Source organism: Mesonia sp. HuA40 (genome assembly GCF_008017835.1).
Lineage (GTDB): Bacteria > Bacteroidota > Bacteroidia > Flavobacteriales > Flavobacteriaceae > Mesonia.
In genome coordinates this window covers 1-57,254 of sequence record NZ_VRLT01000025.1, presented here as the reverse complement: position 1 = coordinate 57,254, position 57,254 = coordinate 1, and the positions used below count along the sequence as shown (strand labels likewise).

The 57,254-nt window shown below is 37.9% G+C and carries 60 protein-coding genes (1 of these 60 running past the window's edge); 38 read left to right on the top strand and 22 right to left on the bottom strand.

The features are described from left to right. Both FT993_RS04150 and murB read left to right on the top strand, forming a co-directional pair. Positions 1-416: the end of a pyridoxal phosphate-dependent aminotransferase gene (locus FT993_RS04150; RefSeq protein ID WP_147861282.1), read on the top strand. The gene continues 778 nt to the left of window position 1, outside the view; only the last 416 of its 1,194 coding nucleotides appear in the window; its start codon lies beyond the left edge, outside the window; its stop codon occupies positions 414-416. Positions 417-420: 4 nt separating this feature from the next. Continuing rightward, positions 421-1,434, top strand: coding sequence for a UDP-N-acetylmuramate dehydrogenase (murB, locus tag FT993_RS04145; RefSeq protein WP_147861281.1), 1,014 nt, complete (start codon positions 421-423; stop codon positions 1,432-1,434). A 54-nt stretch (positions 1,435-1,488) separates the two neighbouring features. Here murB and FT993_RS04140 read toward each other — a convergent pair whose 3' ends face one another. Continuing rightward, entirely contained in the window at positions 1,489-2,085 is a 597-nt protein-coding gene (locus FT993_RS04140; protein WP_147861280.1) for a fasciclin domain-containing protein, read from the bottom strand. A gap of 150 nt (positions 2,086-2,235) precedes the next feature. Here FT993_RS04140 and FT993_RS04135 point away from each other — a divergent pair, with 150 nt between their 5' ends. The 6 genes from FT993_RS04135 (at position 2,236) to FT993_RS04110 (ending at position 7,962) form a co-directional block, all read left to right on the top strand. After that, entirely contained in the window at positions 2,236-2,433 is a 198-nt protein-coding gene (locus FT993_RS04135) for a membrane or secreted protein (RefSeq protein ID WP_147861279.1), read from the top strand. Positions 2,434-2,436: 3 nt separating this feature from the next. After that, on the top strand, positions 2,437-3,567 hold the full coding sequence (locus FT993_RS04130) for a glycosyltransferase (protein WP_147861278.1): 1,131 nt from the start codon (positions 2,437-2,439) through the stop codon (positions 3,565-3,567). Positions 3,568-3,573: 6 nt separating this feature from the next. Beyond that, positions 3,574-4,128 carry an RNA polymerase sigma factor gene (locus FT993_RS04125; RefSeq protein WP_147861277.1) on the top strand — a complete coding sequence of 185 codons (555 nt, stop codon included), beginning with the start codon at positions 3,574-3,576 and terminating at the stop codon, positions 4,126-4,128. Positions 4,129-4,249: 121 nt separating this feature from the next. Continuing rightward, positions 4,250-5,122 carry a lipoyl synthase gene (lipA, locus tag FT993_RS04120; protein WP_147861276.1) on the top strand — a complete coding sequence of 291 codons (873 nt, stop codon included), beginning with the start codon at positions 4,250-4,252 and terminating at the stop codon, positions 5,120-5,122. Positions 5,123-5,126: 4 nt separating this feature from the next. Continuing rightward, positions 5,127-6,134: a type I glyceraldehyde-3-phosphate dehydrogenase gene (gene gap, locus FT993_RS04115; protein ID WP_147861275.1), complete on the top strand. Its 1,008-nt coding sequence runs from the start codon at positions 5,127-5,129 to the stop codon at positions 6,132-6,134. Between the two features lie 28 nt (positions 6,135-6,162). Then, the gene (locus tag FT993_RS04110) at positions 6,163-7,962 is read left to right on the top strand and encodes an ATP-binding protein (protein ID WP_147861274.1); all 1,800 of its coding nucleotides are present in this window, start codon (positions 6,163-6,165) and stop codon (positions 7,960-7,962) included. Here the strand turns inward: FT993_RS04110 and lpxK are convergent. After that, positions 7,953-8,963, bottom strand: coding sequence for a tetraacyldisaccharide 4'-kinase (lpxK, locus tag FT993_RS04105; protein ID WP_147861273.1), 1,011 nt, complete (start codon positions 8,961-8,963; stop codon positions 7,953-7,955). The genes FT993_RS04110 and lpxK overlap by 10 nt on opposite strands. A 46-nt stretch (positions 8,964-9,009) precedes the next feature. Between lpxK and FT993_RS04100 the strand changes: the two genes are divergently transcribed. The 3 genes from FT993_RS04100 (at position 9,010) to msrA (ending at position 11,680) form a co-directional block, all read left to right on the top strand. After that, positions 9,010-10,104: a Nif3-like dinuclear metal center hexameric protein gene (locus FT993_RS04100; RefSeq protein WP_147861272.1), complete on the top strand. Its 1,095-nt coding sequence runs from the start codon at positions 9,010-9,012 to the stop codon at positions 10,102-10,104. A 2-nt stretch (positions 10,105-10,106) separates the two neighbouring features. Further along, a complete protein-coding gene (locus FT993_RS04095; protein ID WP_147861271.1) occupies positions 10,107-10,886 on the top strand; it encodes a zinc ribbon domain-containing protein in 780 nt (259 codons plus the stop codon). Between the two features lie 110 nt (positions 10,887-10,996). Then, positions 10,997-11,680 carry a peptide-methionine (S)-S-oxide reductase MsrA gene (gene msrA, locus FT993_RS04090; RefSeq protein ID WP_147861270.1) on the top strand — a complete coding sequence of 228 codons (684 nt, stop codon included), beginning with the start codon at positions 10,997-10,999 and terminating at the stop codon, positions 11,678-11,680. Here the strand turns inward: msrA and FT993_RS04085 are convergent. After that, entirely contained in the window at positions 11,670-12,023 is a 354-nt protein-coding gene (locus tag FT993_RS04085) for a DUF4870 domain-containing protein (RefSeq protein WP_255504418.1), read from the bottom strand. The two genes, msrA and FT993_RS04085, sit on opposite strands and share 11 nt — an antisense overlap. A gap of 89 nt (positions 12,024-12,112) precedes the next feature. Between FT993_RS04085 and mnmE the strand changes: the two genes are divergently transcribed. Continuing rightward, on the top strand, positions 12,113-13,510 hold the full coding sequence (gene mnmE, locus FT993_RS04080; protein WP_147861269.1) for a tRNA uridine-5-carboxymethylaminomethyl(34) synthesis GTPase MnmE: 1,398 nt from the start codon (positions 12,113-12,115) through the stop codon (positions 13,508-13,510). Between the two features lie 6 nt (positions 13,511-13,516). Here the strand turns inward: mnmE and FT993_RS04075 are convergent, their stop codons facing one another. From FT993_RS04075 to FT993_RS04055, 5 genes are all read right to left on the bottom strand, one after another. Continuing rightward, entirely contained in the window at positions 13,517-13,741 is a 225-nt protein-coding gene (locus FT993_RS04075) for a hypothetical protein (protein WP_147861268.1), read from the bottom strand. A 156-nt stretch (positions 13,742-13,897) separates the two neighbouring features. Further along, entirely contained in the window at positions 13,898-14,686 is a 789-nt protein-coding gene (locus FT993_RS04070) for a DUF1206 domain-containing protein (protein ID WP_147861267.1), read from the bottom strand. Between the two features lie 135 nt (positions 14,687-14,821). Further along, a complete protein-coding gene (locus FT993_RS04065; protein ID WP_147861266.1) occupies positions 14,822-16,723 on the bottom strand; it encodes a PLP-dependent transferase in 1,902 nt (633 codons plus the stop codon). Positions 16,724-16,875: 152 nt separating this feature from the next. Beyond that, positions 16,876-19,020 (bottom strand): TonB-dependent receptor, encoded by a 2,145-nt coding sequence (locus FT993_RS04060; protein WP_147861265.1) that lies wholly within the window; start codon positions 19,018-19,020, stop codon positions 16,876-16,878. A 3-nt stretch (positions 19,021-19,023) separates the two neighbouring features. Then, on the bottom strand, positions 19,024-20,262 hold the full coding sequence (locus tag FT993_RS04055; protein WP_147861264.1) for a PQQ-dependent sugar dehydrogenase: 1,239 nt from the start codon (positions 20,260-20,262) through the stop codon (positions 19,024-19,026). A 389-nt stretch (positions 20,263-20,651) separates the two neighbouring features. Here FT993_RS04055 and FT993_RS04050 point away from each other — a divergent pair, with 389 nt between their 5' ends. Next, positions 20,652-20,846, top strand: coding sequence for a cold-shock protein (locus FT993_RS04050; RefSeq protein ID WP_147861263.1), 195 nt, complete (start codon positions 20,652-20,654; stop codon positions 20,844-20,846). Between the two features lie 57 nt (positions 20,847-20,903). On the opposite strand, the gene FT993_RS12275 is transcribed toward FT993_RS04050, so the two are convergent. Both FT993_RS12275 and FT993_RS04045 read right to left on the bottom strand, forming a co-directional pair. Then, a complete protein-coding gene (locus FT993_RS12275) occupies positions 20,904-21,080 on the bottom strand; it encodes a hypothetical protein (protein ID WP_187240750.1) in 177 nt (58 codons plus the stop codon). 5 nt (positions 21,081-21,085) lie between these two features. After that, entirely contained in the window at positions 21,086-21,904 is an 819-nt protein-coding gene (locus FT993_RS04045; RefSeq protein ID WP_147861262.1) for a metallophosphoesterase, read from the bottom strand. Between the two features lie 146 nt (positions 21,905-22,050). On the opposite strand from FT993_RS04045, the gene FT993_RS04040 reads away from it, so the two are divergent. Then, positions 22,051-23,265, top strand: coding sequence for a serine hydrolase (locus FT993_RS04040; protein ID WP_147861261.1), 1,215 nt, complete (start codon positions 22,051-22,053; stop codon positions 23,263-23,265). Here the strand turns inward: FT993_RS04040 and FT993_RS04035 are convergent. Then, a complete protein-coding gene (locus FT993_RS04035) occupies positions 23,262-23,792 on the bottom strand; it encodes a sigma factor-like helix-turn-helix DNA-binding protein (protein ID WP_147861260.1) in 531 nt (176 codons plus the stop codon). The genes FT993_RS04040 and FT993_RS04035 overlap by 4 nt on opposite strands. Before the next feature lie 495 nt (positions 23,793-24,287). Between FT993_RS04035 and FT993_RS04030 the strand changes: the two genes are divergently transcribed. The 3 genes from FT993_RS04030 to FT993_RS04020 all read left to right on the top strand — a co-directional run bounded on the left by FT993_RS04030 (position 24,288) and on the right by FT993_RS04020 (position 26,360). Beyond that, positions 24,288-24,833 carry a hypothetical protein gene (locus FT993_RS04030; RefSeq protein ID WP_147861259.1) on the top strand — a complete coding sequence of 182 codons (546 nt, stop codon included), beginning with the start codon at positions 24,288-24,290 and terminating at the stop codon, positions 24,831-24,833. Positions 24,834-24,843: 10 nt separating this feature from the next. Beyond that, positions 24,844-25,431: a hypothetical protein gene (locus FT993_RS04025; RefSeq protein WP_147861258.1), complete on the top strand. Its 588-nt coding sequence runs from the start codon at positions 24,844-24,846 to the stop codon at positions 25,429-25,431. Between the two features lie 518 nt (positions 25,432-25,949). After that, positions 25,950-26,360: an HU family DNA-binding protein gene (locus FT993_RS04020; protein WP_147861257.1), complete on the top strand. Its 411-nt coding sequence runs from the start codon at positions 25,950-25,952 to the stop codon at positions 26,358-26,360. A 47-nt stretch (positions 26,361-26,407) separates the two neighbouring features. On the opposite strand, the gene FT993_RS04015 is transcribed toward FT993_RS04020, so the two are convergent. Next, the gene (locus FT993_RS04015) at positions 26,408-27,403 is read right to left on the bottom strand and encodes an endonuclease/exonuclease/phosphatase family protein (RefSeq protein ID WP_147861256.1); all 996 of its coding nucleotides are present in this window, start codon (positions 27,401-27,403) and stop codon (positions 26,408-26,410) included. A gap of 347 nt (positions 27,404-27,750) precedes the next feature. Between FT993_RS04015 and FT993_RS04010 the strand changes: the two genes are divergently transcribed. The 14 genes from FT993_RS04010 to FT993_RS03945 all read left to right on the top strand — a co-directional run bounded on the left by FT993_RS04010 (position 27,751) and on the right by FT993_RS03945 (position 45,345). Then, positions 27,751-28,164 (top strand): hypothetical protein, encoded by a 414-nt coding sequence (locus FT993_RS04010; RefSeq protein ID WP_255504417.1) that lies wholly within the window; start codon positions 27,751-27,753, stop codon positions 28,162-28,164. Between the two features lie 108 nt (positions 28,165-28,272). Next, a complete protein-coding gene (locus FT993_RS04005; RefSeq protein WP_147861255.1) occupies positions 28,273-31,974 on the top strand; it encodes an efflux RND transporter permease subunit in 3,702 nt (1,233 codons plus the stop codon). After that, positions 31,971-33,206 (top strand): TolC family protein, encoded by a 1,236-nt coding sequence (locus tag FT993_RS04000; RefSeq protein WP_036122977.1) that lies wholly within the window; start codon positions 31,971-31,973, stop codon positions 33,204-33,206. Before FT993_RS04005 ends, FT993_RS04000 begins: the two co-directional genes overlap by 4 nt. A gap of 3 nt (positions 33,207-33,209) precedes the next feature. After that, on the top strand, positions 33,210-35,483 hold the full coding sequence (locus tag FT993_RS03995) for a multicopper oxidase domain-containing protein (protein ID WP_147861254.1): 2,274 nt from the start codon (positions 33,210-33,212) through the stop codon (positions 35,481-35,483). A 14-nt stretch (positions 35,484-35,497) separates the two neighbouring features. Continuing rightward, positions 35,498-38,002 (top strand): heavy metal translocating P-type ATPase, encoded by a 2,505-nt coding sequence (locus FT993_RS03990; RefSeq protein ID WP_147861253.1) that lies wholly within the window; start codon positions 35,498-35,500, stop codon positions 38,000-38,002. A gap of 17 nt (positions 38,003-38,019) precedes the next feature. Continuing rightward, positions 38,020-38,502 (top strand): DUF305 domain-containing protein, encoded by a 483-nt coding sequence (locus FT993_RS03985; RefSeq protein ID WP_147861252.1) that lies wholly within the window; start codon positions 38,020-38,022, stop codon positions 38,500-38,502. Further along, complete coding sequence (locus FT993_RS03980; protein ID WP_147861251.1) at positions 38,492-40,267, top strand: efflux RND transporter periplasmic adaptor subunit; 1,776 nt, start codon at positions 38,492-38,494, stop codon at positions 40,265-40,267. Before FT993_RS03985 ends, FT993_RS03980 begins: the two co-directional genes overlap by 11 nt. Positions 40,268-40,299: 32 nt before the next feature. Beyond that, positions 40,300-40,791, top strand: coding sequence for a heavy-metal-associated domain-containing protein (locus FT993_RS03975; protein ID WP_147861250.1), 492 nt, complete (start codon positions 40,300-40,302; stop codon positions 40,789-40,791). A gap of 380 nt (positions 40,792-41,171) precedes the next feature. Continuing rightward, entirely contained in the window at positions 41,172-41,534 is a 363-nt protein-coding gene (locus FT993_RS03970; protein ID WP_147861249.1) for a hypothetical protein, read from the top strand. Positions 41,535-41,701: 167 nt separating this feature from the next. Beyond that, on the top strand, positions 41,702-42,376 hold the full coding sequence (locus FT993_RS03965; protein ID WP_147861248.1) for a class I SAM-dependent methyltransferase: 675 nt from the start codon (positions 41,702-41,704) through the stop codon (positions 42,374-42,376). A gap of 185 nt (positions 42,377-42,561) precedes the next feature. Next, the gene (locus FT993_RS03960; RefSeq protein ID WP_147861247.1) at positions 42,562-43,311 is read left to right on the top strand and encodes an endonuclease/exonuclease/phosphatase family protein; all 750 of its coding nucleotides are present in this window, start codon (positions 42,562-42,564) and stop codon (positions 43,309-43,311) included. A 48-nt stretch (positions 43,312-43,359) separates the two neighbouring features. Continuing rightward, positions 43,360-43,779 carry a PH domain-containing protein gene (locus FT993_RS03955; protein WP_147861246.1) on the top strand — a complete coding sequence of 140 codons (420 nt, stop codon included), beginning with the start codon at positions 43,360-43,362 and terminating at the stop codon, positions 43,777-43,779. A 29-nt stretch (positions 43,780-43,808) separates the two neighbouring features. Further along, positions 43,809-44,474, top strand: a complete 666-nt coding sequence (locus FT993_RS03950; protein ID WP_255504416.1) for a hypothetical protein — start codon at positions 43,809-43,811, stop codon at positions 44,472-44,474. Positions 44,475-44,598: 124 nt separating this feature from the next. Further along, positions 44,599-45,345: a flavodoxin family protein gene (locus tag FT993_RS03945; RefSeq protein ID WP_147861244.1), complete on the top strand. Its 747-nt coding sequence runs from the start codon at positions 44,599-44,601 to the stop codon at positions 45,343-45,345. Between the two features lie 37 nt (positions 45,346-45,382). Here FT993_RS03945 and FT993_RS03940 read toward each other — a convergent pair whose 3' ends face one another. From FT993_RS03940 to FT993_RS03930, 3 genes are all read right to left on the bottom strand, one after another. Further along, on the bottom strand, positions 45,383-45,967 hold the full coding sequence (locus tag FT993_RS03940) for a DUF1989 domain-containing protein (protein ID WP_147861243.1): 585 nt from the start codon (positions 45,965-45,967) through the stop codon (positions 45,383-45,385). Positions 45,968-45,984: 17 nt separating this feature from the next. After that, a complete protein-coding gene (gntA, locus tag FT993_RS03935) occupies positions 45,985-46,659 on the bottom strand; it encodes a guanitoxin biosynthesis heme-dependent pre-guanitoxin N-hydroxylase GntA (RefSeq protein WP_147861242.1) in 675 nt (224 codons plus the stop codon). 95 nt (positions 46,660-46,754) lie between these two features. Beyond that, the gene (locus FT993_RS03930; protein ID WP_147861241.1) at positions 46,755-47,018 is read right to left on the bottom strand and encodes a SemiSWEET family sugar transporter; all 264 of its coding nucleotides are present in this window, start codon (positions 47,016-47,018) and stop codon (positions 46,755-46,757) included. 169 nt (positions 47,019-47,187) lie between these two features. Here FT993_RS03930 and FT993_RS12270 point away from each other — a divergent pair, with 169 nt between their 5' ends. Further along, positions 47,188-47,331 (top strand): hypothetical protein, encoded by a 144-nt coding sequence (locus tag FT993_RS12270; RefSeq protein WP_187240749.1) that lies wholly within the window; start codon positions 47,188-47,190, stop codon positions 47,329-47,331. Positions 47,332-47,424: 93 nt separating this feature from the next. Further along, complete coding sequence (locus FT993_RS03925) at positions 47,425-47,808, top strand: MgtC/SapB family protein (RefSeq protein WP_147861240.1); 384 nt, start codon at positions 47,425-47,427, stop codon at positions 47,806-47,808. Positions 47,809-47,820: 12 nt separating this feature from the next. On the opposite strand, the gene FT993_RS03920 is transcribed toward FT993_RS03925, so the two are convergent. The 5 genes from FT993_RS03920 to FT993_RS03900 all read right to left on the bottom strand — a co-directional run bounded on the left by FT993_RS03920 (position 47,821) and on the right by FT993_RS03900 (position 51,382). After that, on the bottom strand, positions 47,821-48,375 hold the full coding sequence (locus FT993_RS03920) for a hypothetical protein (RefSeq protein WP_147861239.1): 555 nt from the start codon (positions 48,373-48,375) through the stop codon (positions 47,821-47,823). A 6-nt stretch (positions 48,376-48,381) separates the two neighbouring features. Further along, entirely contained in the window at positions 48,382-48,993 is a 612-nt protein-coding gene (locus tag FT993_RS03915) for an FMN-binding negative transcriptional regulator (RefSeq protein WP_147861238.1), read from the bottom strand. Between the two features lie 2 nt (positions 48,994-48,995). Then, complete coding sequence (locus FT993_RS03910) at positions 48,996-49,520, bottom strand: DUF421 domain-containing protein (RefSeq protein ID WP_147861237.1); 525 nt, start codon at positions 49,518-49,520, stop codon at positions 48,996-48,998. A gap of 108 nt (positions 49,521-49,628) precedes the next feature. Then, positions 49,629-50,471: a YqiA/YcfP family alpha/beta fold hydrolase gene (locus FT993_RS03905; RefSeq protein WP_147861236.1), complete on the bottom strand. Its 843-nt coding sequence runs from the start codon at positions 50,469-50,471 to the stop codon at positions 49,629-49,631. Next, a complete protein-coding gene (locus FT993_RS03900) occupies positions 50,471-51,382 on the bottom strand; it encodes a YafY family protein (RefSeq protein ID WP_187240748.1) in 912 nt (303 codons plus the stop codon). The genes FT993_RS03905 and FT993_RS03900 overlap by 1 nt, the downstream gene beginning before the upstream one ends. A 179-nt stretch (positions 51,383-51,561) precedes the next feature. Here FT993_RS03900 and FT993_RS03895 point away from each other — a divergent pair, with 179 nt between their 5' ends. The 3 genes from FT993_RS03895 (at position 51,562) to FT993_RS03885 (ending at position 52,872) form a co-directional block, all read left to right on the top strand. Further along, complete coding sequence (locus FT993_RS03895) at positions 51,562-51,714, top strand: YqaE/Pmp3 family membrane protein (protein ID WP_147861234.1); 153 nt, start codon at positions 51,562-51,564, stop codon at positions 51,712-51,714. 752 nt (positions 51,715-52,466) lie between these two features. Continuing rightward, positions 52,467-52,748, top strand: coding sequence for a hypothetical protein (locus tag FT993_RS03890; protein ID WP_147861233.1), 282 nt, complete (start codon positions 52,467-52,469; stop codon positions 52,746-52,748). Positions 52,749-52,773: 25 nt separating this feature from the next. Then, positions 52,774-52,872 (top strand): DUF1697 domain-containing protein, encoded by a 99-nt coding sequence (locus FT993_RS03885; RefSeq protein WP_147861232.1) that lies wholly within the window; start codon positions 52,774-52,776, stop codon positions 52,870-52,872. Positions 52,873-53,367: 495 nt separating this feature from the next. Here the strand turns inward: FT993_RS03885 and FT993_RS03880 are convergent, their stop codons facing one another. Then, positions 53,368-53,766 carry a helix-turn-helix domain-containing protein gene (locus tag FT993_RS03880; RefSeq protein WP_147861231.1) on the bottom strand — a complete coding sequence of 133 codons (399 nt, stop codon included), beginning with the start codon at positions 53,764-53,766 and terminating at the stop codon, positions 53,368-53,370. An 87-nt stretch (positions 53,767-53,853) separates the two neighbouring features. Between FT993_RS03880 and nfsB the strand changes: the two genes are divergently transcribed. Further along, complete coding sequence (gene nfsB, locus FT993_RS03875; RefSeq protein WP_255504415.1) at positions 53,854-54,519, top strand: oxygen-insensitive NAD(P)H nitroreductase; 666 nt, start codon at positions 53,854-53,856, stop codon at positions 54,517-54,519. 69 nt (positions 54,520-54,588) lie between these two features. Here the strand turns inward: nfsB and FT993_RS03870 are convergent, their stop codons facing one another. Further along, positions 54,589-55,506 carry a DsbA family protein gene (locus FT993_RS03870; RefSeq protein WP_147861230.1) on the bottom strand — a complete coding sequence of 306 codons (918 nt, stop codon included), beginning with the start codon at positions 55,504-55,506 and terminating at the stop codon, positions 54,589-54,591. A gap of 664 nt (positions 55,507-56,170) precedes the next feature. On the opposite strand from FT993_RS03870, the gene FT993_RS03865 reads away from it, so the two are divergent. Then, positions 56,171-57,052 carry an FRG domain-containing protein gene (locus FT993_RS03865; RefSeq protein WP_147861229.1) on the top strand — a complete coding sequence of 294 codons (882 nt, stop codon included), beginning with the start codon at positions 56,171-56,173 and terminating at the stop codon, positions 57,050-57,052. Positions 57,053-57,254 lie beyond the last annotated feature (202 nt).

Below are 57,254 nucleotides of genomic sequence, written 5' to 3'. Positions count from 1 at the left end.
TGAAATTTGCACAGGCTAGACTAAGTCCGCCAACATTTGCACAAATTGCTAGTGAAGCAGCCTTAGAAACTCCCCAGTCATATTTTGATGAAGTAATTGAAGAATACGTTCAAAGAAGAGATACGTTAATTCAAGGTCTAGAAAGTATACCCGGAGTAAAAGTAGCAAAACCAAACGGTGCCTTTTATTGTATTGCAGAATTACCGGTTAAAGACGCAGAAGACTTTGCAAAGTGGATGCTAGAAGATTTTGATTATAACGGTCAAACCATTATGGTTGCTCCAGCTCAGGGCTTTTACTCAACCCCCAACACAGGCAATAATCAAGTGAGAATTGCCTATGTTCTAGAACAAGATAATTTAAAAAAGGCAGTAGAAATATTACGACAAGGATTAGATAAATATCAAGCCAAATAAAACAATGGAAATACACGCCAACTTCTCATTAAAGGCTTTAAATACTTTTGGGATAGATGTGCCGGCTAAACAATATGTTAAGGTACAAACTAATGCAGAGTTGCAAGCCGTCTTACAACAGTTTTATGCCGACGAAATTTTGATTTTGGGAGGAGGTAGTAATATTTTACTTACACAACCCATCAATAAAACGGTGGTTCAACTATCTACTAAAGGAATTGAACTAGTTAAGGAAGATCAGGATTTTGTGTGGGTAAAAGCGCAAGCTGGCGAGAATTGGCACGAATTTGTGTCTTGGTGTATTAGTCAAGGTTTTGGCGGATTAGAAAATCTTTCCCTAATTCCGGGTAATGTAGGTACAAGTCCTATTCAAAATATCGGCGCTTACGGGGTAGAGCTAAAAGATGTATTTGTTTCGTGTGAAGCGATTCACCGGCAGAGCCTTACAAAAAAAACCTTCTTAAAAGAAGACTGTGATTTTGGTTATCGTGACTCTGTATTTAAAAATAAATATAAAGGCACTTATATCATTACCAAAGTACTATTTAAATTAACAAAATCTAAGCACAAACTAAAAACCGAATATGGCGCCATTCAAAATCAATTGGATGAAGCTGGAATAAAAAATCCTGGTATAGCCGATGTTGCCGAGGCGGTAATCGCTATACGCTCTTCAAAACTTCCCAATCCTAAGGAGATTGGTAATAGCGGTAGCTTTTTTAAAAATCCTGTGATTGAAAAAGAGTTGTTTGAAGATTTACGTGGCAAATTTAAAGAAATGCCTTTTTATCCTATTTCAAGTGATAGCTTTAAAATACCAGCGGGATGGCTTATAGAGCAATTAGGTTTTAAAGGAGTACGCCGTGGAGATGCCGGCGTGCATCACAAGCAAGCTTTAGTTTTGGTCAATTATGGGGAAGCAAGCGGAGCAGAAATTTTGGCTTTAGCCAAAGAAATTCAGCAAACCGTACATCAGAAATTTAATATAATGCTAGAGATGGAAGTGAATATTCTATAAATATAAAAAGGGCTTTAATATATTAAAGCCCTTTTTATTATATAGATTAAAAACTTATTCACGCATTAATACACCGTCTATAACGTGTATATAACCATTGGATCCCTCACGATCTACATCGGTGACTTTAATTTCGGTTCCAGTATTATCGGTTAAAACTACAGCATTATCTTTAATAGAAGCTTTTAATTTACCATCATTGGCGGTTACCAGTTCGTAACTACCCGATCCGCTTTCTTGAATTAAACTTGTCAACTTATCGGCAGAAATCTCACCCGGTACCACGTGGTAACTCAAAATACCTTCTAAGGTCTCTTTTTGCTCGGGTTGCATAAGTTCATCTAGCTTCTCTTTGGGTATTTTATTAAACGCCTCATTAGTTGGAGCAAAAATAGTATAGGGTCCTTCAGATTTTAAAACTGCTACTAGCCCCGCGCTTTCTAATGCAGCGGCCAAAGTGGTATGCTTATTTGATTGGCCAATAACCGCTACAAGATCTTCTTCTTCCTCGGCAGATTGCTCATCTGTAGTTATTACTTCTTCTTTTTCAACACTAATTTCTTTCTCCTTTTCCTTTTCCGTTTCATTTTTGCAAGCGGTTAAACCGATTAGGGCAAAGGCCGCTAGCGCAATTGTTTTTGTTATTTTCATAAAATTTAATTTTGGTTTTACAAAGCTAATATACTATGCAAAAGCTGATAATAATCAGTAAATAAAATAAAATATCGTTAAATTATGTAAACGAAATATTAATTCTAAAAAAAGCTTTTTTCTACCCGTGCTTAATTGTATTTTTGCAGTATGAAATTACTATTTATATCTCTTATATTACTAGGATTAGCGGTTGCCGGTATTGCGATAAAAATATGGGCAAAAAAAGATGGTAAATTTGCAGGAACTTGCGCCAGTCAAAGTCCGTTTTTAAATAAAGAAGGCGAGGCTTGCAGTATGTGTGGTAAGTTGCCAGAAGAAGCAGAATGTAAGTCAGAAACGGCTTAAATTATGCTAAACCTATCTCTGTGGTTGTTTGTTGGTTTCGCACTGATAAACCTATTCTTTTATGCTTTTTTTGCAGGGTTTTTATGGCGGCGTAAGTTGATTAAGCCTATCGGAAAAACTTTAACGCAACCATTTTCTGTTATTGTTTGTGCAAAGAACGAAGCCAAAAATTTAAAAGAGAATATCCCTTTTATTCTAAGTCAAGACTATCCGAATTTTGAACTCATTCTGGTCAACGACTCCTCTAAAGATAATACATTGGAGGTAATGGAAGAGTTTGCAAAAGCCGATTCTAGAGTAAAAATTGTAAACGTACTCCCCAATGAGCATTTCTGGGGAAACAAAAAATACGCCTTGACGCTGGGTATTAAGAAAGCTAAAAATGATTTTTTAGTTTTTACCGATGCAGACTGTCAGCCAGAGAGCAACTTGTGGTTACAGTACCTAGCCGCGGCCTTTTCGCCAAAAAAACAATTGGTGCTGGGTTACGGTAAATACCAAATGCAAAAAGGACTTTTAAATAGGTTTATACGATTTGAAACCTTGTTAACGGCAATTCAGTATTTTGCTTACGCACATTATAAATCGGCCTATATGGGGGTTGGCAGAAATTTAGCCTATACTGCAAAGTTGTTTTACGAACATAATGGATTTGTCAACCATATGAACGTATTGTCGGGTGATGACGATTTATTTGTTAATGAAAGTACTAATAGTGAAAATACCATTTATTGTACCAATAAGGAATCTTTTACCTTAAGTGATCCAAAAAAAACTTGGCAAGATTGGATGTTTCAAAAGAAAAGACATATAAGCACGGCCAAACATTACAAGGGCAAGCATAAATTTCTCTTAGGTCTTTTTTATACCAGTCAATTGGGTATGGGGCTTTTTTTTCTGATCACCAATATTTTATTGATTTTTAATTTTGATGCGTATATACTCCAAGTGCTTTGGTTGGTGATGTTGGTGCGTTACCTCGTGGTTTTGCTGGTTTTTGCCAAAGCTACACGTGTTTTTGATGAAAAAAGGCTTTTGCCTATACTTCCGTTACTAGAATGGGGGCTGGTTACGATACAAATGCTTATATTCGTTAGTAACCAAAACAAAAAGCCTACTACCTGGGCGCGATAAGTAAGTTTGCCAGATTATACCAAGTACATACAAGAAGCGAAAGCTGGCCAAGAACAAGCTTTTAAATACTTACTCGATCTTTTTTGGCGAGATGTTTATCGGTTTCAATTAAAGAGAACAGGTAACGAGTATGAGGCCGAAGAGATAACCATACAAACTTTTAGTAAAGCTTTTGAGAAAATAAACACTTTTAAAGAATCGTATAGTTTCAAAACTTGGCTTATCGCCATATCAAAAAACATCCAAATTGATCTGAGTAGAATTAAATCGGCAACGACCGCTAGCATGATCGATTTAGAAGAGTACGAGGCGCTTGTAGATGAAAACGATACCGCTGAGGATCAAATCATAAAAGAGCAAAACCTAAGTATTTTATTGCATTATCTCAAGCAACTTAAACCGCATTATGAGCAGGTTATTCGGTTGCGTTACTTTCGTGAAATGAGTTATAAAGAGATTGCACAGCAGTTAGATGAGCCGCTAGTCAATGTTAAAGTAAAGCTTTTACGGGCCAAAAAAATGCTAGCCGATAAAATTAAAAATACACCAAAATCGGTATAACTTCTTTTAAACAAGCTTATCTAAAAAGTTAAAAATAAAATTAGTGGTTAATATACTATTCTAAAAATAGGGTAGCGCATTGCAATTTTTTATATTTGTTTTCGAAAAAAATACTTTATTAATGACTCCTCAAGTTCTTGAAAATAAAACAACCATAAAAAAACCAAAGTGGTTGCGTGTAAAGCTACCTACTGGTAAAAAATACACCAATTTAAGAAAATTAGTAGATCGCTACGATTTGCATACCATTTGTACTTCGGGTAGCTGTCCTAATATGGGTGAGTGTTGGAGTGAAGGCACAGCAACTTTTATGATTTTAGGAAACATATGTACCCGTAGTTGTGGATTTTGTGGTGTGAAAACCGGGCGTCCAGAAACTTTAGATTGGGATGAGCCCGAAAAGGTGGCGCGTTCTATAAAGCTGATGGATATCAAACACGCTGTGCTTACTAGTGTAGATCGTGATGATTTAAAAGATATGGGATCTATCATGTGGGCCGAAACCGTTAAAGCAGTAAGACGCATGAATAAGAACACCACCTTAGAGACTTTGATACCAGACTTCCAGGGTATAGAGAAACACCTTGACCGGATTATCGCGGTTAAACCGGAAGTAGTTTCGCATAATATGGAAACTGTTAGGCGGCTAACGCGCGAAGTGCGCATACAAGCCAAATATGATCGTAGTTTAGCTGTGCTTAAATATTTAAAAGATCAAGGCATTAGCAGAACCAAATCGGGTATAATGTTAGGCTTGGGAGAAAAAGAAGAAGAGGTAATACAAACCCTTAAAGATTTACGAGCGGTTAATCTTGATATTGTAACAATAGGACAATACTTACAACCCAGTAAACAACATTTACCGGTAAAGCAATTCATTACCCCAGATCAATTTAAAAAGTATGAGGAAATAGGATTAGATTTAGGTTTTAGACATGTTGAAAGCGGCGCCTTAGTGCGTTCTTCTTATAAAGCCCAAAAACATCTAACCTAGCATAATGGCAAACAAAATTAAAATAGGTATAAACGGTTTTGGAAGAATAGGTCGTAGCTTATTCAGGCTGTTAGATGCGCATCCGCACATAGAAGTGGTAGCCGTAAATGATTTAGCAGATTTAAAAACCTTGGCCCACCTGTTAAAATATGATAGCATTCACGGTAATTTCTTGACCAATTTTGAGATTAGGAACAATACCTTAGTTGCAGAGAATCAGCAAGTGGTCTTTTCACAAGAGTCAAAAATTGAAAATATAAAGTGGCCTCAAGAAGTGCAACTGGTGGTAGAAGCAACGGGTAAGTTTAAGACCCGAGAAAAAGTAGAGCAACATCTCAGCAAACACGTAAAAAAAGTAGTGTTAAGTGTGCCGCCGATTTCAGAAGATATTCCTATGGTAGTTTTAGGAGTAAACGATCATATCATTCAACATAGTGATACTATTATTTCTAATGCCAGTTGTACCACCAATAATGCGGCACCAATGCTACAAGTAATGCATCAGCATTTTGGGGTTAAGCAAGCCTATATTTCTACAGTTCATTCGTTTACTAGCGATCAAAACTTACACGATTCGCCACACCGAGATTTGCGCAGAGCGCGAGCCGCCACTCAATCTATTATTCCTACTACCACTGGAGCTGCTAAGGCTCTTACCAAAATCTTTCCAGATCTAGCTCAGGTCATAGGAGGCTGTGGTATTCGAGTACCGGTACCCAATGGTTCTTTAACCGATATGACTTTACATCTAAAAAAAGAAGCGAGTATAGACCACATCAACAATCTTTTTAAAAGCGCTGCAGCAAATCGCTTAAAAGGAATTTTAGCATATACAGAAGATCCGATTGTATCTATAGATATCGTTGGTAATTCGCATTCCTGCGTTTTTGATGGTTTAATGACTTCGGTTATAGACGGGCATTTGGTCAAACTTATAGGTTGGTACGACAATGAGCGCGGTTATAGTAGCAGAATTATCGATTTGATTTTAAAACTATGCAATATTAAATAGTATATTTATACCATCAGGACGGGCTTTTATGAAAATAAACAATTTTTTTCTGGCTTTTATTTGCTGCTTTTTGCTTTTTGTAGAGAGCAGTCCAGCTGAAGTAAGCCTTCAAAAAGATTGGAATTCTAAACAATATGTACAAGCAGAGCCGGCAAATAAGTCTAGCTTAAAACAAGAAGAAAAGGAAGACTCCATCAATAAGGCTTTATTGGTTAAATTTAATAAAGCTTTATTTAATTTTAATCAAGGTAATATAGCCAATGCCGTGGAATACACCCTCAGATTAAAAGATTATGCGCAGAATAATTCCAATTTAGATTATGAGATAAAAGCGTTAAAACTGCTCAGTGAAATTCACGCCAGTCAAAATAACTATAAAAAAGCCCTTCGTTACCGTCAAGAGACAGATTCGATATTAAACAATACGGTAAACCTTGATATATCGCAACATTGGGCATCAAATGCAGCTTTTAATACGGCCTACAATAAACTACAAGAAGAAAAAACTGCTCAGGAAAAAAAGCTAAAATTCAATCAATTAGCGGTTGTGTTAAGTGTATTGTTAATCTCGATTTTATCATTGTTTACTTTAGCCTTATATAAAAATAACCGTTTACGCGCAAGCGTAAATAATTTATTGAAAACTAAAAACAATGAGTTATTAGCGGCTAAAATGAAAGCTGAAAAAGCTAATGAAGTAAAAGATCAATTTCTTTCTACTATAACCCACGAATTAAGAACCCCTATTTATGCTATTAATGGTTTTGCATATTTGCTAAAACAAGAAGACCCCAGACCCGAACAACTAGAGCATATCAAGGCGCTTATCTACAGCGGTGAACATTTGCTTTCTTTAGTCAATAATATTCTAGACTTAAATAAATTGGCGGCAGGAAAGGTGACCAAAACCGAGAGCTTTTTCGAGGTAAAATCGGTAATGGATGAACTAATCTATTCTTTTAAAAATGCGGCAGAGGCAAATGCGGTATCTTTACATCTAAAAATAGATGAAAAAGTATCTCCAAAATTATTTGGCGATATCCTTAAGCTTAAGCAAATTTTAATTAATTTACTTTCTAATGCCATAAAATTTACAAAAAACGGCGAGGTATGGTTGAGCATTACTTGCTTAAATTTAGAAACAAACCGCAGTAAGATTCGTTTTAGTATTCGGGATACTGGTAGAGGAATTAAAGAAGAATTTCAACAAAAGATCTTTGATAATTTTCATCAAGGAGAGAGTTCTACTTCTTCCAATTATGGAGGAACCGGGCTGGGGCTTACTATTGTGACGAGTTTGCTTGAGTTCTTCGATTCCAAAATAAATTTAGAGAGTACCTTCGGTAAAGGAAGTACCTTTTTTTTTGATATTGTTTTTCATCAGCCAAAAGAGAAAAAAGATAACAACCAAATTCAAGCCGCTTTAAATGACCCAATAAGAATGGATGAGTTATTTAAAGGCAAAAAGGTGCTTATTGCCGAAGATAACATCATCAACATTAAATTAACCAATAAAATTCTATTGCGACGTGGCTTTGAAACCGATTTGGTTAAAAACGGTTTGGAAGCCATCAATAAGGCAGTTGAAAAAGATTACGACTTGATATTGATGGATATTCATATGCCTATTCTAGATGGAATACAAGCTACAATCGAAATTAAGAGTCATAAGCCTAAACTACCCATCATCGCTTTAACGGCTGTTAGCTTAGAGGAAACATCAGAAAATTACATAAAGCAAGGATTTGTGGCGGTGATCCCTAAACCTTATAAAACTGAAATGTTTTACCAAAAGATTTATGAGGTACTACTTCGGTCTCAGGCATAAGCTTGCACATGCTTTTTGATGCGCTGGTCAAAAGATGCTGCATCGGCTATAAACTCCATTTTTATTGGTAAATAAAATAATTTTTCGGGAGATATGTATTCGCTTAAGCGCACAAAATCTTTTTCTGTAGTGATAATAAAAGGCTCTGCTTCTAATGTCTCAATTTCTTGCCGACTAAAATTATGATGGTCTGGAAATTGTTTATGTTTTACGCTAAAACCTTTAGCTTTTAAAAAGTCAACCAAAGGTTTGGGTTTAGCAATACCTGTAACTAGTGTAAAGGCATCTTGAAGTACCTGCAGGGGTATGTGTTGTTTCCCATTGGTAACTTGGTCGGCGTAGGTTATGCAACTAAAAAAAACCAGCTGCTCGGGTTTTGGTTGTATTGCCTGGATAATGTTTTGACGCTCTGCTTTACTCAACTCTACTGGGCATTTGGTGACCACTATAAGTTGAGCTCTTCTCGCTCCAACCTTAGGTTCACGAAGGTTACCAGCAGGTAAAACGCAATCTTGGGTATATAAGTCGTTGTAGGTACTTAATAATATAGATAAATTCGGTTGCACGCGGCGATGTTGAAAAGCGTCATCTAGTAAAATTACCTCAGGGGGTTTTTGCCGCTTTCGCATTTGCTCGATACCCTTTCGTCTATCTTCGCAAACCGCCACCAATAAAGGTTTAAATTTGCGCTTGAATTGTAAGGGTTCGTCGCCCACTTCGAGCGCGGTATGGGCTGTTGTTACTTCTATATAACCCTTGGTTTCTCTTTTATAACCTCGCGATAGGGTGCCTAAGTGGTATTGTGTAGCCAATAAACGCACCAAATATTCTATCATTGGCGATTTACCCGTTCCGCCCATACTCAAGTTTCCTACGCAGATTACAGGAAAATCGTAAACCGTTGATTCTAGTATTTGTTGATTGTATAAATAATTTCTTAACCGCAATATACCTCCGTAAAGCAAAGAAAACGGGTATAGAATTTTTTGTAATTGACGCATTCCGCAAAAGTATAATTTTTATATTTACCTTTTAAGGATTCAAGTTATGAAAATAAAAGAAGTAATCAAGCAAATAGAAGAAAGTGTACCCCTAAATTATGCCGAAGATTTTGATAATGTCGGCTTATTAGTAGGAGATGATAAGCGAGAACTCACCGGTATTTTAGTGGCACTAGATACGCTAGAAGATACCGTAGACGAGGCTATAGCACAAAATTGTAACCTTATAGTAGCTTTTCACCCTATTATTTTTGGCGGACTAAAATCACTAACGGGTAAAACCTACGTAGAGCGCGTGGTGCAGAAAGCAATTAAGCATGACGTGCAAATATATGCTATTCACACGGCCTTAGACAATCACCTTCATGGCGTGAATTTTAAAATGGCAGAGGTGTTAGGCTTAACCCAAACCCAAATCTTAATGCCGCAAAAAAACACCCTAATGCAATTGAATACTTATGTGCCTTTAGATCATTATTCGGCTGTACAGCAAGCCTTATTTAGTGCCGGAGCAGGAAGTGTAGGTAATTATGATTCTTGCAGTTTTGGCTTGCTGGGAGAAGGGAGTTTTAAGCCCAACAATCAAGCACAACCCCATACTGGAAAACCTAACGAGTGGCATGTGGGAGAAGAAAAAATGCTACACGTGGTGTTCGAAAAACACAAGCAGCAAAAAGTATTGCACGCAATGTTTGAATCGCATCCTTACGAAGAAGTGGCTTATGAGCTTATACCCATAGCCAATGAGAACCAGCAAATAGGTATTGGTATGCTAGGTGAATTACCCCAAGCCAAAACTGAGAAAGAGTTTATAAATCAGTTAAAAAATGTGTTTGGTACTCCGGTAATTCGGCATTCTGCTTTAAGGCAAAAACCTGTGAAAAAGGTAGCTGTATTGGGAGGAAGTGGTGCATTTGCCATTTCGGCAGCAATATCTAAAGGAGCCGATGTTTTGGTCACCGCCGATTTAAAATACCACGACTTTTTTAAGGCAGAAGACAAAATTCTATTAACCGATATAGGGCATTATGAAAGTGAGCAGTTCACAAAAAACTTATTACATGCGTTACTTACAAAAAAATTCCCTAATTTTGCCATCGTTTTATCAGAGAAAAGTACCAACCCCATTCAATATAGTTGATTATGGCCAAGAAAAAAGAAATTAGCGTAGAAGAAAAGCTAAGAACATTATTTGATTTACAGTTAATAGACGCCCGCATCGATGAGATTCGCAATGTACGCGGAGAATTGCCTTTAGAGGTAGAAGATTTGAAGGATGAGGTAGCTGGTTTGAACAAGCGTTTAGAAAAATTAAATATTGATTTAGAAGGGCTTAACCAAAATATAGCCGATAAGAAAAATGCTATAGAAGAATCAAAAGCGCTAATTAAGAAATACAACGAACAGCAAAAAAATGTGCGTAACAATCGCGAATTTAATGCTATTTCAAAAGAGATTGAATTTCAGGAATTAGAAATTGAATTGGCCGAAAAGCATATTCGAGAGTTTAAAGCACAGATAGAGCATAAAAATGAGGTGATTACGGCGACTCAAGAAAAAATTGAAGCTAGACAAGAGCACTTAAAGCATAAGCAAGACGAGTTGGATGAGATTTTAAGCGAAACCGAACGCGAAGAAAAGGCGCTAATAGAAAAGTCTGAAGATTTTAAGAAAGATATTGAAACTCGTTTGGTAACCGCATACGAACGTATCCGCGGAAGCGTAAAGAATGGTTTGGCTGTTGTACCGGTTGAACGTGGTGCTTCTGGAGGTTCATTTTTTACCATTCCGCCACAAGTACAGATGGAAATCGCATCGCGTAAGAAAATAATCACCGATGAGCACAGTGGACGTATTCTAGTTGATTCGCAGCTGGCAGAAGAGGAACGCGAAAAAATGAATGAATTGTTCAAAAAATTCTGAGACAACAAGACCTAATATTCAAACCCTTTAGAACATTTGTTTTAAAGGGTTTTTTTATGATTTGTTTAAAAATTTTTGCATCATAAAAGTTTACCTTTATCTTAAAAACAATGAAGAACTGGGGACTTTTATTAGGGCTTATTTTTTTTTGCTATAGTTGTGAAAATAAAGCCGAAGATAAATCAAATCAGCCGCCAAAGGCGAACAATGCAAAGAATCAAAAAGTTAATACTTTTAGTTTAAATGAAGCTCAAGATCGATATGCCACCGCATATTTTGCAGGTGGTTGCTTTTGGTGTGTAGAGGCCATATATGAAGATGTCATTGGGGTAGAGGCGGCAATTTCGGGTTACGCAGGTGGGCATACCGCAAATCCTACTTATCAACAAACCAATACGGGTACAACTGGTCACGCCGAGGCGGTAAAAATTATTTACGATCCTAACTTTATTGATTTTTCCACGCTACTAGATATTTACTTTAAAACTCTTAATTGGTCTCAAGAAAACGGTCAAGGACCAGATTTTGGAAGCCAGTACAGGTCGATTGCCTTTTACAATAACCCCCAAGAAAAAAAGCTCATAGAGAATTATATTAAGCGCCTAGAGCTAACCACCAATCAACCGGTAGCCGTTGAGGTGAAAGAATTTGACAAATTCTGGGTGGCAGAAGACTATCATCAAGATTACGAAGCCAATAATCCCAACAATCCATATATTCAAAACGTCTCAAAAAAGCGCTATGAAATGTTTAAGCGGCAGTTCCCTGATTTAGTAAAACCAACTAACGAATAAACCTTATGGTTAATGGGTAACGAACTTCTTCGCCCGCTTTTGATTTATTGGCCTGCAATATAGGCGTTACAATCGCAACAATTGCAACAAAACCAATGAACACAAACCCTACTAAAAATACAATCATTATCGATGAAAGTATGAAATAAATAAAAATACTTATTTGAAAATTTAATATTTCTTTGCCTTCATAATCTAAATTTTCAATTTCGTCTCGTTTTACTAGCCAAATAATAAGCGGAACAATGAAGCCACCCATACCGGTAACCAAGTTGAGTAACTGAGAGAGGTGCATTAAATATAGCAACTGACTGTCTTGCTTTTTTTCGCTGATAACTTCCATAGTATTCATATTAGAAATGCAAAAATACATCAAGTTTTTATAAGCCGCTAGATTTAGGCAAAATTTGATTACTTTCTTACCTTTGTGCTATGATTTTAGATGATACCATAGTAGCCTTGGCCAGTGCCCCAGGAGCGGGAGCAATTGCGGTCATTAGAGTGTCGGGACCCGATGCCATTGAAATAACAAATCCGGTTTTCAAAGCTAAAAATAAAGTTGCGCTCACTCAACAACCAACGCATACCCTGCAATTGGGTCAAATAGTAGATCAAGAACGGGTAATTGATGAAAGTTTGGTAAGTGTTTTTCACGGTAAACGCTCCTATACGGGCGAACCTACCGTTGAAATATCCTGTCACGGAAGTCCATACATTCAGCAAGAAATCATTAATTTGATGCTTAAACAAGGATGCCGTATGGCGAAACCTGGAGAGTTTACTATGCGTGCCTTTCTCAATGGAAAAATGGATTTGAGTCAAGCCGAAGCTGTAGCCGATTTAATTGCCAGTGATAATGCGGCCAGTCACCAAATTGCTATGCAGCAAATGCGAGGGGGCTTCGCTTCAGAACTGCAACAATTAAGAGATGAGTTACTCAATTTTGCCTCCTTGATTGAGTTGGAACTCGATTTCTCGGAAGAAGATGTAGAATTTGCCGATCGTGCAGAATTCCAGCGCTTGGTCAACCGAATTCAAAAGGTATTGAATAAATTAATCGATTCTTTCGCAGTGGGTAATGTATTAAAAAACGGTATCCCGGTAGCTATTGTTGGAGAACCCAACGTAGGAAAATCAACTTTGTTAAATGCACTGTTAAATGAAGATCGAGCTATTGTAAGCGATATTGCGGGTACAACTCGAGACACCATCGAAGATGAAATCGCTATTGGCGGAGTAGGATTCAGGTTTATAGATACTGCAGGTATCCGAGAAACCACCGATACTATTGAAGGCTTAGGTATTCAAAAAACCTTTCAAAAAATCGAACAGGCTCAAGTGGTATTGTATTTATTTGATGTCAGTAAAATTAAAAACGATCAACTGAGTATTGAACAAGTAAAAACCGAAATTGAAAAGATTAAAAATAGATTTCCAGGTAAACCTTTACTAATAATCGCCAATAAAAAAGATAGTCTTACCAAAGAAGAGCAAACGGCTTATAAAAAGGCGATAACCGATTTGCATTTGATTTCGGCCAAAGAAAAACTGGGCGTAGAAACCGTACAAAATCGTTTGTTAGATTTTGTAAATACAGGCGCTTTAAAGAGTAATGACACCATTGTAACCAATTCAAGGCACTATGAGGCTCTGCTAAAAGCTCAGGAAGAAATCAATAAAGTTCAAGAAGGGATGCAAATGGGATTAACAGGCGATTTACTGGCGATAGATATTCGTCAAGCCTTGTATCATTTTGGGGAGATCACGGGGCAGGTGTCTAATGACGACATACTCGGTAATATATTTGCAAACTTCTGTATCGGGAAGTAAAACCCCTTAAAGAAGGCTTACGTGATTAGGGTATAAGGGATTGGGATTACCGTCTTTTTGGTAGCGTTTGATCATCCAAGTACAACTGGGTTCTAAACTACTATGCGTCAATAAAAACGAAACTAAATCGTACACATCATCGGGTAATATGGGGTAATGCCTATAGAATTGCTCTATTTCCTTAACCGTTTTAGGAGGATCCGATTGCAGACGAAGTAGTAATTCCTTCATAAAAATCAAAATTTCTTTACCTTTGGCCAATGACTAAATATACGCTATTGCTAGTATTTTTCAAAAAAATAAATACAAGGCTTTTCTTGCACTACTTCATAATATATATTCGAACATACTATTGCTAAAGCTCGTGGGCGGTTGCCTCATGCTTGGCTAATTGCTAACTTGTCCTGATTGAAAACGCCTGTATTTCGATAAAAATATAAAGAATACGCCGTAGGCTATAAACCCCACTGCGGTAAGAATCATTAACAAACGGCTCCAAGAAGTTTGTTCTAAAAAAGCAAAGGCATCTTGAATTCCTTTAATTTCTCGGTTGCCCGAATAAAAGCCGGCACGCAAAAAGAAATAGGCAATGATTAAAACCACAAAGGCACGGGCATAAAAACCAAATTTTCCTATCGCTCTGATGAGCCTATAGTGTTTTTGACCTTCTAAATTAAATTGATCGAGTAGCCCGCCACGAAAAGCACCGCGAATGAGCACTATGCCTTGCACCGCTAAGACTATACCAACCAAGATAAAGCCGTAAGTCAGAGTGGTCGAACCGATGAATTGCGCATAGGAAGTGCTTTGATCTCCTGTATAATCTTGAGTGAATAAATGATAAAAGGCCAATGCGGCCACTCCGGTGTACACTAGACCAGTAGTAAATAATCCGAATCGCTGTAGTATTGCTTGGCGTTCTTTGCCCTTTTGTTCGGGATCATAAATACTTTGAATAAACATCCAAACCGAGTAGCACACCAAACCGCTGCCCAATAAAAAGAGAAGCGTACGTCCAAAAGCTTGTTGTTTTAAAAAAGATAAAGCTTGATTGGTACCCGAGCTTTGTCCGCCTAATTCTAGCGCTGCCAACAGGGATAAGACACCGATAATAACGTAGATTAATCCTTTGGATACAAAACCAATAGCGGCTAAAACTTTAAAAGATTTTTTCAAGATAATTATTGCTAAGGCCTAATAAAAGTTTCCTGTTTACTACAAATGTAATCAAATTTTGATTGGCGTATAGCATTGTAACCCACACAAAAGCTAAAGCTTGAGATTAAAAAAAGAGGCTTTCGCCTCTTTTTTTTAAATATGTTTTTGCACAAAATCGCGAAAAACCGACTTGTGGCGTTCCAAGTCCAATTCGGGAGCTAAGGAAACGCGTACAATATAATCTTTATCGGTTTCTTTGGTAGTTCCTTGGGTTGAGGTGGCTGGGATAGTCCAATAACAACCTTTCAACTGCCCATAACTCACACAATATTTGCTTTCCTCAGGAATTTGCGTGATCATCATCTGTATCAGCTTATGGTTTAATGCTCTTTTATGGGTTTCACGTTCTTGATGCGTATCGCCTTTGGTAGGCAGATCTAATGAAAATACCGATGGGGTAAATCCGCGTTGCGCTAAATCTTCAGAAACAAAATTAATTTTGGCTTCAGGAAACTCTTTTTCAATAAAGGCAACAAATGCACGGGTATTTTTATAAGCTTTCTCAATACGCTCAAGCATACTGGGTAGCTGTTCGGCTAACTTAGCATACTGTCTGGCGGTAGCCTCATTGTCGCACAGTGTCAAATGCGTGGCTATTTTACTCATCATCGCTTGAGATTGCTGGTTACCCACACAATAACCGGCTGTACATTTTCCCCCGCTAGGGAATTTAGATCCGCTGGCATAAGCCAAAGCATAGCCTTCCGCTAGAATATTATTGTTGTTTTTATCGCTTTGCTGACTTAAAAAGGGAACATTGGGACAAAACGTTTGGTCCAATATAAAAACGGGAGCGATGGCAGACGTACCGCTTGGGGTTTGTCTAGATTTTCGTAAAGCTGCGGCTAAACCTTCTAAATTAGGTACTTCTACTCTTGGGTTGGTAGGAATTTCGGCAATGATATAAGGTACTGCGTCTTCTTTCGCTAGTTGACTCAAAACCTGCTCTACACTGCTTACCATGTCATTATCTCGATCAACGGGTAAATCTACAATACTAACCTGATCTAAACTTTGGACTAACCTGCGCGCTTGATCATTGGTGCCGCCATAGCAATTTGGAGGTACAATAAATTTTATCGGTTTGCCCGGATGTTGTTCTTGAGCATAATCCACCAATCCCATCATAATGGCGTATTGCATCGATAATCCAGATGAGGCAACCAGAACTTCTCCATTTGTACCCGTTATCGACCGAATGTTATCGGCTACCTCTTTTTGATTAGAAGCTTGGTGATTTTCGGGTTGTTCTAAAGGTTCATTTGCCAATCGTTGTAATCCGCGGTAAGCGTTTAACGGAGTAATGGCTACAGTTTCGCGCCTTCTAACATGCTGTATTGCCGCTATGCTCGACTCTTCTTGATTAGGACCAATATATAGAACGCTACCTAGTGCGGCATCTAATCCTACTAGGTAATCTATCGGGCTATCAGTAGCGGTTAAAACCGACTGTTGTGCCGTCCAATCAAAATTGCTTTCAACATAAACCAAACTTGCTGATGCTTGATAACCAGGGGTGTCTTGAATTTGGCTGGGGTCTTTTACCGGCAACCACTCTATTTGGTAACTATAAACTTTTTGTATTAAGTCTTGATCTAGTGCGGCGGGTAAGGCTCCGCTATAAGCGATTTGGGTAACTTTACCGGCCAAACTGTTGGTGCGGGCTATGGCTAAAAGCGGCATACTTAAAGATTGAAAACAAATCACTCGATCTGCCGATAATCCTTGTAATTGAGCCAAACTCCACTCCAATACACTAGACAACGGATGCCCCAAGCGAATGTAATCATAAGCCGTTGGCAATTGCGCCAGCCTTTCGGTAAATGCTGCTCCGCTAATTTCTGAGTTCATTAATTCTTCAAAGGCTTGCAAAAATTGTATCTTAGCCTGATCTTCTTGATAAATATCTAGCCGATGCGTAGTTAATTTTAACCAATCTGTGGGTGTATGGGCTAGTATGTGTTTTAATTGTTGTTGTATATTTTTTTGCTCCATTTTGTGTTGCTGTTCTTTGCGGTGCAATTTACAATAATTGCCTTGTTCTATAAAACCATTGTGCTATAGATAGGCTTAACACCTTGTTAAAGTGCCTTAATTTGTCAAAGTTAATTTTGCTAAATGTAGTAGTTTTTGCTCACTGGGTTGCCTTAAAACCTCCAATGTAGCCCTGCATAGAAGTTGCGCTCGGGGGCCGGATTGAAATAGCGTTTTCCAAAAGCATTGATGTCGTTCCCTAGACTGTAGCGCTCATTTAAAAGATTATCTACCCCTGCAAATAAGCGAATACTGTTTAAGACTCCTAAGCTTTGTTGCCAATTGAGTTGTAATTGAACCAAATGAAAGGCCTCGCTAAAAACGGTATTGGCATCGTTTAACGGGATGCTCGAAGTGTATCTATGGTTAAGCGCCATACTCCAAGGTTTTCCTATCGCTAAATTTAAGCTATTGGCCAGCATCCAGTCGGGTACAGAAGTTACGGAATTACCGCTATAATTGTTTTCTTTAACGATGTAGCGCTCAAATTCATGTTGATTATAAGTAAGTGCCGTATGCCACTGCAAATTATGCAATAACCGAGAGCTGTCTTTTGGCAAGAGCCTAAACTCACCCGTTAATTCAATTCCGTTTTGCTTTAATTCGCCTGCATTGACAAAATACTCATTTCCAGCGGCATTGAGCTGCCTTACAATTCCCGATTGAATAGGGTAGGTGTAGGCGCTTAGGTCTAGCACCAACCATTGTTTGGGGTGTTGAAACCTAAAACCTATCTCATAATTTACACCTTCTTCGGCCTTTAGATCGGTGTTGATTTGATTGGTAGAAGAACGAACTTCGGCCAGTGTGGGTGCAGAAAATCCTTTGGCCACCGACGCACGCATACTCCATTGCCGATTAAAGGAAAAACGACCCGCTATCCTGGGCATCCAAATAGCATCATATTTTACTTCGCCTCGGGCACGAGCGCTAGTAGGAAAATGGGTGGTGTAGCCCAAGGTAAAATTATGGTAACCCAAAGATGTTTCTAGGCTGAGTTTTTCTTTCCAGCCGATTTGTGTACGTAAAAAATAGTTTTGCCTGCTGTTGGTTAGATCATCTTGTGCTTGTAGTCTTTGTGGTTCTCCTTGGTTGTTGTCAAAATTTTCAAGCGCATAACAACCTTTTTGCCCTTCGTAACCTAGCTGTGCCTCAAAATGCCAAGTAGTAGCGATTTGATTTTGGTAAGAAAGATAAGTGCGCAAGCCGATATTTTCTTCTTTACGGAATTCATAATTGGTAATAAACGGATTTTTAAAATCGGTAGAAGAACCAAATAAACTGACTTGATGTTGCCAATGTTTACTGATGGTAATCTGATGGGTTATACCGCCAAGCAGACTTCGGTTTTGAATGCCGGCTTCCTGAGTTTCGGCTGATGGAAATCGGCTCGATGCGGGTCGGGCCATACGCGGTTGTTCCTCTAGTTGCTCTGAGGTTAAGCCTCCGGGCGTTTCATAATGCAAGTCGGTGTACAAAAGCAAGAAACGCAACTCACTATGCGCCGCATATTGGTAGCGGTGGGCGGTTTGTAAACTTTTTTTACTTAGCGCACTATGGTCACGGTAACCGTCTGATTGTTGATACATTTGATCGATAGAAAAAGAATACCGCTTATAACTTCTTTGCAGACTAAAGCGCTCTCGAAACAAGCCATATGCTCCACCACCCAAACTTAATTGTTGTTTGTTTTCACGAACCTTAAAGCCTTTGGGTTCAAGACGAATCACCCCACCAGAATTGGCTCCATATAAAGAGGCATTAGGACCTTTTAATACTTGCACTTGAGCGAGTGCCGCAGGGTCAATTAAATTGATATAGGTGTTTCCACTGGCATCGGTAAGCGGAAAATCACCAAGATAAACCTGTAAATTACGCACTCCAAAAGGCGAACGGATTAAATTTCCGCGTAAAGCGATGCGATAACTGCCCGGTGAACGCTCTTCCATACGCAAACCGGCCACTTGGTTCAAGGCGGGTACCAAACTACCAGTATAAGTAGCCGAAAGCTGAGGCTGACCAACGACCTGTGCCGTCGCATTTAACTGCTTCAGCGGCTGTTGTGGGTTATGTGCAATAATATGCACGCTATTAAGAGCATCAACGGCGGTACTGTCTTGATTTTGGGCGCTCGCGCTCCCCAATCCTAAAACGCTTAATCCGCCCAGAAGCACGAAAAGTTGTATCGATGGTACAGAACGAGAAGTAAAATAGCTTGCTAGACGCTTTACTAACGGATTAGAAAAGACAGTATACAAGATTTATTTCTTTTGAATAACAAATAACTTTCCGCTTTGACTTATTGCGTATAATTTACCATCCCTAGTTTCGGTAATCGCTCTAAATCGTTCGCCTTTATCGGCTAACAGACGTTCTTCGCCCACCACACGATTGTCTTCAATTACCAAACGCGCAATGTGTTGGCTGCTTAATCCGGCCAGAAAAAGGTTGTTTTGCCACTCAGGAATTGCATCGCCAGAATAAAAGCTCATGCCACTAGGAGAGAGTACAGGATCCCAGTAATATACCGGTTGCTCCATGCCTTCTTTTTGTTGTATCGGCGGATCGCCAATTTCGGCACCACTGTATTCTACCCCGTAGGTAATAACGGGCCAACCGTAGTTCTTTCCGGGCTCAATAAGATTGAGTTCATCACCACCACGGGGTCCAAATTCATTGCTCCACAGCGCTCGAGTCTCAGGATGTATGGCTAAGCCTTGCGGATTGCGGTGCCCGTAGCTGTAAATTTCGGGTAAAGCCCCAGGTTGATCCATAAACGGATTGGTAGCTACTGCTTGTCCATCTCTTGTAATGCGAATTATTTTTCCGAATGAAGTGCCTAAATCCTGAGCTTTTACTCGGGTTTGCTTATCGGAGCGTTCGCCGATGCTCACCAATAAATTTCCTTCATCGTCAAATAGTATCCGTCCGCCATAATGCAAACGCCCATCGTAGGTAGGACTGGCACGGTAAATAACTTGTACTTGTTCTATTTTATCGGCGCCTTGAGGCAGCTTTCCTTTTGCCACAGCCGTATGATTACCATCGGCTACCCGCTCGGTAAAGGTCCAGAAAACCATACGGTCTTGTTCAAATTCGGGAGAAAGACACAGGCCCAGCATTCCGCCTTGACCGCGATCATCTACGTCGGGAAATCCTTTAATATCTTGAAGTATTTCACCTGTTTCCGGATTTAGCAAGCGCATAAAACCTTTATTTTCGGTAAGCAGTAAGTTACCATCGGGCATGGGCGTGATACCCCAAGGCTCTTGCAACTTATCGCTGCGTAAAATCACCTCATAATTGGTTTGGGTCTGCACTTGTGGTGCGCGGGTTTGGCCTTCAAAAGCCGGCGCATAATGCGCATTGTCGGGTTTAGGAGGGGTGTTTTTATGTGTTAAACTGTCTTGTGCAGCAGCAGTGGGTGTAGCTTGTGGGTTCTTTGGTTTACAGGCCAATAAACTTAAAGCGGAAAGGGCCAAGGCAAAAAACATTTTCATAGGTTGGACTTTAGTGGGTTGAAATACAAACTTAAATAATAATCGGCAGTAAATCCGCCAAAGCCTTGTATATTAACAGCTTGTTAGGAATGCTATAGGCATCTTATTTTATATTTTTAAAACTTTAACATATTAAAAGCTTGTGTTGGAAATAAAGATGGTATGTTTGCATCACATTAGAAACCACTTCAAATTCTAAGTAGTAGTTTATATCATTATTTGTTTTTCGAGTTCAACTCGCATTCTTATCGATTTTATTTCCTTTTTACTTTTTAATATTTGTTTTTTATCTAATTGAAGGATGTTTAACATTCTGAGAGTTGATGAGCTGGTAGTTTGAAAAAATAGGTTGCTGATGTATTTATAATAACAAATTAATATTTAGTAAAATGCAAGAAGGTACAGTAAAATTCTTTAACAACACAAAAGGATTTGGATTCATTAAATCAAACGAAACAGGTGAGGATATTTTTGTTCACAGTACAGGTTTAATCGATGAAATTAGAGAAGATGACAAAGTTCAATTCAACACCGAAAACGGTAGAAAAGGATTGAACGCGGTAAACGTTGAGGTAATCGACTAATTCCGCTTATAAGTTAAGTGCTTTTTACAGCAATTGTAAGAAGTACTTCACAAAGCTTCAAGTACAAGAAACCCCCAAATAATTTGGGGGTTTTTTTATGGCTATACTTACCGATAGCAAAGCCTCAAAATCAAATAAATCTTCCCAGAAAGCTCTTACCAGTACTTTTTCTTTCATTTGCTGTGGGCATAATCTTCCGCTGGTTTTCTGGTTGCGCACCTCAATGTAAATCATTCTTTTTAAACCTGCAATTCTACTACTTCGGCTCGAGCGCCAAACCGCAGGGGTAAGATGCTGGTGCCAATTCCTTTCGAAACATACATAGGGTAACCGCCTTGGCTATACCAACCGCTTAAATACTTACCGCTTCCTCTAGGTTTAAAGGGGATCCACCCAAAAAAGTTCAATTGCCCCCCATGGGTATGACCGGCTAGCAATGCGTGCAAAGTAAAATTGGGTGGCTGTGCCATTACTTGATCGCGAAAAGCTGGGCAGTGACATAAAAGCAAGTTAACCTCTTGCCGAACGTAGTCTTGTGTGGTTTTGGTCCAATCTGGCGAACCGGCCACCAAATCGTCTACACCCAAAATACCAATGCGGCGTCCTTTAAGGGTAAATTGAGTGTGCGAATTGATTAACAATTGCACACCGTAGCTAGTATATAAATTTTTAAGCTGACTTAAATTCACTTTTCCCCAGTATTCCCAATTACCTAGAATCGCTACTTTAGGTAAGCTTTTGGGTAGTAAAGCTAGAAATTCTTCTAAGGCGGTTAAGCCTTTTTGCTCATCGATAACGTCGCCCGTGAGCACCAATAAGTCGAAGGATTGCGTATTAATTTTTTCAGCTATTTTACGTTGACGGCGACTGAGTTGCCGCATATGTAAATCGCTGATTTGCAACACGCGAATAGGGTGTTTTGATGCGCTAGGCAGCATGTGAACACTCCAATCGAGAATATAGCGTTCAAACCAATACATATCCCCTAACAAGACGCCCGCAAGTGCTAAAAGAGAACCCCTAATGAATTTTCTTCGGCTAAGTTTTGACTTTTTCATAAACCAGCTCCAAGTTATGCATTTTTAGTTAATTAGACTACCGCTTAAACTAATATTTCATCTACAACCAGTTCTAAAAAATAGAAATTATAAGTGCTCTAGAGGTGGCTCTGCCCTAAGTAGATTATCTTTGTCAAAAAAAAAAGATGCGTAATTTACCGCTTTCGGCTTTAAGCCTGATTTTATTATTATGGGTTTCTCCCATTTGTGCACAGCATTGTGAGGATGTGGCGTCCCAAGACTTGTCTATAGATCGCAATCAGATTCCTGGCAAAACCATGGGCCAAAAACTAGAGAGTTTGTTGTTCTGGAACAATGAAGAAAAGTTAAACCGCTTTGGAAAAATGCATCGATTGTTTCCTAGTATAGCTGTACCCGCTTCCGCGGAAGCGAAATCACTTACCAAAGCCGATGAATGGTTTCAAGAAGAAAAGCAACAGCAAGCGATAAGACGTTATATGCAAGACAACCAGCTTACGGGTTTATTGGTTTGGCAAGACGGCCACATTCGATTAGAGCGTTATGCTGCGCCTTTAAAAGCAGATGGAGTATGGACCAGCTTTTCGGTGGCAAAATCAATTACTTCTATGCTGTTGGGCGTGGCGCTAAAACAAGGCGATATTCAACATCTTGATGATAAGCTTAAAACCTATGTGCCAGAGTTAGCGGGTTATGACTATGGTGAGGTAAGTTTGCGGCAATTGGTAAGCATGACTTCGGGCATAGCTTGGAACGAAGACTACCAAGATCCCGAATCTGATGTTGCCCGTATGTACCAAGGCGAATGCCAAGGTAGGGAAGCCCATATATTAAGCTATATGAAGCAATTAAAGAAAGTGCATGAACCTGGGGAGGTATGGAATTATAATACGGGTGAAACCGATTTGCTGGGTATTGTTTTACAAAAAGCCACGGGACAAAGTTTGGCGAGCTATCTTGCTGAACACATTTGGCAAAAATACGGCATGCAAGATTGTGCCTTTTGGCTTACCGACGAGTGTAGCGGTTTAAATATAGGGGGCAGTGGGCTATCGGCAAGCTTGCGTGATTTTGCGCGTTTGGGTCTTGTTATGATGCAAGAAGAAAGAAAAAGCACCGGCTTACTAGCCGATGTATACCGCCAAAATGCGAGTAAAGCCCTGTACCAAACCCAAGCAGATGGGAGTGGTTATGGTTATTTATGGTGGCGTATCACGCATAGTGCCTATGCAGCCGCCGGAATTTTTGGTCAGTTTCTTTATTTGAATCCGAGTAAAAACTTGGTAGTGGTGCAATTGGGAGCCTGGCCAAAAGCGGGTACTAAAGAATTGGTGCAGCGACGTATGAATTTCATCAAACAAATCGAAGCACAAATCGATTAAATTCTAGGGGCGCAACGCGCGCAATGCGATTCGCCGCTAAGTGTTCCATTTTCATCTAAGTTATATCCGCAACAGTTCACCAAAGCCTCTTGCAACCAAGCCTTGGCTCGGCGTATGCGTGCTTTTACATTGGCTAAACTAAGCCCTAGTATAGCAGCGGTTTCTTGTTGTTTTTTGCCGGAAATAAAACATAATTTTACCACCTCTTGGTAAGATGGAGGCAGCTCGCTTAAAAAGTGTTCCCAACAGCATGGGGTAAAGGCAGCGTTGCTTTCGACTACTGCCTCGTTTTCCAATAAAAGTAGATGCGTTTTTTGCTGAGCGAAATAGGTATAAACTTCATTACGGGCAATTTGAAACAACCAAGCTTTAGCTTTTTTATCGTATCGCAGTTGGTGTTTTTTAAGATGTGCTCGTAAAAAGGTATTTTGTAAAATATCTTTACTGGCCTCGGGCTGCTTTACCCATTTTAAGATAAAGTAGTAAATCGGTTTTTTGTATTCTTCCCAAAGTTCTTTTGTAAGCATAAAACAATATAAAAAAGCTTGGTTAAAAAACCAAGCTTTTGGTTTAACAACAAGTGCATTGGCTGCATTCACAACGATCACAAGGACAGTTCTTTTGCGCGCAGTTCACGCAATTACATTTTTTACATTCGCATTGTGTGCATGTGCAAGTATTCATAATTTTTTGTTTTTAGGTTTCATGAAGTAGATAGAAAAGTGACTAAAAAGATACACTGAAATCCAACTTTTTTTAATATCGTACAGATTTGTTCTTTTTTTGTTCTAGTCTAAAGGCTAGCGCACTAATAGTTTAAATTTATTTTTGGGTGATGCAGCCCACTACAAGCTTTTAAGTTTTAGGAAGATAGGACAAACAATTAAATGTTGGCGCATAGCATTTAACTCATAATTTTTTGTTAATTTAGTAAACGTAGTACAATCCCTATATCGATGTAATAGGGAGTAGGGCGCATATTGCAGCTTTTGTTAACATAATACCTTAAACCAATACTAGCCATGAAAAACCTAATAGTCTTATTTTTATTATGCTTTGCTTTGGGCTGTAACACAGTCGAGAAAAACAAGCTTGCCGTATTAACTGGCAACAATTTGCAGGCGGTGGGGTTTTTAAATCAATCGGTATATTTACCAGCTGGTTTCCAGCCCGTGCACAAGGAGGATAATAAGGCTGCAGCCGAATATTTGGCTAATTTTGATGCTAATAGTGTACTCTTTGTAGATCGGCAAAATGGGGTGAATAGCATTACGTTTATGCCGGCCGATTATACCAAATTGTCTAAACCCTTAATCAATTATTATGTAAACGATCTCGAAAGGCATTTTTCTAAAGAAGGATTGGCTATGCAACGCTTAGAGGCCAAAATGTTGCGTTATGGTAGCGCCGAAATCATTAAAATAAAATACCTTCAGGCGCTTGAAGAGGCGCAGGCTTATATCACCCAGTATGTGGTGAGCCACGATTTGGAGACCTATATTATTTTGGTTCGCCACCAAGAAAATCAGGATTTCCTCGCTATCTTAAAAAGCAATTTCAACGTGTAAACTCAGTACTATGGCAACGCGACCAAAATACCTAAGCGGAAAATATGTTTTTATCATTTCACTTTTAGTCCTTGGGCTCAGTGTGGTTTTGGTTTACAGTATAGGACTTTCGTTTGATAAAAGACTAGGGACGAAGATCTACACTGCCCTAAGTCTAATAGCTTCTTGCTTGTTTTTATTTATGACCTATGGGCTTTATACAGGTATAGGACTTATAGACGACTTCCCCAAATTTAAGCATTTTAAACGCGGCCATTTTTTTGAGCATATCACACCCGAAAAGTATGAAATGCCACAGATTGATACAGGCGATGGCATTGCAGGCTTGTTTTTATCGGTTATTTTATGGATTGCCATGACCATTCTTTGTCTGGTCATGTTACTTTTTTTAGAAATCTTTTTTTGGTTCTCTCTATTTGTTTTAATCACCTTGCTGTATTGGGTGTTTTTTAGAGCAATGCGCATGGTTTTTAGAAAATCTAAAGACACCCAAAAAGATTTAGGTCTGTCGCTGCTGTACGCGAGCATCTATACATTCTTATATGTGGGCTGGTTGTATGGGGTAGTTTATCTTTACGAGTTCTGGTTGGTACAGTAAGTAGCGTACTCCGTACATTTAGGTGGTTTAATGTCGCTTACGCGGATGGTAAGAATCGCCCTCAAATAAAGAAAACCATAGTTGCTTTTAGCGATAGCTTATTTTGCCTTGCTCGGTTATTATCCATTTAAATCTATCTTCTTTTTTTCTCCATTTCTTGTGTAGAAGAACAACTTTTATCTAGCCCACTACCAGCATTTTTTAAAAACGATTTAAAGGCGATTTCTATTTAAAATGCCTTGTGAAAAATAGAAGGATAAGCATATTTTTTAAAATACTACCGCTACTTTTTATCTTATCTTCAAAGCCTTTTAAACAAAAGCCTTTGAAGAGGTAATAAAATATTGTACAATTTTTACTCAAAAATTGTACAATATTTATATAAAAGTTGTACAATATTTTTTCGAAAATTGTATAACTTTTGTAAATTAGTTGCTGATCAAAAGATTAATTGTACAGCAACTTTTAATTAAGTGTACCGTAACTTTATTTTGTTTTACCCTTTAATACTAAAAAATATGCCTATTCAATACCGTATTGGAAAACGAAAAAACAATTTAGATCCGTCTAAGTCATTGCGCTATATGATGCAAGCCGTGCATACGGGAGAAATAGATACGGAGCGTTTGGCTTATGAAATCAGTAATGAATCTACGCTAAGTCAAGCTGATGTGGTAGCGGTTTTAAAAGCTTTAGGCCAGAAGGTGCAGTTTCACTTGTCTGAAGGCAGAGTGGTTGAACTCGATAATTTGGGTCGGTTTAAGGTAGGATTTAAATCGGAGTCTACCACCACAATTCGGGAATTATCGCCCAAAAAGGTAAAGAAATTCCATATCAATTTCCAACCAAGTCGATCTTTAAAAAAATGGCTTAGAGGCAAGCCTACGCTGGTTAAAGAGCCAAAATCAAAAACTAATTCTAAAGCTTAGTGGCTAGGCAACATAAATTTGGAGAGAGAGGTTATTTATCTTAAAGCTTAGAGTGCCAATTCCGCGTAAAGCGGGAAATGATCAGAGCCTATACTGGGTAGGCGTTCTAAGGTTTTTACTCGAAAGCCTTCGGTCGTAAAAATATGATCTAGAGGCCAACGCATATACCATTTTTGGGTGTGAAAACTGGGGAATACCCCGCGACCTACGCGCACATCTTTTAAAAGATCTTCGGTTTGGGTTAGCGGGTCAACATACGACCAAACCACATCGTTCATATCGCCTATCACCAAACAAGCTTGTTGGTTTTGCTTAATCATTCGGCCCATTTTAATCAATTCTTTTTCTTGTTGGCCTTTGTTATCGGGGAGGTGTTCAAAATGCTTAGGCGGTACGGGATGCATATTGTACAAGGTAAAGCGCTTGCCAGATGCTAATTCCATTTCGGTGATAATTGAAGGTACATGCTCATTATTCAGGTAATGCACCTGGGCATTTTTCCAAGGTATTTTACTGTAAAGCGCCATACCGTAGGCTTTTTCATTGATCGCTTTTTTAACATAAGGGTAATCCTTGGCTAATGATTTTACGGCTTGATCCCAACGGGCATTGACTTCCATAAGCAAAACCAAATCGGGTTGTTTTTCTTTAATCAAATCAAGCAGGGCTTGGTGTTGGGTGTTTTTCATTTTAACATTGCTCAAAAAAACAGAAAACACTTGGTCTTTAGCCGTTATATTTTCGGCTTGTGGTACGTCTTTCGGACTTAAGATGGTATAAGGTAATAGGTACCTCAGGTTAAGACCTAAGCCCACTATAAGACAAGCCATAATCACATATTGTGTTAATTTATGCTTATGCGGAATTAAAGCGATGAGTACAAAACCAACTAGGGCAGTAAAAAAAAGTTGAATGCGCGGAAAGTCTAAAAATTTGAGGTACCTCCATTCGGTATTTCTAAAAACCGAAAGTATACTGGCTAAGGCGATGAGTATGGCTAAACCATCAAAGACAATTCGTACTACTTTTTTCCAATTCCCCATTTACTTATTTTAAAGGTTGATAAAAGGGTTGTTAAGCCGCTGCGCTGCAAAGCCTTTTGTGTTTTGCTCCTTAAAGCTAAAGATTTATTTTGCTTTTAAAATTGGAATTAAGAAAAATTTATCAGCTTAAAGCTAAACAACTTAGGTTTTTAAATAGGCATGCTTTACACCGAAAGCGGTCATAATACTCTCTTGTAACAAGGCTGTGAGTTAAACATCTGCTAGGTAGATAGTATTATAACCTATTGATTGGCTGCGTATTATTAAGCTTGGTAGGATTAGCCAAAATTAAAAAAATAGTTAAGCTTTGCGTTTATACCAAAAGCATTGTATATCTTTGTAGCGCAATGAACAGCTTTTTTTATAAAATAACGGCTTGGGTGATGAGTGTGGTGCTTTTAGCATCTACCTTTTCATTAACGGTAAATATGCATTACTGTGGAGACACCTTGGTCGAGAAAGTGGTTTGGGCCAAAGCAGCGGGTTGTGGTATGGAAATGAATCAGCCTACTACCGATGGCTGCTCTATCGATAAACCGAATTGCTGCGATAATACTCAAGAAACCATTGCAGGGCAAGATGAATTGCCACAGCAAAGCGATCAGTTGAGTTGGAACAAGCAAGTGTTTGTTGCTACCTTGGTTTATACTTATAGTCAGTTATTCGCTGAGCCTACTACAAAAGTGGTCCCTTTTAGAACCTACAAACCACCACTGGTCGTCAAGCCTATCTATAAGCTAGACGAGACTTACCTCATTTGATTTATTAAACAGTTTTTTAACGCGCCCTGTGCTTTTGCACCCTGGGCTGCCTGCTTTTTTATGCCTTTAGGGCAACACCAATGTCTAACTGTTTAATAATCAAAGCCAATGCTCAATAAAAGCATCAAATTTTTAATAGAAAACAAACTCGTAGCAGTTCTGCTACTCGTCCTTTTTGTAGGATGGGGAACGGTTAATGCACCTTTCAATAGGGATACTGGTTTCTTACCAAGTAATCCAGTTGCTGTAGATGCCATACCAGATATAGGCGAAAACCAACAAATCGTTTTTACCAAATGGGATGGACGTTCGCCACAAGATATAGAAGACCAAATTACCTATCCATTAACCACATCATTATTGGGTATTCCTGGAGTAAAAACCATTCGTAGTTCCTCTATGTTTGGCTTTTCAAGTATCTATATCATTTTTGAAGAGGATATAGAATTTTACTGGAGTAGAAGTCGTATTCTCGAAAAACTTAATTCCTTACCAAGTGGTTTATTGCCCGAAGGTGTTAATCCTGCTTTGGGTCCAGATGCAACAGGATTAGGACAAATATTTTGGTACACACTTGAAGGTCGTGATGAGAACGGTAATGTAACAGGTGGTTGGGATTTACACGAATTACGTAGTATTCAAGATTACTATGTTAAATATGCCTTGTCCTCTGCAAGCGGTGTTTCTGAAGTTGCATCAATTGGTGGTTATGTTCAAGAGTACCAAGTGGATGTAAACCCAGAACTAATGCGTCAATATAACATTGGGTTACATCATATTGTTAAAGCTGTAAAAGAAAGTAATAAGGATATTGGCGCACAAACCTTGGAAATTAACCAAGCTGAATATTTAGTTCGTGGTTTGGGGTATGTAAAATCCATTGCAGATATTGAAAATGCTGTAGTTGATTCTGAAAATTTCACTTCAATAAAAATTAAAGACATTGGAAAAGTTTCATTAGGTCCAGCAACAAGACGAGGTTTATTGGATAAAGAAGGTGCTGAAGTTGTTGGTGCTGTTGTGGTGGCTCGTTATGGAGCAAACCCAATGGAAGTCATTAATAACGTAAAGGAAAAAATTAATGAATTAAGTGCAGGATTACCTTCAAAAGTTTTGGCAGATGGAAGAACATCACAAGTTACCATAGTGCCTTTTTATGACAGAACAGAATTGATACAAGAAACTTTAGGTACACTCAATGAAGCCTTAACTCTTGAAATATTGATTACCATTTTGGTTATAATCATTATGGTGTTTAATCTTCGAGCATCGGTATTGATTTCGGGATTATTACCAGTTGCAGTCTTAATGGTATTTATTGCGATGAAACTCTTTGGCGTCGATGCTAGTATTGTCGCATTATCTGGTATTGCTATTGCTATTGGTACAATGGTCGATGTTGGTGTTATACTATCAGAAAATATCATTCGGCATTTAGATGAAGATGATGGAACACAATCCATTAATACAGTAGTTTACAACGCAACAGCCGAAGTTTCTGGTGCAATCGTAACCGCAGTTATGACAACTATTATCAGTTTCATTCCTGTATTTACAATGATTGGAGCGGAAGGAAAACTATTCAGACCATTAGCCTTCACAAAGACTTTTGCATTAACAACTTCTATAATAGTAGCGTTGTTTTTAATTCCACCGTTTGCTGCATTCTTATTCCGAAAGAAAAGCATTAAAAATACTTTTAAATATGTTTTAAATGCTGTTTTAATAGCATTAGGTATCGCTGCAATTATCTATGGGTATTGGTTAGGGTTAATATTAATAGCTTTTGGAATTACAGCAGGTCTTAATCTTCAAAATAAGATAACAGACAAACAAGCGAATCTTATCAATATCATTATTTCAGCATCAGCTATAGTATTCTTGTTAGCCGAATATTGGAGACCATTAGGCGTTGATAAAAGCATTTTCTGGAATCTTATTTTCGTGAGTGTTATTTGCTTTGGTTTATTAGGTGTTTTCTCATTATTTATAAAATACTACACACGCATTTTAAGGTGGTGTTTAGATAATAAGCTACTCTTTTTGTCTGTCCCAACAGCAATTGTCATTGCAGGTTTTTTCATTATGAAAAATACAGGCAAAGAGTTTATGCCATCTTTAAATGAAGGCTCATTTCTACTAATGCCAACCTCGATGCCTCATTCTGGCGTGGAAGAAAATAAACGTGTTTTACAGCAATTGGATATGGCAGTAGCCAGTATTCCAGAGATTGAAACCGTAGTTGGTAAAGCAGGTAGAACAGAATCAGCGTTAGACCCAGCACCTTTGTCGATGTATGAAAATATCATTCAGTATAAACCAGAATATATGCTGAATGAAAACGGAGTACGCCAACGCTATAAAGTCAATGATGATGGTGAATATGTGTTAAAAAACGGAATGTCATTGCGAGCGGAACAGCGTGAAGCGTGGCAATCTCTTAAAGCAAAAGAACAACTCATTCCAGACGATGATGGCGAGTTCTACCGTAATTGGCGACCAGAAATACAGTCACCGGACGATATTTGGAATGAAATTGTAAAAGTGACCAAATTACCAGGCGTAACGTCTGCACCAAAGCTACAACCTATTGAAACCCGATTGGTAATGTTGCAAACAGGAATGCGAGCACCAATGGGTATTAAAATAAAAGGACAAGATTTAAAGCAGATTGAAGCGTTTGGAATGCGATTAGAAGATATTTTAAAACAAGCTGAAGGTGTAAAAGATGAAGCTGTTTTTGCAGACCGTATTGTAGGTAAACCCTATTTGTTAATTGATATTGATAGAGAGAAAATTGCTCGTTATGGCGTAACCATTGAGGAAGTTCAAAATGTTTTGAAAGTGGCTGTTGGAGGTATGGTATTAACACAGACAGTAGAAGGTCGTGAGCGTTATGGTGTTAGAGTTCGTTACCCAAGAGAATTAAGAGCAAATCCAACCGATTTAAAACAAATCTATGTGCCTGTTGAAAAAGGTAGTCCTGTACCTTTAAGCGAATTGGCAACCATTCGTTATGAGCAAGGTCCACAAGTGATTAAAAGTGAAGACACCTTTTTAGTAGGCTATGTGTTGTTTGATAAAATGGATGGTTTTGCAGAAGTTAATGTGGTAGAAAATGCCCAAGCCTTAATTCAAGAAAAAATAAATAATGGCGAATTAGTAGTTCCAAAAGGTATTAACTACCAATTTACAGGAACATACGAAAATCAGTTGCGAGCCGAAAAAACCTTGTCGGTTGTTGTGCCTTTAGCATTAGCAATTATTTTCTTAATTCTGTATTTCCAATTCCGTTCTGTAGGTACGTCATTAATGGTATTTACAGGTATTGCAGTAGCATTTGCAGGTGGTTTTATTATGATCTGGTTGTATGGTCAAGGATGGTTTTTAAACTTTAATTTCTTTGGCGAAAATCTACGTGATTTATTCCAAATACACCCAATTAATTTAAGTGTTGCAGTCTGGGTAGGGTTTATTGCACTATTCGGAATTGCAACCGATGATGGTGTAGTTATGGCAACCTATTTAACTCAAACATTCGGTAGAAATACACCGGATAATAAAAAGGAAGTAAGAGCATCTGTTGTAGAAGCAGGAGAAAAACGTATCAGACCTTGTTTAATGACTACAGCTACGACCATTTTAGCATTATTACCAGTATTAACATCTACAGGAAGAGGTAGTGATATTATGATACCTATGGCAATACCAAGTTTTGGTGGAATGCTTATAGCCTTAATCACTTTGTTTGTTGTACCAGTATTGTATAGCTGGAAAGCAGAAGTTCAACTTAAAAGAACATCAAAATGAAATATAAATCAATACAAATAAAAATCGTCTTGGCTCTTGGCTCTTGTTTCTTGAGTCTTTTTGCGAATGCTCAACAATTAGAAATACTTATCGATGAAGCCTTAACAAACAATCCAGAAATTCAAAAGTTTGAGTTACAATACAAAAGAGCTTCCGAAAAGGTAAACGAGGTCAACACCATTCCTAATACCGAATTTGGTGTTGGTTATTTTGTGAGTGAGCCAGAAACACGAACAGGTGCACAACGCTTTAAAGTATCTGCTAAACAAATGTTACCGTGGTTTGGGACTATTACTTCGAGAGAAAATTACGTGAGTTCATTGGCAGATGCTAAATACGAAGACATTGTCATCGCAAAGCGAAAACTAATGGCTTCGGTATCACAATCCTATTATAATCTATACGCTAACAAAGCAAAGCAAGAGGTTTTAACTGAAAACATCAAACTATTAGAAACTTATGAAACGTTGGCATTAACTTCTGTAGAGGTTGGTAAAGCATCCGCAGTAGATGTGTTGCGATTGCAAATGCGTCAGAACGAAATGCAACAATTAAAAGACGTATTGCAACAACAATTTTTAGCAGAACAAACTAACTTCAATAATCTATTGAATAGAGGTAATGATGTTACCGTGAATGTGGTAGATAGTTTAATGATACCTTCTGAAGACTTTGATATTACTTTTGAAAAATTAGTATTACATCCTGAATTACTAAAATTTGATAAACTCTATCAATCCATAGAGCAATCAGAATTATTGAATCAAAAAGAAAGCAGTCCAATGATTGGTTTTGGATTAGATTATATCAATGTTGCTGAAAGACCAAATATGGATTTCAGCGATAACGGAAAGGATATTGTAATGCCAATGGTTTCGGTATCTATCCCAATTTTCAATAAGAAATATAAATCCCAAACCAAACAAAATGATTTGCAACAGCAGGAAATTACTGCTCAAAAACAGGAACGTTTAAATGCATTGGAAACGCTTTTAGACAAAGCGAATAACGAACGCATTTCTGCAAGAATAAGTTATGCTACCCAAACCAAAAACCTACAGCAAGCCAAAGATGCAGAAGACATTTTAATCAAAAGCTATGAAACAGGAACGATTGATTTTAATGATGTTTTGGATATTCAAGAGTTGCAGCTAAAGTTTCAAATGAACCAAATAGAATCTGTGAAGACCTACTATGTGCAAAGTACAATCATTAATTATTTAATTCAGTAAACAATGAAAACATTTAACACAATATTTCTCTTGTTTCTAACTTCAATGGCATTTGCCCAAGTTGGTACAAATGGTCAAGATAGAAAAGAAGAAGGCCGAAACATACAAGAGTATAACCTTACTATAGAAGAAAATGAAATAACTCTTTCAGGTGTAACTGCCAAAGGAATGACAATTAATGGTGGAATTCCAGGTCCTACATTAGAATTTAATGAAGGTGACCTCGCTATTATTAACGTAACCAATAAAATGGATGAAGAAACCTCTGTACATTGGCACGGTTTAATACTTCCTAATTTTTATGATGGTGTACCTTATTTAACTACGCCACCTATAAAACCAAACACTACATTTCAATATAGAATACCTATAAACCAATCTGGCACATATTGGTATCATTCCCACACGATGTTGCAAGAGCAAAAAGGAGTTTATGGCTCAATAGTCATTCATCCTAAAGAAAAGACCTTGGACTATGATAAGGATTTAGTCGTAGTCCTTTCCGATTGGACAAATGAAAAACCAATAAATGTACTGCGAAACCTTAAACGAGGAAATGAGTGGTATCAGGTTAAAAAAGGAACAGCGGTACCATTAAGCAGAGTTATAAAAGAAGATGCATTAGGCGCACAATTCAAATTTTGGCGCGATAGAATGGAAGGTGCAGATATTGCAGATATCTACTATCCTGCGTTTTTAGCCAATGGTAAAAAACTTGCAGAATATCCAGAGTTTAAAGCAGGTGAAAAAGTACGACTACGTTTTATTAATGCATCTGCTTCATCTTATTATTGGCTGGATTTTGGTGGTGGTAACCCGATGATTGTAGCGAGTGATGGTGTGGATGTAACACCAAAATATAAAAACCGATTTCTTTTTGCAATTGCCGAAACCTATGATGTGATTGTAACCATTCCAGAAGGCACATTGGAAATTACCGCAACAGCACAAGATGGTTCTGGTAATATGTCCATTCGTTTAGGTAGCGGAAAACTGTATCCAGCAACAGTTATAGACAGACCAGATAAAGTAGCTATGATGAAGCAAATGGCAAAAATGGATATGAAGATGGGTGCACCTGCTTTAGTAGGAAATAAAAACAGTAACACACCAGAAGTCCTAATGCAGAAATATGGGATGAAGATGAATATGGATATGAAAGATGGACAGATGGAGAATGAAATGAATATGGAAATGAAAAAGGATGTAATGCCAATGAATCATAAGATGATGCAAAAGGACACCACTTCATTTAATTATGACACACGTAAAACCTATTTCAATTATGATTTTTTAAAGGCAAAAGAAAACACGACTTATAAGGCAGACATACCTGTAACCGACCTTTTACTTAATCTAACAGGTAATATGCAACGTTATGTTTGGAGTTTGAATGGCATACCACTTTCGGAAACAGACAAAATTAAAATTAAAGGTGGAGAGGTTACTAGAATTACTTTGAATAACCTAACAATGATGCATCATCCAATGCACTTACACGGACATTACTTTAGGGTCATCAATGAAAATGGCGAACGTTCCCCATTAAAACATACCGTCAATGTACCACCTATGCAAAAAGTGGTCATCGAATTTTATAACGAAGAATATGGTGATTGGTTCTTTCATTGTCACGTGTTATATCATATGATGGGTGGTATGGCAAGAGTATTTAGCTATGATACACCACGCGATGAAAGGATGAAACCTTATCCAGTACAAAACCTAATTGACGAGACAGACCATTACTATTCGTGGGGAGCTGCACGTGTAGGTTCAAACTTTAATGAACTTTTATTGATGTCGAGCAACATCCGCAACGAATTTGGACTACGTGCCGAGTTTGATTATAACCAAAATGCCGAAATAGAAGTAAATTATAATCGCTACCTCAATGATTGGGTACGCGTGTATGCAGGCGTAAATACTGAAACTTCAACACCAGATTCTTATGATACATTCAATACTGTGGGATTGGTTGGAATTAAATATTTCACGCCTTACAGATTTAATGTCGATGTGAGTATGGACCATCAATTGCGCCCAAGAATACGTTTGGACAGAGAACTATTGATTTTTCCTAGAATTTTTCTCGAAGGAGAATACGAGTACAGAGCAGATTTTGGATGGGTTAATGAGTTAGAAAACAACAAATCTTATGAAGGTGAAACTCAATGGTTAATTGGAGCATCGTACATCTTATCTCGAAATTTTTCAATTCAAGGGAATTATAACAACCGATATGGTTGGGGTGGTGGACTTTCAATTAGATTTTAAATAAAATTATAACAATGAAACACACATATCACATACACGGAATGACTTGCAACGGTTGTCGCAGTCACGTAGAAGAAACGCTCTCTAAAGTAGAAGGTGTTTCAAAAGCAACAGTCGATTTAGAAAAGGCAGAAGCTACCATAGAAATGGAATCACACATACCTATAGAAACATTTCAAGAAGCCTTAAAAAAAGATAGTGATAGATACACTATCCATAATCAAGGTGAACATCATCATCATCATACCAAAGGTAAAAAGGAAAAGCAACAAAAAGGGAAAGGCACAGGCACATTTTATTGTCCTATGCATTGCGAAGGCGATAAAACTTATGATAAACCAGGCGATTGTCCTGTTTGCGGAATGGATTTGGTGGAAGAACAAAATCTATCAGCAACTTCAAAGGAACAATGGACGTGTCCGATGCATCCAGAAATTGTCAAAGACGAAGCAGGTTCGTGTCCTATTTGTGGGATGGATTTAGTGCCAATGGAAGCAGATAGTTCAGCAGAAGAAAAAACGTATAAAAAGCTATTAAAGAAATTTTGGATTGCTACAGCATTTACCTTGCCCATTTTCTTAATGGCTATGAGCGAAATGCTCAATAACAATCCGTTGTACGATATAATGGAACAGAAATATTGGAACTGGATTCAGTTTGCATTATCAATTCCAGTAGTGTTTTATGCCACTTGGATGTTCTTTGAACGTGCTTATAAAAGTATTAAAACGTGGAATCTCAATATGTTTACACTCATTGGAATCGGTGCAGGTGTGGCTTGGTTATTTAGCGTTTTCGGTATGTTGTTTCCAGATGTATTTCCAGAACAATTTAAAACCGAATCAGGTGCTGTACACGTCTACTTTGAAGCAGCAACGGTAATTCTAACTTTGGTACTTTTAGGTCAATTGTTAGAAGCTCGTGCACATAGTAAAACCAATTCTGCAGTAAAAGAATTATTAAAGTTAGCACCTAATAAAGCTATAAAAATAATAGATGGAGAAGAAGTTGAAGTCAGTATTGACGAGATAGAACTTAATGATATTCTAAAAGTAAAACCAGGAGATAAAATTCCTGTGGATGGTGTGATAACTGAAGGCGAAACAACTATTGATGAATCTATGATTACAGGCGAACCTATTCCTGTAAACAAATCTCAAGAAGATAAAGTAAGTAGCGGAACCATTAATGGGAATCAATCCTTTTTAATGAAAGCAGAAAAGGTAGGAAGTGACACTTTATTATCACAAATCATTCATATGGTTAATGATGCCAGTAGAAGTCGTGCACCTATTCAAAATTTAGCAGATAAAGTTTCAGGCTATTTTGTGCCAGTTGTAGTTCTTATTTCTATTATCACATTTATTGTATGGTCTATTTGGGGACCAGAACCAGTTTATGTGTATGCGTTTGTCAATGCAATTGCAGTACTAATCATTGCTTGTCCTTGTGCTTTAGGTTTAGCAACACCAATGTCTGTAATGGTTGGTGTGGGTAAAGGTGCTCAAAATGGTGTATTGATTAAAAATGCTGAAGCTCTTGAAAAAATGGATAAGGTAAATACGCTTATCGTTGACAAGACAGGAACAATTACCGAAGGAAAACCAACAGTTGAAACCGTTGGAGCTTTTAATGATGCTTTAAGCGAAAAAGAAGTGTTACAATACATCGTGTCATTAAATACCAATAGCGAACATCCTTTGGCAGAAGCGACAGTTAAATATGGCAAAGAACACAACGCAGAAATTTTAAAGTCCGAAGATTTTAGTGCTGTTACAGGAAAAGGTGTTGAAGCTAAAATTGATGGAAAAAATGTAGCATTAGGTAATCCTAAAATGATGGAATATGCTAAAGCGGATATTACTTCTAAAATGAAAGACGAAGCTAAATCTTACCAAGAACAGGGTAAAACAGTTTCTTATTTGTCAATAGATGAAACCGTCGTTGGATATGTAGTTATAGGCGATAAGATAAAAGAAACAAGTGCTAAAGCCATTAAAGCACTTCAGGATAAAGGGATTGATGTTATAATGCTTACAGGTGATAATCACGATACAGCACAAGCAGTAGCATCAGAACTAAATCTTGCAGATTTTAAAGCCAGTATGTTACCAGAGGACAAACTCAAAGAAGTAGAAAAATTACAAGAAAACGGAAAAGTAGTTGCTATGGCAGGTGATGGTATTAACGATGCACCAGCATTGGCTAAAAGTGATGTCGGTATTGCTATGGGAACTGGAACAGACGTAGCGATAGAAAGTGCTATGATAACTTTAGTAAAAGGCGATTTACACGGTATTGTAAAAGCAAAAAATTTGAGTAATGCTGTAATGAAGAACATTAAGCAAAACCTATTTTTTGCATTTATCTACAACACTTTAGGTGTACCTATTGCAGCAGGTGTGTTGTTTCCATTCTTCGGAATACTACTCTCGCCAATGATAGCAGCTTTAGCAATGAGTTTTAGCTCTGTTTCAGTTATTGGAAATGCACTACGATTAAGAACAATTAAAGTTTAACTATAAAATCAAAAAATATGGAAAATTCAAAAGAACACTCAAACAAAGGAAATTACAAAACCTTCTTTATAATGTTGGCTTGCTCATTTGTAGCAATGTACATAACGATGTATTTAAACACCTATTCCATAGACCACGTATGGTTTAGTCTAACACGATTCTATATGACGTGTTTAGGGATTTCAACAATGGCAGTAATAATGTGGTTTTTTATGCGAAAAATGTATAATGATAGAAAGAAAAACATAGCAATTCTTGCAGGTAGTTTTATTCTGTTTATAGGGGCTTTGGGGTTAGTAAGAGCACAATCACCAATAATTGGTGATGTCCTTTGGATGAAAGCAATGATACCGCATCATTCTATCGCTATTTTAACAAGTGAAAGAGCAGATATAAAAGACCCAGAAGTAAAAAAACTGGCAGAAGATATTATTGAAGCACAACGCAAGGAAATAGAAGAAATGAAAGCAATGATAAAACGATTAGAAAATGAAAAATAATAAAATAGTCATATACATAGGTTTGTTGGCAGTAGGTTTGCTCTTGGGATGGTTCCTATTTGGTGGTTCATCAAAAGAAGCAGACCATAATCACAATGAAGTTACACAAACCAATCAAATGTGGACCTGTTCTATGCACCCACAAATTATGCAACCAGAACCAGGTGATTGTCCTATTTGTGGAATGGACTTAATTCCTGCCGAAGCTGGTGCAGATGGATTAACAGCAGATCAGTTTAAATTAACAGCTAATGCAATGGCTTTAGCCAATATTCAAACAACTGTTGTAGGCAAGGGAAATGTTGAAGGCAACACCATAAAGTTATCTGGTAAAATTGCTGAAAACGAAGAAGCCAATGCAGTACAGGTAAGTTATTTCGCTGGAAGAATTGAACGTTTGAATGTGAGTTTTACAGGCGAAGAAGTTCGTAAAGGTCAATTATTGGCAACCATTTATTCGCCAGAACTCTATGCAGCACAACAAGAATTAATCACAGCAGCTTCTTTAAAAGAATCTCAACCTGCTTTATACAAAGCAGCCCGTAACAAATTGAAGTTATGGAAGCTGTCTGAAACACAAATCAATCAAATTGAATCTACAGGAAAAGTAAAAGAGAACTTTCCAGTTTATGCAACTGTTTCAGGAACAGTAACCGAAAAATTAGTAGAACAAGGCGATTACGTTAAACAAGGGCAACCGTTGCTTAAAATTGCAAATCTAAATACGGTTTGGGCAAACTTTGATGTCTATGAAAATCAAATCGATTTATTTAAAAAGGGACAAGAAGTTTTAGTGACTACAAACGCTTATGCTAATAAGGAATTTAAAGGGAAAGTAGATTTCATTGAACCAATATTAAACACCAAAACTCGTACTGTTGATTTACGTGTGGTTTTAAATAATAAAGAAACAATTTTTAAACCAGGAATGTTTGTAACCGCCAATATTGAACGAGTTTCAAGTAGTAATGATGAGGTATTAACAATTCCAGCATCTGCTGTACTTTGGACAGGAGAGCGTTCTGTGGTGTATTTAAAAACAAGTCAAGACCAGCCTGTTTTTGAAATGCGTGAAGTGAAATTAGGAAATCAAATAGGAAATGAATACGAGGTTTTGGAAGGATTGTTTGCAGGAAATGAAATAGTAACTAACGGAACATTTACGGTTGATGCAGCAGCACAATTACAAGGCAAAAAGTCTATGATGAATAAAGATGGTGGTAAAGTAATGACTGGACACGAAGGTCATTTAGGTATGGATAACAATGCATCTAACAAAGAAAGTGACCACACTAATATGAATGAGCGTTTGGAAGTATCAGAGAAATTTCAACAACAGTTAAATAGTGTTTACAATGCGTATATCAATTTAAAAGATGCTTTAGTAAAAGAAGATTCAATAAGTACTTCAGCAAACGCAACAACTTTATTAAATAAATTGAACAAAGTAGATATGAAATTGTTGTCAGATAATAAGGCGCATAACCATTGGATGTCATTAGAAGGCGAAATAAAATCTTCTGCAACTTCAATTTCTGAAACGTCCGATATAAAATCACAAAGAGACCATTTTAAACATTTATCATCACATCTAATCAATGCTGTACAACTATTTGGTATCAATGAAAAGGTCTATGTAGAATTTTGTCCAATGGCAGATAACAATAATGGTGCTTATTGGTTAAGCAAAGATGAAAAAGTAATCAATCCATATTTTGGCGAAGCAATGCTAACCTGTGGTGAAGTAAAACAAGTAATAGAATAATAAATCAAGTAATAACAATTAAATTTTAAACAATGAATTTTTCAAAGAAAAATCACGAACACAAAAACAAAAATGTAATCGACGTGAGTAAAAAAGTAATTTTAAGTGTAGCTGTAATAGCAGCATTAGGTTTAACAAGTTGTAAAAACGAAACCAAAAAAGAAACAGAAACCACAACTACTGAAATGTCAAAAGATATGGCAATAACAGACCTGTCTTTTGGTGTAAGAGGAAATTGCGGAATGTGTAAAAAGACCATCGAAAATGCTGCGCGTAGTGTAGACGGAGTAGCTTCTGCGGAATGGAACCGTACCCAAAAACGCATTGCCATTCAATACGATGCTCAAAAAGCCGATGCCATGGGCGTGCAAGAAGCCATCGCTGCCGCCGGTTATGATACCGAGCGAATAGCAGCCGATGAAAATGCTTATAAGAATTTACCCGATTGCTGCCAGTACGATCGCAGCATGGCGATGAACCAAACCGATGCGAGCGAAGCCGCTCACGAGGAACACCCCCACTAAGTGGAGCCACCAAGAGCCTGTTCGCAGGCTCTTTTTTTTTGTTTAAACTTCGGGCTGGTTTTAGCCTAACTTACTTTTCTTTTTTTCTGTTTATTATTCTTATTGCTTAGCATATCTTGTTTTTCCGTCAAGCGGAATGGATTTATTCTAGCACTAGCGTATTCCTTATTGCTATTTTAGGGCGGCTTCGACAGCAAATGACGGAGTACCGGTTTAAGTTTGTAGAAGCCTATCGCCTTTGCCTTGCGCTATAGTCTAGTATCGGCTTTATGCCATTACGTGAAGACTAGGCTAACCGCCAGCATTTTGAGAAGAAATTGCTAAGCAGGTAAAGGGGATAAGGAAAAAACAAAACAAATATTAACTAAAACTAAAACAAGATGAAAACAACATGGATGAGTCTACTAGGCTGTTTAATGGGTTTTATACTGCAAGCACAAGACTGCGATGAACTTATGGATTATGTAAAGACCCAAGATTACGGAACCACTTACAGCAGTCCGTTGAGCGATGCTGTGTCTAAAGTCACTTTTTATGAAGTAACGATTGATTACCGTACGCAATACTTTGCTATTGTTTGCTTTCAATCGGGATTTATAGGCTGCGATGAGTATATTTATAAGGTAGGCTCAACCACTCAAACGCATTATGCGGTACACTATTTAAACAGTGCAGGCAAGGCTTTTTGGAAGTACATCAGGCCGTATCATAAAAACCTAAAATGTAGTCCGAGTTTTGAATAAGGGGGGGACTAAGCAGGGCTGGGGGAATTTTCAATAATACAGAACATAGTCATATTTTTAAGGTCTAGGATTAATTCCTTGAGCAAGGCGGAGTAAAATCGAGCATTTTATTATCTTTAACGATTCTTTTAGGTAGATACCTTTAGCGAAACAGCTTCAAATACTAAATGACTAAAAACAAATTTTCTAACCCCAACAAAAAACCTTGGCCTACCAAAGATGCGATGGCGCAGGTGTATGAACAAAACCTGTGGGGTGGGGAGCAGGAACAGTTTTACTCGGGATTGGGCTCGCATCATCCGGCGGTGGTAAAACCTTATATCTCGGCGGTGCAAGATTTTTTAAAGCAATTGCCCGAAGCGCCAGTGATTGGCGATTGGGGTTGTGGCGATTTTAATATCGGGAAAAAATTGTTGCCTCACGCCAAATACTACCAGGCCATAGATATTGTACCCAATTTAATTGCCTACAACCAAAAGCAGTTTAAGCAAGCTAACTTAAGTTTTCATTGTTTAGACCTTGCCAAAGATGAGCTACCGGCTGCCGATTGCATTTTGTTGCGGCAGGTTTTGCAACACCTCTCGAATGCCGAAATACTCGCCATCTGCAAAAAACTATCGGCTTATAAGTATGTGATCCTTACCGAACATCTTCCTGAAGGTAGATTTGAACCGAACCGAGATATTATTTCTGGACAGGGTATTCGTTTAAAAAAGGGTAGCGGAGTAGATTTGCTCGCGCCGCCGTTTAATTTAGCAGTACAAGAGGTTAGGGAGTTACTGCGCATAGCCTCGCCAGGCTATTCTGGAGTCATTGTAACTTGGGTATATACCATGTTTTAAAATACTTTTGCCATTTAAACATAAATATTATGCGTCCTTTTTTGCCTCTCTTCCTATTTATATTACTTAGCCTCAGTCTAGGCTGCAAGGCTTTTGCTCAGCAGCCGACTCCTGTAATAGCATCTGCGCAAAGCCTAAGTCTAGCCGACTTGAAAACTTACTAAAGCAAGAAAGAGGGTTTACAAATTATTACTTGGAATATTCAAAATCTAGGTCGATCAAAATCAGACGCAGAGATTGCCCAAATGGCGGCGGTCTTACGCCACGCCGATGTGGTTGCCGTGCAGGAGGTGGTGGCCAAAGATCCGGCGGGTGCTCAAGCGGTAGCTCGCTTAGCCGATGAACTCAACAGAACCGGAGCAAAATGGGATTATCAGGTGAGTTTGCCAACTAAGAGTCCGTCGCCCTACATCAGCGAACGCTATGCTTTTTTATGGAAAACCCATCGTGTCCGCTTAAAGCGAAAAGCCTACTTAGACCAAACTCTACAAGATCGGGTTTATCGCGAACCCTTTATCGGGCAATTTGAAGATAAGATATCGGCGAAAGCATTTTATGTAATCAATTTTCACGCTCGTAAATACAACGACCAACCCGAAAGAGAAATCAAAACTATGGGTGATTATTGCGAGCGATTAAACACACAAGCCTTAATACTGGCGGGCGATTTTAATCTGACCGAGCGGCATACGGTATGGAATCCGTTTTATAAAAAGGGTTTCCGGTCGGCACTGTATAAAAATCCGACTACGCTAAAACGCAAATGCCAAGATGGGATTTACCGAAATCATGCGATTGATAATATGTTTTACCCCTCGGGCATACAAAAAATAAAAGCGGCTAGCATTGATTGGGTAGGCAGTTGTGATCGTTTAGAACAAGCCAGAACAGTATCTGACCACCTGCCGGTGTGGATGCATTTTAAATTAAACTGATGAGAAGTTAAAAAAAACTTTTATTTTTAGGCATTAATTGTGGTTAATATGCAGCAGGTTTTTCATGCCAAAGTTTCTTATGGGTTGCTCGCCTTAGTAGTATTATCAATACTTACGTGTATGGCACCCTTACTCACCCAAGCTTGGGAAGATTGGTTTTGGGTCTTATTGGTTTTTATGCTTTTACTGGAAGCTTTTATATTGCATTTGTTTTTATTTACGCGGTATACAATAGTAGGCGATAGCTTGCACGTGCGCAGCGGTTGGATACGTTACCCCGCTATACCCATTGCGCAAATTACTTTAGTAAAACCTACCAAAAGCATATTATCGGCACCAGCGCCATCTTTTAAACGCTTGGTGGTTTGTTATAACCGCTACGATGAGTTGATTGTATCGCCTAAGCAAGCCAAAGCCTTCGTAGCCGCTTTACAAGCGATTAATCCGAATATAAAAAGTGAAATTTAACCAACAATAATTTAAGCACTATAGCTAAAATGAGTGCTAAAGAATATCAATCTATGAAATTTGACAAAGAACATTATAAGGTTTACACATGGAAACATTGGTCGATGTTGCATTGGTGTATCAATCCTGGACTTGTGATCAATGAGTTGATTTTAGGGCAGCGCGTACCCAAAGTCAGTTTGGTAGATAAAACCCAAGATAAACCGCTGGTAGAGCGTTCTTATGTGCCTTGTCCGCATTGCCATAGTCTACATGATTCTCGCATTTGGGCGTCCCCGAATGCTACGCTATTCAAAAACTGGTTCGGCTTATACTGTCCTAATTGTCAGCAAATCATTCCTTGCCTAATGAATGTATTTACCTTTTTGATTTTGGCTATTAGTTTCCCGCTCTGGGGCGGATTTAAAAAACGCTTGAAAACCAAATGGTTGGCACAACAACCTGCGCGTTATGAAAATTTAAATTTAGCGCAGGTCTCTCAAAAATTTAAAAGCCAGAATTGGGTAAAAACCGGTTTAAGTTGGGGCGCGTTTATGTTTGTTTTTATGAGTGTGTTGTATCCTTATTTTACCGGCGGAAAAATAACAGCAGTTAGCTTAGGGATGGGTGTTGTAATCTGGACGTTGGGCGGATTGCTATTCGGTTACTTTATGAAGGCCTATTTAAATAAAAAACCAACTATTAAAACCAAATGAATAAATAGTTTATAGACTGAATTTTGGTGAAGATGCTCATTTAAAATGCTTATATTTAATATTTTAAAGCCTTGTATAGACTATTTAGGCGTTATTAATTGCTCATCTTTTTAAATATAAACTTATGCAGTCCGCTCAAAAATTCCCGGATTTTACCAAGCTAAAAGCCATTTTTATCAATTGTACTTTAAAGAAATCGCCACAAGCCAGCCATACCGAAACCTTGATGCGTCAAGCTATGGATATTATGACCAAAGAAGGTGTACAGCTGCGATATATACGCTTGGTAGACCATCAAGTACCGCCTGGAGTTTATCCCGATATGACCGAACATGGTTGGGAACAAGACGAGTGGCCACAGCTAAAAGAACAACTACTTGCCGCCGATATTTTGGTTGTGGGTACCCCTATTTGGTTAGGTGAAAAATCATCGGTAGCTCAAAAATTAATCGAACGCTTGTATGCCTTAAGTGGTATGACTAACGATCGCGGGCAATATATTTATTACAACAAAGTAGGTGGCTGCCTGGTTAATGGCAATGAAGACGGTTTAAAACATTGTGCGCGTGATATATTGTATGCTTTACAACATATAGGGTACAGCATTCCGCCCCAAGCCGATGCGGGATGGATTGGCGAAGTGGGACCCGGCCCAAGCTATGGCGATACCGAGTGGCAGGACCAAAGCCTCAATCAGCCTGCAGGTTTTGATAGCGATTTTACCCAGCGCAATACTACTTTTATGACCTATAATTTATTGCATCTAGCGCAAATGATTCAAGCTCAAGGCGGATACAGCAACTACGGCAACAATAAAAAAGCTTGGGATGAAGGCAAACGCTGGAATTTTGACAATCCTGAGTACCGGTAAACGGATTGCATCACTTTAATTTAAATGCATTGAATTTTTATGCCGTTAAAATTTCAAAATGTATAGGTTTAAAAGTACCGCCATTACTGTCTTCGGCAGAGCAGGCTGTCAGCCCCACAATCAAGTCCATTTTCGCTTCAAAGAGAATAAAATCTCCCGCCTTACTTAATGGGGGTTCCACGCTTATTTGCCCATCTTCTTTTACTTGAACATTCATAAAGATATTAAAAGCATTCGGAATTTGATCAGGCTCTATGCCAAATGGCGCTAAGTTGGTATATAGGTTCTCAAAACAGCTGGGGTGGTAGCCCTCATAGTCATACATAATCTCAAAGGTCTCTGGACTACAGGGAGCGAGCAAAAAATCATTACGCCCATTGGTGTCTTCTACTATTTTCATCATCGGCTGACTTCTATTGGACCACAGTTGATTGCCTGTAGTTAAGAAAATATTTTCTTCAAAGTCTAAACTTTTCCCAGATGATAATTTTTCCCGCGGGTCTTTTGCATTAAAAAGTACCATATCGCTTACTTGCTGCCCCTTGGGATCAATTACCTTTAAATATTCTCCTTTTTTTATTTGAAAAGCTGTTCCCGACTGTTCAGGTATTTTTTTTGTCATACTGTCTATTTTTGTATTTAAGCTTTATGGAAAGGACATTTCCAATTTTTTTCTGTTCTTCTACCGCTGTATTGGCGTGCTTCGCTAGCATCACCAAAATCGGCTAAGACCGGATTGATTGACCCTTGTAATGCCTTATCTCTTTTCCGAATTCGTTTTTTGACCACTTCATAACTTCCCATTTCGCGCAATTTTTCAAATTGAGCGTGCAGGTTAAAAGCGATACTCACATAGGGTGCCTGCCTGGCCTTTCTTGAACTACGCGGGTGCATTCCTACTATATAAAATGCCCTACCGGCAATGCTGAAACTAAAGTTGTTACTCGCCGGATCTGCCGAAACGCTTGAATCCCAATTAGCATTATCAGCTTGGTGTATTTGGTTGAGGAATTGCCAAAGCGCTTGCTCAAAAGATTTTTCATCTTTAAAATTAAATTCTGGAAATACTGCAATAAAACTAGCAATTTGATTATCATCAAAATCGTATTGCTGGATGTATTCTTTTAAATCGGTTACCAGCTGGTGTGCATTGCTTTGCGTGTCGAAGTCGGTATAACTTCTAAGAAACAAACCTTGAGTTTGATGAACACTATGGGCCATTATGCACGGGTGATTATTGTCTACTATAAACTTACGGAAAGCTTTTTTATAGATTTTATTTGAATTTTGGTCGGTTTGTTTCTCTGAATTCATAAGCTTTTTTTTTAAATTAGGTATTCTATTTTCATATAGTAATCGAATTAACAGATAATTAAACAAACCTTAAACTAGTTTAACAAATGCTGATTTTAAATTTTAGTTTGGTACCTAAAGTACAATACTAGCATAGCAGCGTTTAGGGAAAACGAAATTCCATTGGTTAATATAATAGCAAGGTCAGCACGTAATACACCGTAAACCGTCCATAAACCTACTCCCATTGTTAAAATAAAGAACATCTTAGGAGAGAGATCGGCTACTTTTTTGCTTCGCCATGCTTTATACAATTGTGGTATTATTGCTGAGGTGGTACACACACCAGCAACCAACCCTAGAAAAGTTAGCCAATCCATTGCATTTTGGGATTAAAGGTTTATCGTTAAGGATATACAATTTCAATTAAATTGTTGATATAGTAGCTATTAAGGCTATTAAATTCTAGTTAAACAGCTCTTAAGGAATTCTAAAATACCGGTGAGATTGTCTTGCTATCCTATAATTTAGTAATCAATTTAAAATGAAATGATGATGGAACAAGATGAAAAACATGCCGTAAATGAAGATAGTTTGCAAGAAAAGTATGAAGGGGAAACCCATTCTAAAGGCGAGGATACTCATGCTAATAAATCGCTTTGGGAACAGATGAAGAATTTATTTGGTTTTTAAAATACCCTATTAAATTGCCTATGCCTTTAGAATTAGAATTGGATGTGATACTGTTTTTAAAATGACTTAGCGGCTATTTTAGCTGGCTTTTTAATGGGGTTAGAACGCCAGTTAAAGGGGAAACATGCAGGCTTAAAGACCAATGTTTTAGTGGCATTAGGCGCTAATGTTTTTATAATGGCCTCTTTGGTTTTTGCCGATTTCTCAGACACCGATCTTACCCGAGTCTTAGGGCAAATTATTGTTGGCGTAGGATTTCTAGGTGCTGGTGTAATTTTGCCTAAAAATGGAGAGGATAAAGTAGTAGGATTGGCTACAGCTGCTACCATTTGGTGCAGTGCGGCTGCAGGATGTTTAGCAGGACTCGGCTTCTATGCGGTATTAGGAGTTTTTACTTGCATGGTGGTATTGGTAAATCTTGTTTTTGGCTTGTTGAATAGAAAAATAGATAAAAAGAAGTCGGCTCACAAAGAGTAGTAATTCTATAGCTTAAGCATCCTCATTCGTATTTTCAATATCTTCTTGTTCTTCATCTGATAATAAGTAATGATCTTTTCCTAAACCCACAATTTTAATGATGTTGGTTACCGTTTTGTATAATAAAAGTATAACTGTAATTAAGGTACCGCTTAGCAACGAAGAAAAAAACAAACAGATCCAATAAATATAACTGAACCAGGCTGTTGGCAAATTTTCTGCTTCGGTTATAGGGATATTGAATAACTGAAAAACAATTAGAGTGACCACAAACAATACCGTTACCAACTTAGCAATATTTAAAACTTGTACATAGTGTTGATTCTTTAAGCGCGATTTGGTACTTGTACTTATACCTAAAAGGGTAAGCAATAAAGCCAAAATAGTTGCCGATGCTAAAATAATGGTATTGCACAACATATTAATACCAGACATCGAGGTATTCAACAGCTGCTTAGCCTCGTAGCCCGATAGGTTTCCTAGTATAAATACCGCCAAACCAATAAAAATAAAAGCAACTAAGCCGCCACTTATGGGGCCTTTATTTTTATTGATAAAATGCTGCATAGTCCTTTATTTTAAATGGTTTTCATTGCTAATGGCTTTGGCTACTTCCTTTGTACTTTTCTCTTTTGAAAGATGTTTACAGACCTCTATCTGAGTCTCTTGCGATTGTTTTTGATGGTATTTGGCTATTGCTTGTATTTTATACGGAATGGCTTGAAAGCCTAAAATCAATGGCAAATGTTTTTCGATTAAATTCCTTGGTAAATCTTCATAGTACAAAGGATTTTCTTGTCGACTTTCAAAATGGTTTACCAGTATTTTTAAATCTTTTTCAAGCTGCCTTTGACTACGAGGAAATAGTTTGGCGTTTACGTGAACCGCACTATAATCCCAAGTACTGATGTCTTTATGGGGGTACCAAGAAGAGGAGACATAAGCTTGTGGACCTTGAAAAATAAAAAGTGCCTCGGTACCTGATTTTAAATATTCAAACTGCGGATTGCTTTTGGCTATATGTCCTATTAGCTTAAACGCATCTGCATTTCCATCAAGCATAATGGGAATGTGGGTGGCCAGTAATTCTTCGCCTTGAATAACCATACTGCAGAAAGGATAAGCTTTTATAAAGTCAAAAATGTAGGATTTGTCTTTTTTTTGATAAGCTTTAGGGTAATACATATTTATTGATTTTTGACATCTTTAAGTAACCAATCTTCTAATTCTAAATCCTCTTGATTGGTGTGCAATACAGAAATATCACCAGTAGTTTCAAAAACAACCGCCCGAACTTGGCTCAGTCGGCAAACGTTTGCCTCTCTTAATTTGGCGCGTAAGTCACTTTTGGTTATTCTTGCTTTTTTTAAGTTGTTATCTAAAATTTCTTGCTTATCCATCAACAATAAAGGTGTATTGTCTATAGCCGTTTGCACGGATTGGTAGCGCCGTAGTTGTGCGATAAGAAATTGAAAAAGGAAAATAAAGAAACACCCAAAAACACCTTCGAGTAAACTCACCGATTGGGAGAGTAGTGTAGAGGCAATAATCGAACCCACGGCGATGGTCATGGCAAAATCAAAACTTGACATTTTAGAGAAACTGCGTTTACCAAAAATTCTTGTGAAAGCAATTACTACCAAATAAATTACTAAAGTGCTAATGCCGATGGCGATTAGGGTTTTAATATCGGTTGCGAACCAGCTTTTCATAGGATTATCTTTTTTGATTTTTATTTGTTGAAAGTTAACCAGAAAAGGAGTTCACCCTATACTTATTAATAATAAATTAATACTTATATGTTGTTATTTAGCAATAATTTATAATTTTTGCTTGTTTTTGATAAAAGTTAAATAATTGTCTAGTAAGCCCTGAATTTGTTCGGCAGCAATGGGGTTGGCCGAGTGTACTGCAAACTGTAATTCGCTTAGGTCTATACCCGATTCGTAAACCAACCACTTGGCGGCTGCATAGCCATCGGGAGCCACTTGGCCGTTATCGGCTAGACCTAAATCGTTATCAAAACTTATAAAATCGGGTAAACCAAACCGAAGCAGGTGTTGCTTAAAAGCTTCAACACTACGTACCACGGCAAAATCTTTACAAAGCGGTGCGGGATAAACATGTTGCGGGTCGCGTATATCATCTAAAAACAAATGCTTTTTGGGAGTAAAACGCAAATCCGTAAAGAAATGATGAACAGAATTTTGAAATACTTTCAATGGGATACGATGAGCTAAGTCGGCTATAAGCTGCAGTCTAAAATAGGTCTTATTAGGAAGTTTTTGAGCGATGAATTGTAAACTTTCTTGAGCCGACACTACCGTATCGGCGGCACCTAAAGTAAAATGCAATAAGGATTCGTGCTTTGGGATTTCTTGGGGAATTTCTTGATCTAGACTTCTTCTTACCAAGGCCGGATTAAATAATAGGCCGGGCCTATTAAGCATTGCACTTAAGTGATAAGCTACAAAACCGCCCATACTGCTACCTACTACAAGATCTATATTTTGATCACGATATTGGTGGTACAAGTGGTTAATTACTGATGCATTTTCACGGTAATCGATGCTAGGAGCAATTACTTCTGCATATTTTTCTAAAAAGGCACGTTTAGGCGCGCTTAATTTACTTTCGAGTCCGTGGAGATATAAAAGTTTCATTAGTCCTGGTATTTTTTATAGATTTTTTCAATTTCGTTCTGTATATGTTGGCGGTAGCTTTTGGGGGCAATGACCTCTGTGTACATACTCATTTTTAGTATTTGACCATCTAACTCATGCGTGGGCACCAGTGTTAGGTTAACAAATTGGTAACCCGATTCTGTTGCCGGTAGAATACGTTGGGAATGATGAAGCGGCAAACTGGCAAGATATTGAGCGTGCTTATTGGTTACCTTGAGTTTTATTTCTTGAGGTTGCTCATCGGTGGCAAACAACCCAACCACCCGATCATACTTTTGCAATTGATCTTGATATTGGCTTCTCGGGGTAGTGCTTAACTTACCCACACGTGGGTTTTGCATACGTTCTACCCCATAGGTGCGCACTTGGTTTTTACCCTGAGGAACCCCGATGAGGTACCAACGGTTAAGGTATTCTTTAAGCAATAAGGGTCTGATGTGTTTTTGACTCGGCTGCTCTTGGCTGAATTTTTTGTAGGTAAAATGCAGATCGCAATCGAGTTTAAAAGCTTGCAATATAGGCGCTAGATTCTCAATGTTTTTAAGTTGGCTCGAATCATCAAAAACTACATAATCCAGGAGTTCGTGATGATTTTGCAAGCCATCTCTAAAAACGTCTCCCAAATTAAGCAATTCGAGAAATTTAAAAAAAGAATCGGCTTTAACACTTTTTTCGGTATCTATATAGTACCCCTGTTGATGGTTGTTATAACAAAGTTCTAACCCAAAATCGGTTTTGATTTTTTCAAAGTCACGTTCTAAGGTACGCGCCGAAATTTCAAAATCGCGCAGGGCCAAGTATTCTAAAATGGCCTCTTTGCTAGGATAGTGACGATCTCGAATAAATTGCATAATATATTGTATGCGCCGGGAAATAATGTATTTACTCATAGGCGTAAAACTAGTGCAAGAGAACGACATTTGATGTCGAAGCTCTTTTGAAATTTCAAATTTTTCCTCATTAGATAATGCTAATATAATCTTAATAGGCTAAATTTTAACGTATTATGCTTTATTCTTTTTATAATTTGGTGAAAATTACTAATCCTTTATACTAAATAGAAACGATTATGTCTTTATTAACCATTATTTTAAATATTTTACTTCCGCCATTAGCCGTATTTTTAAAACATGGCTTAAGCGGCACTTTTTTCTTGAATTTAGTCTTAACCTTGATTGGTTGGTTGCCAGGGGTGATTCACGCCTTTATTGTGAACGATTAAATAGAAGGCATTGCGCAGTTATGAATTAATAGGCTAGGAGTTTAGGCAAAGTAGGTCCTGCGTTTGATATGCTATTTGGCTAAGGCGGATTGGTATTCTGACAAAAATTCCGCTTTAAGCGAAAAGATAAAACCACAAGTTAAAGGTGTTGCCTAGACCTTTTTTATAGGTTTAGGCTTGAAGCTGTATACTCTTGATCTTTTACGATAGCCGATGCAAGTCTGCTAGGCAATTGAAAGAACAGGCGGTAAGCATAACTTTTATGAAAAAATGTATGCGTAGCCTATTCTAAGCCGGCCTGAGACTAAGGCAAACGAGGAACTATCGCTAAAGTATAAATCTACTTAATTTATAGCATTTGTTGTTTAGCCGAAGCAATATTAATTCGTTGTAATTAGCTAGATAGTACTGTGAGGGGCTTTTTCTGGTTCATCAGGTTCTTGTAAAAGCGAGCGTCGCTGTTGTTGCATCCATAATTGTAATGCCTTGAAAGCATCTGGGAAAGCCTCCGGAATTGACTGCAACCATGCCTCTGGGCCACTTCTGTTTAAAAAGGTTGTATCGGCAGTAAACCACCTAAAAAGCGAATTTGCATCGGGTATATCGTGTTTAAAATTAGTTTCCCATCTTTTTAAGAGGCTATCTAGAGCCTTAGGTAACTCATCTACTGAGGTTGTAGAGTAGGTATATTAGCTATCGTAACGAATAAGCATTGGGGAGGTAAATTCTATAGTTTAGCATTTGAAAATAAAATGAATGAGGTTCAAAACGGCATGGCAGCTCGTACCTTTTACCAGTGGGACGATTCGGGTAAAATAAACGGACAGTGGTTTGATAGCAGAGGGAAGCAATTAGAACTCACTGGGCATTTGCATGAAAACGAACTTTTGGTTTATTGGAAAGAAAAAGGCGGAGAACAAGGGAAAAGCCATTACCGTTACCAGCCAGAGGATGACACTTGGGTAGTGCAAGATTATATCAAAATTAAAGAAGTGTATCAGCTCTTTGCTGAGGCTAGTTACCGAAGAAAATAAAGAATTTTAAAATTTTAAACTTACTATGAGTAGGGTACAAGATAAAAAGATTGCGCTGTTGCGCGGTATCAAAGCGGGAGGCCACCGCCCTGTGCCTATGCTAGATTTAAAGAAAATTGCTTGAGATGTAGGATATTTAGACATTAAAACCTATTTGCAAAGCGGAAATTAGCTATTTCAGTCTGATGTTTCTAGCCTTCAAATAGAGCAAGACTTAAGTGCCAGCCTAGCGGCTCATTACCCATTTAAAATACCGGTGATTGTGCGTGATGCCGATATGTAGAATCAAGTAGTTGCCGAAAATCCTTGTGTAGATGAGGATTTTGATCACAAGCAGTTGCACGTTTGTTTTGTTCAAAAATCTGTTCCGCTTCAAGCGCCCTTAAATCCGTTTGAAGAAAAATTTGCTCCAGATCGGTTAGTGTATGGATATCGTGTCCTTTATATCCGCTACGAGGGTGTATCGCATCGCTCTAAGTTAGATCTTTAATTTTTAGAGAAACAATTGGGCAGTAAATGCACCGCCTGAAACTGGCGCAGCCTACTTAAAATACAAGCCTTCTTGGCTTAAATCATAGGGTAATTTAAGGTATTTCTCAAATTAACATTAGGGGAGCTTTTACAATTTATTTTTCTCTGTTTGGGCTTGATCTTTTAAGATTTGGTTTTGCATGACCAACTCACCCCATTGGGCCAGCTGCAGAATAAGGGGCTCAAGTGTTTTTCCTAAATCGGTTAAGCTGTAGCTCACTTTTAAAGGTGGCTTTTGGTGGTATACTTTACGTTTGATTAATTGGTCTTTTTCTAACGCTTTAAGCTGTAAGCTTAATGTACGCTCGGTTACCTGTGGCATTTGTTGGCGCAATTCGCTATAACGTAAAGGGCCTTGTAGTAAATGGTAAATAATTACGGTTTTCCATTTGCCTCCAATAAGTCCCATGGTTAAACTGGTGCAGCAGGGGTACGATTTACCCTGATAAACAAAATCCTGTAACTGTTGATTTTTTTCGTGTTCCATACTATACTTTTTGACCGGTATTGCAAATGTAGTTGACTATATTTGGTTTTGCAGCTATAAAAATTATAGTAAAGATAAAAAATTGTTATGCAAAAAGAAATGAATTTAGAAGCCCTGATGAACTGGCGTTACGCCACCAAATCATTCGATGAAAATAAAAAGATAAGCGCCGAAGATGAAGAGCAGTTAAAGAATTTACTGCGTATGAGTGCTTCGTCTATCAATTCGCAGCCCTGGCATTTTGTTATCGCCAAGACCGATGCAGGCAAGGAGCGTATGGCTAAAGGTACTGCAGGGTTTTTTAGTTTTAATGCTGCCAAGGTGAAGCAAGCTTCGCATGTGATTTTATTCTGTGCTAAAACCGATATTGATCACGGGTACTTAGAGCAAGTGACCGAAAAAGAAGATGCCGATGGCCGATTTGCCAATAGCGATTTAAAAGCTCAAAAATTAGGCGCGAAAAAACTATTTACCGATATTCACCGGTTTGACTTAAAGGATGCTCAGCATTGGATGGAAAAACAAGTTTATTTAAATTTAGGCAGCTTTTTATTGGGAGCCGCCAGTTTAGGGATAGACGCCGTGCCTATGGAAGGAATAGATATGAAGGCCTTAGACGAGGAGTTTGGTTTGCGTGAGCAAGGTTATACGGCTTTGGTTATGGTTGGTTTGGGCTACCGGGCGCAAGACGATTTTAACGCCGCTTTACCCAAATCTAGATTAAGCGAAGACACTTTGTTTGATATAGTATAAAGATTAAAATCTTCAAAAAAAAGCTGCTTTTGTGTTGAAAGCAGCTTTTTTTTATAGCTGTGGTACGGCTTATTTTTTAGCATACCAATTGCCATTTTTTGTAATATAGCGATGCATCTTTTCTTGTTGATAAGCCTGGTCTAGTTCGTCCTGAGCTTGGGCTAAACTAATGTTGGCCAAAACTGCATATTCTTTAGGGCAAAGCGAGCTGAATATTGCGCTTAAACTTGCCAGATCTTTGGGGTAATTTTGTGCTTTAGCTTGAGGAACTAAAGTTTTAATGCTATTTTCAAGAACAGTAAAATCTTGTGCCCCATAAATCATTTTTTGTTGCTGCTGTTGGTTAAGGAAGAGCAAACTAGGGAATCCGCGAATACCCAATTGTTGTGCCAAGGTCAAATCTTCTTGAAATGCTTTTTCGGCTTGACCGAAATGAATTAAGGCTTTTAATTTAAGCTCATCTAAATTTGCTTTTTGTGCAGCTTGGTGCCAAGTTATCTCTAATGTTATATTTTGTTTTTTTAGAAATACTGCTTCCCTTAAATAGCGCAAGAAGGCAATTGCCTTATCTGGATCTATGGCTTGTGCAGCTTTGAATGCAATAGAAGGAGGGTAAGATGAGTCTAAAGGTTGCTCTAGCCATACATCACCATCTATTGGCATTTGATAGTGAAGGCTTGCTTCATCCCAATGCTTGGCAACATCGGCCGGACCGCTAATATCTCCCGCATTGTAGTTCCAATTGGGTAACAATCCGCCCATTTTATAATCGATATCGATTAGGTGAGGATAGGTTAATTTTAATTTACGCAATTGAGGTTCTATGCCCCAGCAGCTCGAGCAAATAGGATCTGTAAAATAGATTACCTTGATTTTTTTATCCGCTTTAAGCGGAAGAATAGGAGTGGGGTAAGATTTTTCATCGGATTGTATGGAACAGACACCCGTTTGCGGATTGCAAAAAAGTTGGTTTTTTGCCTCTCTCATTGTTAAAATTCTTCTTTTTATTAAAAATTAAAAATAGTCATTTTTTTAATGAAGCGCATCCTTGGCTTAAACTATGATTCACCTGTAATATAGATTTGTTTTCATCTTATAATTTCTAATAGTATTTAAGGAAAACACGGGTTGAGCTATAGGTTGAATAAACAATTAAAACGATTGATTTTTGGGGTGCAATTTCATTATATCATTATGGGTTTATTGATTTATGTTGATCATTAAGGTTTCCAATCGGATTGCTCATTATACTAAAGGGCAGCTATTTGCCAAGCCCAACAAATTCAACTCGACTTGTGCTTATCATTTTTTTTTAACTTTATAAGATTAAAGGCTTTGTTTACGCGGTTTTTACGGATTGGTTTGACTATAATAATATTGGAATGAAGTAAAATAATTAAGATATTTATAATACTAAATTAAAATCGAAGGGCAGGGGGGAAGGACTAGTATAGTTAGGTCTGACTATTGACAAGGGTTGATTAAGCAAGGTAAAGCAGTTTGTACTAATTTTTTGATTGATAATTATAAAATTAAATTGTTTTACTACTCTTATATTAATTATTAAAAAGTATCTTTATCCGGAAATATTAACCAATAAAAGTGTATATTTGACTCGATATAACCAGTTAGCTACAATTTTGACCAACCAATGAACTATTATCAAATTTCGGAATATATAAACAAGAAATATCTCAAACCATTAGAAAGTTTTGAATTAAATAATTTAGCTGACTTTCAAACCTTCCACGATGAATTGATAAAAATAAATGTGGAATTAATTGCAAAGGGATTTCCTGTAATGCCACATTACAGAGGTGAACAAAATTATGGCTGGGATATATTACCAGGAATATTTAGACCACCATTCTCAAAAGAAATTGATTTAAGTAAGGCTCGTGGAATTGAAAAAAATGGAGCTGAAATTTTTAAGAAAAGGGTAACTGAAAAATATGGCGAAAATCAATTATTTAAACATAGTAAAGAACCTTATGGAAAAGATTGGGACTTACTATTTCAAGCTCAACACGCAGGAGTTAAAACCAATTTAATTGATTTATCCACTTCGAGCTTAAGTTCTGCTTATTTTCTATCAGAACCTTCGGATAAGCACGAAAATTCAGATGGTCAGTTTTGGGGTTTGCTTGTACCTCACGACTTTATCCTCAATGAAACGTCTGATTACGAAAAATCACTTTACCCTAATTTCAATCCATATGAATTAGATTCATCTTTTGTTTGTAATGTACCAACTTATATCGATGATATTGACCAAAGAACTTATCAATTTAGATTGTTTAGACAACACGGTCGACTTTTTGCGTCAAGCAACTCGGACATAGATATACCTTTGAACAAAAAAGATTTTTGGAAAAATATGATAGTAAGAGTCAGAGTCAAGGCTGAAGCAAAAAAAATAATATTTGGAGAACTAAAGGCTCGTGGAATAGATAAAGAAAGATTAATTCTGTCTCAAAATGATGATGTGACCGAATTTATTGACGGAATAAACAACGAAATGAAAAAACTGTAGCTAACAACGGCTATAGTTCATTACGGCTGAAATTCCTAATCGGAATTTCAAGCCTTTTTGCTAAATTTATGGTTACGGCGGAATGATACTCGCGTACCATTCCGTAACGAAACCATAGCCAAACACGTTACCCACAAGCTGAAAACCCACCGCACATTTTAGCACTTTCGGTTTTTTCCGAAACACAAATCCAACGCTAAAA

Bases quoted from the DNA above. Each gene is read 5' to 3' on its own strand.
- murB (WP_147861281.1), top strand. From the start codon at position 421: ATGGAAATACACGCCAACTTCTCATTAAAGGCTTTAAATACTTTTGGG.
- FT993_RS04140 (WP_147861280.1), bottom strand. From the start codon at position 2,085: ATGAAAATAACAAAAACAATTGCGCTAGCGGCCTTTGCCCTAATCGGT.
- FT993_RS04135 (WP_147861279.1), top strand. From the start codon at position 2,236: ATGAAATTACTATTTATATCTCTTATATTACTAGGATTAGCGGTTGCC.
- FT993_RS04130 (WP_147861278.1), top strand. From the start codon at position 2,437: ATGCTAAACCTATCTCTGTGGTTGTTTGTTGGTTTCGCACTGATAAAC.
- lipA (WP_147861276.1), top strand. From the start codon at position 4,250: ATGACTCCTCAAGTTCTTGAAAATAAAACAACCATAAAAAAACCAAAG.
- gap (WP_147861275.1), top strand. From the start codon at position 5,127: ATGGCAAACAAAATTAAAATAGGTATAAACGGTTTTGGAAGAATAGGT.
- FT993_RS04110 (WP_147861274.1), top strand. From the start codon at position 6,163: ATGAAAATAAACAATTTTTTTCTGGCTTTTATTTGCTGCTTTTTGCTT.
- lpxK (WP_147861273.1), bottom strand. From the start codon at position 8,963: ATGCGTCAATTACAAAAAATTCTATACCCGTTTTCTTTGCTTTACGGA.
- FT993_RS04100 (WP_147861272.1), top strand. From the start codon at position 9,010: ATGAAAATAAAAGAAGTAATCAAGCAAATAGAAGAAAGTGTACCCCTA.
- FT993_RS04095 (WP_147861271.1), top strand. From the start codon at position 10,107: ATGGCCAAGAAAAAAGAAATTAGCGTAGAAGAAAAGCTAAGAACATTA.
- msrA (WP_147861270.1), top strand. From the start codon at position 10,997: ATGAAGAACTGGGGACTTTTATTAGGGCTTATTTTTTTTTGCTATAGT.
- FT993_RS04085 (WP_255504418.1), bottom strand. From the start codon at position 12,023: ATGGAAGTTATCAGCGAAAAAAAGCAAGACAGTCAGTTGCTATATTTA.
- mnmE (WP_147861269.1), top strand. From the start codon at position 12,113: ATGATTTTAGATGATACCATAGTAGCCTTGGCCAGTGCCCCAGGAGCG.
- FT993_RS04075 (WP_147861268.1), bottom strand. From the start codon at position 13,741: ATGAAGGAATTACTACTTCGTCTGCAATCGGATCCTCCTAAAACGGTT.
- FT993_RS04065 (WP_147861266.1), bottom strand. From the start codon at position 16,723: ATGGAGCAAAAAAATATACAACAACAATTAAAACACATACTAGCCCAT.
- FT993_RS04055 (WP_147861264.1), bottom strand. From the start codon at position 20,262: ATGAAAATGTTTTTTGCCTTGGCCCTTTCCGCTTTAAGTTTATTGGCC.
- FT993_RS04050 (WP_147861263.1), top strand. From the start codon at position 20,652: ATGCAAGAAGGTACAGTAAAATTCTTTAACAACACAAAAGGATTTGGA.
- FT993_RS12275 (WP_187240750.1), bottom strand. From the start codon at position 21,080: ATGATTTACATTGAGGTGCGCAACCAGAAAACCAGCGGAAGATTATGC.
- FT993_RS04045 (WP_147861262.1), bottom strand. From the start codon at position 21,904: ATGAAAAAGTCAAAACTTAGCCGAAGAAAATTCATTAGGGGTTCTCTT.
- FT993_RS04040 (WP_147861261.1), top strand. From the start codon at position 22,051: ATGCGTAATTTACCGCTTTCGGCTTTAAGCCTGATTTTATTATTATGG.
- FT993_RS04035 (WP_147861260.1), bottom strand. From the start codon at position 23,792: ATGCTTACAAAAGAACTTTGGGAAGAATACAAAAAACCGATTTACTAC.
- FT993_RS04030 (WP_147861259.1), top strand. From the start codon at position 24,288: ATGAAAAACCTAATAGTCTTATTTTTATTATGCTTTGCTTTGGGCTGT.
- FT993_RS04025 (WP_147861258.1), top strand. From the start codon at position 24,844: ATGGCAACGCGACCAAAATACCTAAGCGGAAAATATGTTTTTATCATT.
- FT993_RS04020 (WP_147861257.1), top strand. From the start codon at position 25,950: ATGCCTATTCAATACCGTATTGGAAAACGAAAAAACAATTTAGATCCG.
- FT993_RS04015 (WP_147861256.1), bottom strand. From the start codon at position 27,403: ATGGGGAATTGGAAAAAAGTAGTACGAATTGTCTTTGATGGTTTAGCC.
- FT993_RS04010 (WP_255504417.1), top strand. From the start codon at position 27,751: ATGAACAGCTTTTTTTATAAAATAACGGCTTGGGTGATGAGTGTGGTG.
- FT993_RS04005 (WP_147861255.1), top strand. From the start codon at position 28,273: ATGCTCAATAAAAGCATCAAATTTTTAATAGAAAACAAACTCGTAGCA.
- FT993_RS04000 (WP_036122977.1), top strand. From the start codon at position 31,971: ATGAAATATAAATCAATACAAATAAAAATCGTCTTGGCTCTTGGCTCT.
- FT993_RS03995 (WP_147861254.1), top strand. From the start codon at position 33,210: ATGAAAACATTTAACACAATATTTCTCTTGTTTCTAACTTCAATGGCA.
- FT993_RS03990 (WP_147861253.1), top strand. From the start codon at position 35,498: ATGAAACACACATATCACATACACGGAATGACTTGCAACGGTTGTCGC.
- FT993_RS03985 (WP_147861252.1), top strand. From the start codon at position 38,020: ATGGAAAATTCAAAAGAACACTCAAACAAAGGAAATTACAAAACCTTC.
- FT993_RS03980 (WP_147861251.1), top strand. From the start codon at position 38,492: ATGAAAAATAATAAAATAGTCATATACATAGGTTTGTTGGCAGTAGGT.
- FT993_RS03975 (WP_147861250.1), top strand. From the start codon at position 40,300: ATGAATTTTTCAAAGAAAAATCACGAACACAAAAACAAAAATGTAATC.
- FT993_RS03970 (WP_147861249.1), top strand. From the start codon at position 41,172: ATGAAAACAACATGGATGAGTCTACTAGGCTGTTTAATGGGTTTTATA.
- FT993_RS03965 (WP_147861248.1), top strand. From the start codon at position 41,702: ATGACTAAAAACAAATTTTCTAACCCCAACAAAAAACCTTGGCCTACC.
- FT993_RS03955 (WP_147861246.1), top strand. From the start codon at position 43,360: ATGCAGCAGGTTTTTCATGCCAAAGTTTCTTATGGGTTGCTCGCCTTA.
- FT993_RS03950 (WP_255504416.1), top strand. From the start codon at position 43,809: ATGAGTGCTAAAGAATATCAATCTATGAAATTTGACAAAGAACATTAT.
- FT993_RS03945 (WP_147861244.1), top strand. From the start codon at position 44,599: ATGCAGTCCGCTCAAAAATTCCCGGATTTTACCAAGCTAAAAGCCATT.
- FT993_RS03940 (WP_147861243.1), bottom strand. From the start codon at position 45,967: ATGACAAAAAAAATACCTGAACAGTCGGGAACAGCTTTTCAAATAAAA.
- gntA (WP_147861242.1), bottom strand. From the start codon at position 46,659: ATGAATTCAGAGAAACAAACCGACCAAAATTCAAATAAAATCTATAAA.
- FT993_RS03930 (WP_147861241.1), bottom strand. From the start codon at position 47,018: ATGGATTGGCTAACTTTTCTAGGGTTGGTTGCTGGTGTGTGTACCACC.
- FT993_RS12270 (WP_187240749.1), top strand. From the start codon at position 47,188: ATGATGATGGAACAAGATGAAAAACATGCCGTAAATGAAGATAGTTTG.
- FT993_RS03925 (WP_147861240.1), top strand. From the start codon at position 47,425: ATGGGGTTAGAACGCCAGTTAAAGGGGAAACATGCAGGCTTAAAGACC.
- FT993_RS03920 (WP_147861239.1), bottom strand. From the start codon at position 48,375: ATGCAGCATTTTATCAATAAAAATAAAGGCCCCATAAGTGGCGGCTTA.
- FT993_RS03915 (WP_147861238.1), bottom strand. From the start codon at position 48,993: ATGTATTACCCTAAAGCTTATCAAAAAAAAGACAAATCCTACATTTTT.
- FT993_RS03910 (WP_147861237.1), bottom strand. From the start codon at position 49,520: ATGAAAAGCTGGTTCGCAACCGATATTAAAACCCTAATCGCCATCGGC.
- FT993_RS03905 (WP_147861236.1), bottom strand. From the start codon at position 50,471: ATGAAACTTTTATATCTCCACGGACTCGAAAGTAAATTAAGCGCGCCT.
- FT993_RS03900 (WP_187240748.1), bottom strand. From the start codon at position 51,382: ATGAGTAAATACATTATTTCCCGGCGCATACAATATATTATGCAATTT.
- FT993_RS03895 (WP_147861234.1), top strand. From the start codon at position 51,562: ATGTCTTTATTAACCATTATTTTAAATATTTTACTTCCGCCATTAGCC.
- FT993_RS03890 (WP_147861233.1), top strand. From the start codon at position 52,467: ATGAATGAGGTTCAAAACGGCATGGCAGCTCGTACCTTTTACCAGTGG.
- FT993_RS03885 (WP_147861232.1), top strand. From the start codon at position 52,774: ATGAGTAGGGTACAAGATAAAAAGATTGCGCTGTTGCGCGGTATCAAA.
- FT993_RS03880 (WP_147861231.1), bottom strand. From the start codon at position 53,766: ATGGAACACGAAAAAAATCAACAGTTACAGGATTTTGTTTATCAGGGT.
- nfsB (WP_255504415.1), top strand. From the start codon at position 53,854: ATGCAAAAAGAAATGAATTTAGAAGCCCTGATGAACTGGCGTTACGCC.
- FT993_RS03870 (WP_147861230.1), bottom strand. From the start codon at position 55,506: ATGAGAGAGGCAAAAAACCAACTTTTTTGCAATCCGCAAACGGGTGTC.
- FT993_RS03865 (WP_147861229.1), top strand. From the start codon at position 56,171: ATGAACTATTATCAAATTTCGGAATATATAAACAAGAAATATCTCAAA.